We start from the raw sequence: 56,164 nt of genomic DNA, 5'->3' as shown, positions 1-56,164 counted from the left end.
ATCGAAGCTTGGTTTGGTCATGTGTCATCTCGTTTTTGCTTAGTTTATCGAAATGACACAGAATTCTGAACACTACCAGATTGGATTTTTATTGTGTGGTTTATTTTCTTCAGCAGACGCCAAAGACGCCCCCTTACGAGGGCGTCTTCACCAGATCAATCGATCCGGTAACGACCTACTTGTGCTTCAATCTGCTCAAAGGCATGCTGAAACTCTACAGTAGACGCGTCCACTTCTTTGAGGGTATTCAGGTTATGCGTGGCCAGATCACGGATACGCACGATATTTTGGTTGATATCACTCGCGACCTGACTTTGCTCCACTGCTGAGCTGGTAATTTCAGCCGTCACTTGCTGCACTCCAGTCAGACTGGTAACAATTGCACGAAACGATTCTCCAGCCTCAGATACCAACTCAACATTGGTATTCACCAATGACTGGTTATCCTGCATTAGCCCCACGGCCTGATTCACACCGGCGTCTAAGCGTTCGATCATGGCACGAATTTCATCGGTTGATTGCTGTGTCCGGCCAGCCAAGGCACGGACTTCATCAGCCACCACGGCAAACCCTCGTCCTTGATCACCTGCTCGAGCCGCTTCGATGGCCGCATTAAGCGCCAACAAATTGGTTTGTTCGGCCACCGCACGGATGACTTCCAGCACCGAAAATATCGCTTGACTGGCTGAACGTAACTCTTCAGTCACCTGCACCAGGCTATCACTGTGTGTTGACTGATCAGTAATATTATTGCTCAGTTTAGCCAGCGACAAACTCCCTTCTTCAGCTCGGCTGCTGGCATCACGGGTGGCATGATCAGCCTGCTGTGCATGGGCGGCAACCCCTTCAGCGGTACACGCCATTTCATTAATGGCAGTAGCGACCAATTCAGTTTCACTGTCCAGTTGATCCGCCGCGGAAACTGAACTGGCTGCTCGATGGTGCAAGGATTCTAACGATTCCACCACGCTGTGCATGGATTGGCGAATACTGCGAACCATCTCCTGCAAGCGTGCCAACATGCGGTCAAAGCCGCGACCGAGGTCACCAATTTCATCACGGCTCCGGGGATTGAAGCGCTGGGTCAGATCAGACTCACCTTCCGTAATCCCGGAGAGTACTGCCACCGTCTGGTTTAACGGTAGAATGACCTGCCGCCGTATCAACATCCCTAATACCACCATAATGACTAGCGCCCCAGCCAATATTGACAGTACAGTCTGCAGCGAGTTACCCAGGGCGATGGCTCTGACTTCCTGCGCAGAAATTCCCGTAGCAATCTGATACCCCCAAGGCGCAAAGGTAGATGTTTCAACTCGCCAATCACCTGGCGAACTGATAATGTCTGTCACCTCTGTCTCATCCATATGCCCTGAATGCAGCCTGACACGTCCCTGACCATCCAGTAGCGCAATGAACCCCTCTTCAAGAATGCGGGTACGTTGAATCACCTCAGCAAGTGCATTCAGATCGGCTGAGTAGCCCACATACCAGATCCCCATAACATCTCCTGCCGCATTATGAATGGGTTCATAACCGGTCAGAAACGGATTGCCGAGAATATCCACCTGCCCATAAAAGGCACGCCCTTCGCGGTTAGCTTTGATCGCCGCGCCCTGGGGAGCCAACAAGGTGCCAACAGCACGCTCACCCTGATTAATCACATTCGTGGAAACACGCACAAAATCATCACCACTTCTGGAAAAAAGCGTCGCGGTGCCGCCCATCACCGCGGTAACCCCATCCACCAGATCAAAGCGATTTGCCTGAGGAATATCACCTAACAGGAGTTCGGGTACGCTCTGACCATTCACATCGATCAGTTCCCCCTGGCTCGCTTCGCCTAATGATTGCCCTCGCTGTATCAGCAAACGCATACTGCTACGCACCCGCTCCGACATAATGCTGTCAGTCACAGAGAGTAACGAGGTAACATTCGCGACAGCTTTCTGTCTGAGCGACTCAGCAATAGCTTGTGTCTCGATGCGCTGATTCAGAAAAGTGGCCACCACGGCGACCAATGCCACCAAAGCCATCAGAGAGCCAAGCATAAAATAGATCTTTTTTTGTAAAGACATTTGGATACCTACAGCTACGACTAGAACAATGAATGAATACCCAACCCTTTCAATAAATCAGCCGAACAGCCTCGGCTGATAAATGGTTGCGTAATGCGGGAAGAGGCGGTTGATCCATAACAACAATATTATAATCAGTCAGGTGCCCTGCACTACAACTTGCTTCGGTATCGAATTTCGAACTGTCCAATAGCAAAATGCGTTGTCGAGCATTCTCCAGCAGTGCTTCGCGGGCCATGACTTCTTCTGTATTGTAATCAAAAAGCTGCCCCTGTCGACTCATCCCACCCACAGAAACTATGCCGACATCAACCCGAAAGCGTGAAAAAAAGCGTAACGCGTCGCCACCAACAACATCCTGATCACGCTTGCGCACCACGCCACCCGCGATAATCAACTCGCAATCCGGGTGGTGACACAGAGGTGTCACCGCATGCAGATTATTGGTCATCACTCTTAGACCCTGTCGCTCTCTGAGCAAAATGGCAAGTTGCTCTACCGTTGTGCCAGTCCCCAGAAACAGGCTCTGGTAATCACTAATCAGTGTCAGGCAGTGCTCAGCAATCAGCTGTTTGCCACTGCGGTTAACAATCTGCCGCTGTTCATATTCAACATTTTCACGGCCGGGGAAAGGCGATGCACTGCCATGATGGCGCATCAACAACCCCCGATTCGCCAGAATCCGGACATCATTGCGAAGGGTTTGTACTGACACACCAAAGCGTTGCGCCAAAGACTCTAAAGGCTGCCGACCCAACTGATTAATCAGTGCAACGATCTGCTGTCGACGTTGTGTGGTATTCATCATGATACTGACCCACTGCAGAATTCGAAAATAAAAGTCATGAATGCGAAAACTTAATGCATGCAAACGAAAGCTTAATGTCACTTTATTGTCATTTGATGACACTAGGCTATGTACTTCAATTGATTCAATCGGAGATGCGGAAATGTCTTACCTGAAACTGCACAGATGGATACTCGCTACAGCCCTGGCCCTGCCAGGCGCGGCCTTCGCTCAGCAAACCCTGACACTCTATACCAGCCAACCCAACACCGATGCGCAAATGACTGTAGATGCTTTTACTCAAGCCAACCCTGACATCAAAGTTGACTGGGTACGTGATGGCACAACACAGCTAATGACCCGCCTGAGAGCGGAACTTAGCGCGGGTGTAACCAAGCCAGACTTATTATTGATTGCCGACAGCGTGACGATGGAATCTCTTAAGCGTGAGGGACTGCTGCAAGCCTATCTGAGCCCTGAACGTGTGCAGTACGATGCGGAACTTTACGATCCAGAAGGCTATTACTATGGCACCAAAATGATCACCACCGGGATTGCCTATCATACCCGTGCAGCGCAGCAACCTGAGCGCTGGCAGGATCTGGTGAATGAGCCATACCGTAATCAGGTGGCCATGCCCAGCCCACTCTATTCGGGTGCGGCATTGATTCATCTGGCCGCGCTGACCGATCACTCTGACCTGGGTTGGGATTACTACACCGCATTGAATCAGAATGGCGTCTCAGCACAGGGTGGCAACGGAGCGGTGTTAACAGCGATCACCTCCGGCACCAAACCCTACGGTGTAATTGTTGATTTCATGGCTATCCGTGAAGCCGCGAAAGGCTCCCCCATCCAGTTTATATTCCCAGAGGAAGGTGTTACAGCCGTAACTGAGCCAGTGGCTATTCTTAAAGATGCGGCGAACCCGGAAGCCGCTCAACGCTTTGTCGACTTCGTATTATCTGAAGCTGGTCAACAACTGGTGCAAGCACAAGGCTACCTGCCCGCCCGTGAGGATATCGCCCCACCTGAAGGCTTCCCGGCACGTAACGAGATCAAGTTGATCCCCCTGAATGCTGGCAAGGCGCTGGATCAAGCGGAAAGCAACAAGCAACGTTTCAGCGAGCTGTTTGGCGGATAATTCCGAATGATTGCACACTTTCAATACCTACGCAGCCAGCAACGCTGGCTGCTTATTTTACTGCTGATCCTCACCAGTCTGCTGACGTTGATGCCGACCATGCGTCTGTTGATTGAAGCCCTGCAAGGCTGGCAGTTAGGTAGTGCCTCGCCGATGATGCAGGTGCTGCAACAACCGGCTACCTGGCGGGCGCTGTGGCACAGTTTGTATACCTCAGGTCTGGGTACCTTGATAGCGGTTGTGCTTGGCTGCCTGTTTGCCTTCACCCTGACCCTGACCAATATCCGCGGCAAAAGTCTGTTGGTCTTTTGCTTTATGCTGCCGATGATGATTCCACCACAGGTCACAGCATTGAGTTGGCTTCAGCTGACAGGACCCGGAAGCCCACTGTTGAATACCCTGGGTATTGCACCAGCACTCGGCTCTCCGCAGCCGCTCTATTCAGCAGAAGGCATTGCACTGTTGCTGGGCATCCAACATGCACCACTGGTGTTTCTGGCACTGCGTAGCAGTTTAATTCATCTGCCACGTGACCTGATCGAAGTGGCACGTATTAGTGGTGCCCGCCAACATAAAATCTGGATCGATATGATCCTGCCACTCAGCCGCAATGGGCTGATTGCCGGTGCTTCCATCGCCTTTGTGTCCGCTCTGGGTAATTTTGGCATTCCAGCCATGCTGGGGATCCCGGCGTCCTACTATGTACTGCCCACGCTGATCTACCAGAAAATGTCTGGCTTCGGTACCAGCGTACTGCCTGAAATCGCCTCATTATCCGTTTTGATCGGCGTCCTGGCACTTATGGGTGTCATGCTGCAACAGCAGATGTTGAAACGCAGCCGTTTCAGCCTGCTGGGGCACAGTGGCCGGAGCCAGGATTTTGTACTCGGCCGCTGGCGGTTGCTGTTAGAGATAGTATTGGCGTTAGTACTGGTGTTGATTCTGGTCGCACCGCTGGTGGCCTTGGTGACCAGTTCTTTAGTACCAGCCATGGGCGTACATCTGAACTTTACTAACCTGAGTTTTGCCGCCTATCAGGAGATGGTTGGTCGTCAGGGTGTCACCCTACGGGCTTTCAGCAACAGTTTGTTACTGGCAGGTGGTGCGGCCCTACTGCTGATGCTGCTGGCGACACTGTTGGCTTATTTGATGCAAAGTCTGCCACAGCGGGCCCGCTCCGCGCTCACCAGTATGATTGAGATCCCCTATGCCCTGCCTGGCGTTGTATTAGCGATTGCCTGCATCCTGCTGTTCGCCAAACCCATCCCCCTCCTCAACCTGACACTTTATGGATCGCTGGGAATTATTTTTATCGCCTATCTGGCGCGTTTTCTGTCCGTCAGTCTGAAACCCATAGTAGCCAGCTTTAGCGAACTGGACCCCAGCCTTGAAGAAGCCGCCCGCATTTCTGGGGCCAGCACCCTGCGTCGTCTAGTCGATATTCTTCTGCCGCTTATCGCGCCGGCCGTTTTTGCAGGCGGATTACTGGTATTTCTGACGGCTGTAAATGAGTTAACGGTTTCGGCGCTGTTGTGGAGTGCCGGTAAGGAAACCCTCGGCGTATTGATCTTCAATCTCGATCAAAGTGGCGACAGCATTCTCGCGTCTGCCATTGCCGTGTTGGTGGTGCTGATGGTCGCAGCGATTATGTTACTGCTGAGCCTGCTGGCCAAACATTTACCCAAAGGAGTCATCCCATGGCAGAACTGATTCTAAATCAGGTATCCAAATATTACGGCCAGTCAGCGGCTGTCAAACAGCTCAGCCTCACTCTGCCCGAAGGTGAGTTCATTGCCCTGCTCGGTCCCAGCGGCTGCGGCAAAACCACTACCTTGCGCATGCTGGCCGGTTTCGAAACCCTGTCTGAGGGGCAAATACACCTGAACGGCAACTGCCTGGCACGTCCTGGATGGCAAGTACCGACCGAATCACGCAATATGGGGATGGTGTTTCAGTCCTATGCCCTCTGGCCGCATATGAGTGTGGCGGATAATGTCGGCTACCCTCTGCGTCATCGTGGTATTCGCGGTCAGGACTATCAACAACGGGTCAAAGACGCCTTGCAGATCGTACAGCTGGAAGGATTAGCTCAGCGTATGCCCCAGGATCTTAGTGGTGGGCAACGACAACGCGTGGCCTTGGCTCGCTGTCTGGTTACAGATCCCGATGTGGTACTGCTAGACGAGCCCCTGGCGAACCTGGATCGCCATCTGCGCGCTTCCATGGAGGAGAGTTTTCGCGAATTCCATCAACGTACCGGCGCAACGCTGGTGTATGTCACCCATGATCAATCCGAAGCCATGTCATTGGCAGACCACATCGCCGTCATGCACCAGGGTGAACTGGTACAGTGGGCCACACCCGCAAGCCTCTATCAAACCCCCAGAACTGAGTGGATTGCCAGCTTTATTGGGCAAGGCAGCATTGTGCATCTACCGGGAGTAAAATCGGGAGTGAGCTTATCCCAGACTCAACTCACCCAGCTCAGCCAAGCTACTCGCCGGTCACAGACAACTCCGGTACTGATCAGGCCCGAACATATCCGACTGCATCTACCAGACGCTACTCAAAGTGACACTCAAGACGAGGCTCTCCCCGAAAGCCACTTGCACGCCAGAGTAGAGCGCTGCGTATTTCGGGGTGAGCGCCATGAAATTCAGTTGCGACTACCTACTGGCGAATCACTCACCGGCTATCACCCTCAGGGCATCACTGAAGGTAGTGTGATTCAGTTAAGTCTGTTGCAGGGCTGGAGTCTGGAGTCCGCGGCATGAGTGTGCGAGTACATATTCTCAGCGGTCTGGACGCCAAAGCCCCCGCCGCAATACGTATTGATGTGAAGGGTCGCACACTATTGCTGGATGCCGGCGGCCCACTGCAAGCCGATGAACCCTGTGATTGGTACCTGGATCAAAGCCCGGATGCCATCCTGATCACCCATGATCATGTCGACCACATAGGTGCAGTTCGCTGGCTACCAGAAACGATTCCGCTTTACTGTACACCGACCGTTGCCCAGAGATTGCCCGCAGGTCGACGCTGGCATCCACTACCCAGGCAAGGCACAATCACCATTGAGGGTATCAATATTACCTGTGGGCTGGCGGGTCACTCTCTCGATGGCATCTGGCTGCACCTGGATATTGCCGGAGGGATTTTCTACAGCGGTGATTTCAGTTTTGAATCGCTACTCTACCCTTTCAACCGCCCACCCCGGGCCGCATTGGCACTGTTAGACGCCTCTTACGGTCTCTACTCAGTCGACCAACCAACCTGCCGCGATGCCCTGCAGGCCAAGTTGAACCGAGCCAGTTTATTACCAGTACCGCCCTCTGGGCGTGCACTGGAACTGGCCCTCTGGTGCCAGACACTTGAACTGCCCTGGACATTCGACCCCGCATGCCATAAATTTCATGCTGCGTTGCAGGGTTTGCCTGCCAACCTGCTAAAACCCGGCATTCATCAGCAATTGGCTCAACTCGTTCCACGGCCCTGGGACACACCAGAAAATCCAGATCTGGCCTTGGTACGCCTGGCGGCCGATGCTGAAGGTATCACAGGTGAAGCTGGTCGACTGATCAGTGACCCCAACTATACTGGCCAGGTGATATATACCGGTTACACACCACCCAAGGCGCGTGCCGATATCACCACTGGTCGGGCCGAATGGTGCCGCTGGAATGTTCACCCAGGCTTGCCGTGTATCCAGTCACTCGCCGATACCTTGCAAGCTGAACAGCTAGTACCCTTGTTCTGCCCACTGGATCGCGATGGCTGGCAAGCATCACTGGGCAAGCGCTTATGTACTAGTCCTATTATTCATCTCTAACAACATCACATAAGGAAGATACTTTATTATGAACACGGTTATCGTCGACGTAGACGGCACTCTGGCAGAGTTCAATCCACAGGAAGTACACCACTGGGTGTTGGGCGACGAAAAGCACTGGGACCCCTTCTTTGCGCACATGGCAGATGCTAAGCCCATCGAACCCATCTGTCAGTTAGTCAAACTACTGAAACAGCAAGGGCAGCAGATTGTCATATGCAGTGGTCGTCCGGATAGCCACCGCCAACATACCCTGGATTGGCTCATCCAGTATGACATTCCGTTTGATGCGGTGTTTCTGCGTGGACATGGCGAGGATCAGGAGAAGGATGAAGTGGTTAAATCCAGACTGCTAGACCAGATACGAGCTGAAGGCTTCAATCCCTGGCTGGTATTGGATGATCGTGACAGTGTAGTCAGTGCATAGCGATCACTTGGACTGACCTGTCTGCAATGTGCACCGGGTGATTTCTAATCAGTGTACTACTGGCCTGAGAACTGTTGGTCTCAGGCTATATCTGACACTGGCGCTTACGCAGCCCCCCGAAAGCGCCAACTTGCCCAAAGGCTGTAGCCTAGTTTTGCAAAGGAATAGATTCCAGGTAGTGATAAAACTGCGGGGAGCACGCGCCACCCGGCTGCTTTCCAGTAATACAGACTGGCATCCAGGCCCACCAGAAAACCCTCCCCGGTCCATACATGGATTTGGCGCATCATCTGAAGCTTATCAACACCCTGCCATTCGCTGAATGTCGGCTGATTAATATCCACCAACAACATTTTTCCCGCGAGTGGCTGCGCAAGATGAGCGATTTCACGCTGGCATAGGCGACAGCCTCCATCGTAAAACAAACGGGGTGTTGTCAATGTGACTGAGAGGCTTGCTTGGCTAGTTTTCATATCAGTCTGTACGCTGGGTAACCTGCTTCGGAGCACTACAGATTGAAAGTTTCTTTACATAATAAGCAGACAGGGCTAGATTTTAACACTGTATAGATGGTGATCCCGTCATACACCATAGCTACTGACAAAATCAGTAGATATAACAATAACAACAAGAAGGTTTATTATGAGTGATAAACGCGAAACCGATGCACTGATCGTGCATAAACCGGTGTTTTTTGACGCAACCTCCCTGCATATCCCCACCCTGCGGATATTGCGTGAAGATGGCACCCTCTACCCCGATGCAGTCCTGCCCGATTTAGACCAGGAACTTGCCTTAAAAATCTACGATACGTTTTTATTTATCCGAGCCCTTGATGAGCGCATGCTGGCCTCACAACGCCAGGGGCGGATTAGTTTTTACATGACTGAAACCGGTGAAGAAGCCGCTGACATAGGCAGTGCCGCTGCCCTTGCTGATGACGATATGATCATGGCGCAATACCGTGAACAGGGTGCATTGGCCTTTCGTGGCTTTACCCCGGATCAGTTTATGAATCAGATTTTTTCCAACGAAAAAGATCTGGGCAAAGGGCGACAGATGCCGATTCATTACGGCTCTCGTGAACTGCACTACATGACAATTTCCTCACCTTTGGGAACCCAATTGCCTCAGGCAACCGGTTATGCCTTTGCCTTTAAGGCACAACAGAAAGCCAACTGTGTCATCTGTTATTTCGGCGAAGGTGCAGCATCCGAAGGCGACTTTCATGCGGCGCTGAATATGGCTGGGGTGTTTAAAGTACCGGTGATTTTTTTCTGCCGTAACAATGGGTATGCCATTTCCACACCCGCTCATGAGCAATACGCCGGTGATGGCATTGCGCCACGTGGGATAGGTTATGGACTGAAAACCATCCGTGTCGACGGCAATGATGTACTCGCGGTGTTAAAGGCCACCCAGGACGCTCGTAAACTGGCGGTTGAGCAGCATCAACCCGTCCTGATTGAAGCCATGACCTACCGCCTTGGCGCGCACTCCAGTTCGGATGATCCCAGCGGCTATCGAAACAAGTCTGAAGAAGATACCTGGCGGGCGAAATGCCCAGTGCTGCGCTTTAAGCACTGGCTGGTGCAACAATCCTGGTGGGATGAAAACCAGGATGTGCAGCGAAAACAATTACATCGGGATGCGATCATGGCCGCGATGAAAAAAGCCGAGAAAGTTGCACCTCCGCCACTGGATGACCTGTTTACCGATGTCTATGACACCCTGCCCTGGCACCTGCAGGAGCAACAGGCTGAGCTGATCAGCCACATTCGTAAGTATCCGCAGGCCTATGTTAAAACAGCAGGGAGGCTGGGCGATGAGTAAAATGAACCTGTTACAAGCGATCAATAATGCCCTGGATATTGCCATGTCCACGGATGAATCCGCCCTGTGCTTTGGTGAAGATGTCGGTCATTTTGGCGGGGTGTTCAGAGCCACCAGCCATCTGCAAGATAAATTCGGCAAACAACGCTGCTTTAACACACCGCTGACCGAACAAGGGATTCTGGGGTTTGCCAACGGCCTGGCCGCGCAGGGTATGACGGCGATTGCCGAAATACAGTTTGCTGATTACATTTTTCCGGCATTTGATCAGATCGTCAATGAAACCGCCAAATTCCGCTACCGTTCAGGGAATGAATTCAATGTCGGCGGGCTCACCATTCGCACTCCCTATGGCGGTGGCATTAATGGCGCTCATTATCACTCACAATCGCCAGAAGCCTATTTCACCCACACCCCCGGATTGAAGATTATCGTGCCTCGCAATCCTGAGCAGGCCAAGGGCTTGCTCCTGGCCGCGATACGCGATGACAATCCGGTGATCTTTTTTGAACCCAAAAAACTCTACCGCGCCTCTGTCGGTGAGGTGCCGGATGAAGATTACCAACTGCCTATCGGACAGGCCGAGATAGTGCGCCAAGGCAAGGACATCACATTACTGGCCTGGGGTGCCCAGATGGAAGCCATCGAAAAAGCCGCCGATCTGGCTGAAAAGGATGGTATCTCCTGTGAGCTGATTGATTTGCGCACCCTGCTGCCCTGGGACAGAGAAACGCTAGCCAACTCGGTACGCAAAACGGGACGACTGATCATCAACCATGAGGCGCCTAAAACCTCGGGTTTTGGTGCGGAGATTGCGGCCAGCATTCAGGAAAGCTGCTTTTTGCACCTGGAATCACCGATCCTACGCGTTACCGGTCTGGACACGCCCTTCCCCTTAGCACTGGAGAAGGAATACATGCCTGATCACCTGAAAACCTATGAAGCCATTAAAGCCAGCGTAAATTATTAATTTACCGATTCGGTTTGGAGTAACCCATGAAAATAGATTTTATCCTGCCTGATATTGGTGAAGGCATCGTAGAGTGTGAACTGGTTGAGTGGCGTATCAGTGAAGGTGAAACAGTCACAGAAGATCAGCCTGTAGCCGATGTTATGACAGACAAAGCCCTGGTTGAAATCACCTCCATGTACACCGGTGTTATCAGCAAATTGTATTACCAACAAGGTGATATTGCTCAAGTGCACCAGCCACTGTTTGAGGTCGAAGTTGAAGCTGAACAGCCTCAGCAAACTGAAGCCGCCAGACCCGCACCCACCCAGTCATCAACGCCTAACGCGGATAGTAGCGATCTGGCCAACAAGCCCATCGCCAGTCCCGCCGTCAGGCGCCTGGCTAGGGAAATGGAGCTGGATCTCGGTGCAATTGAGGGTAGCGGAAAAAACGGACGCATTTACAAAGAGGACCTGTTAGTACAGGAAAAAACTGAAAACACATGCGTCGTCACGGCAAGTACAGCCGTTCAGTCACCAGCCACAGTAGCCATCAAAGGGATCAAAGGGATCAAAGCGATGATGGCAAAACAGATGCAGGATTCCGTCAGCAGCATCCCGCACTTTACCTATGTCGATGAGCTGGATGTCACCCAGTTGGAGGACGCCAGACAGACACTCAAACCCGTTTTTGAAGCCGAGGGGTTACGCCTGAGCCTGATGCCACTGTTTATCAAAGCATTATCGCTGGCTCTGCAACAACACCCCCTGCTCAACAGTCGTGTGAATGATGACTGTACCGAGATTATCTACCAGACGGATCACAATATCGGCTTTGCTGTGGATACCCCAACGGGACTATTAGTGCCTAACATCAAAGCGGTGCAGAGCTTGAATCTGGTTGAGATCACTCAACAGTTAAATCAGCTGATAGATGCCGCCAGACTGGGTAAGCTGACATCCCAACAGATGAAAGGCGGCACCATTACCCTGTCCAATATTGGTGTTATGGGCGGTACCGTTGCCACACCCATTATCAATAAACCGGAGGTCGCCATCGTGGCGTTAGGTAAGATACAAAGACTCCCCCGCTTTGATGCTGATGACCGAGTTACAGCCCGAAACATCATGCAGATCAGTTGGTCAGGAGATCACCGTATCATCGAGGGAGCCAGCATGGCGCGCTTCTGCAACACCTGGAAAGCGTATCTGGAAAACCCGCTTAGCATGCTGACCGAGCTGCGCTAGGATGACGCGTCCGTTGCTGCAACAGTTCTATATCAACGAAGAACAGTCGATCTATCTGATGAGCCATGAAGATGCTCAGAAGATTAAAGACTGGGTACAGCTTTGTATGGACCAACTCAGCTTACTGGGTTTTTCTGATATAGAATTCATCGGCAAGGGCGCGTATGGCTTTGTGTTTGCAGGCCGCTCCCATGAGCTAACAGATTACGTATTCAAATTTTCGCGCATCAATTTACCCCAGGCGGTTCAGGACCGACTTGAAGATGAGGCCTGGATGCAAAGCCAGGTTTTACACCCAGGTATTCCCGCCGTGAGTGAATACACCCGCATTTCAAGACAGTCCGTATTGATGATGGAACGTGCTCCCGGCATGGACCTGGAAGCCTATTCGGTACAGCAAGGACGCCTTTCCCCTCGACTCATCATCAAAATCGCCGCTCAGCTAGTCGATATACTGGTAGCGTTACGCACATTCAAAATCAATGATCAGTTAGCCCCTATCGTGCATGGCGATATCAAACCCTCCAATATTGTCTTCAACCCCGCGGATGAAAGCATCAAACTGATCGACTGGGGATCGAGTGTTTTTGCACAACTGGATAGCGATGGTCAACCTGTCTCCCCGCAAGGATTGCGTTTTTTCAGCGAAGATTTACATACAACCAATGCCAGACTGGGGGATGTGTATTTTATCGGCGATGCGCAGCTCAATGGCGGATTAAGCTCGCCACACTTTGATGAACAGGGCCTGGCAGGGACACTCTATGCGCTGGCCTCAGGTCAGGGCTGTCGCTACGGTTTTTCTGCCATCCCGGTGACAGCCCTGGGGCTGCCGCAAGCCTTTGCGATCACCCTGCAGACCCTACTGGCTGGCAGTGATGAGGACAAAATACAAGCGGGTAATTACTTGATCTCGCAGATGCCCTATATCAAGAAATGGGTTATTCCAGAACTGGACGTACCCGTTGAAAAGCCAGCCATTCCCATCTGGATTTTCCAGGATCAACTGAACATGGAAACCGTGGTGTACACCTCTCGCAAAAGCTTTCTTCGCGAAGCTCATCAAGACCCGGAGCTGCTGGTGGATGTCGATGATGTAGAGCTGGAGAAGTACTATAAAAACTTCATGCACGGCATGGGACGCACCGAACGCGCATTTCTCTGTGCGATCAGTCGCCTGGGTAAATACCCGGTTCTAGGTGGACTGGCGATCCGCTGGGAGGACGATGACATTTTTATCGACTCCAGTTTGAACCTGCAAGCGCCCGCGTTGAAGCAGCCCTTTATCACTGCCGTAAACACCATGGTCACGCTAGCACGCGCGATCCACCGTGAAGGCGTGTTTAAATGCTGTTTGTTTGATGCCAAGAACACCCTTCATCTTCAACGCGAAAATGACCAGCAGCCGTTTGTTCCTCCGGCTGGGATGATGATTCCGTTTGACGTGACGCAAGCACCACTGAATGAAGACAGCAGCCGTAACCATTCTTATTTTGAAGATGGACAGGACCCGGATGAGCTATTGCAGCTACCCCAAAGCATCATGCAGGAAATTGCACTTCTGAATGAAATTCGCCACACCGGCCTGATTATTTTTGAAGCCTTGCCCACACATCTAAAAATTCACAACTACTACGTATTACTAGATCCTAGCAGAGAAGCCGACTTTACCGCCGCACTACAACGCATCGTCAAATCGCTCCCTGACATAGACGGTCTAGGCGTATCCGGTTTTATGAAAATGCCCTACAAAAACACCCGTGAGTTCAGTCGACAAACCCGCGTTGCTGATCACTTTTATCCCAAAAACCCTAAGGCCAAAAATTCAAGGGGTCAGCCAGCTTGATCTTGAGTTGATGAAGGGAAATCCGGGCACCTTCCAGGCATCAGGTTTCTTGATCTAATCCCTAGCTTAGTATTTGGCAAACGTTCCAAATCACGTTATAGTTTGCCCGCTGCCATCAGGAAGTAGCCAACCTCATGTAAATCATCGACATGGGTGTCATTCAACAAGGAGTGTTTTATGGGCAAGCCCTCTGTACGTTTAGGCGAAAACCACACACCTGTCCAGCTGTCACCAGTAAAATCCCTCATATCGGCGATGCCATTTCCAGTGGCCCTAGCCATGTATTAACTCGAACTCTAGCCATGCGTGAACATTGATGAAATTGGTATCAATCCATGAATCTTAAGCATGGATAAGGTAAGTAATCCTGCAGCTGATGCAGTAACCGTAAATTGAAATAAATGGATCAATGGAAAAAAGGAGAAACAACATGTACGTAAAAAAACGCTTTTCTAAAGTAGCTGGCCTCACCATGGCATTGATTGTGGGGAGTGCATCACTGACCTTGGTGGGCTGTAAAAGCTCGGGCGTGAATATGCAGGGTATGGTTTCATCAGGTATGGGATTGGCAAAAGCAGTTTCTTTGACTGATGAAGATATGCAGCAAATTGGAGATCAAACGATTGCTCAGCTAGATAGCTCCAATCAAGTGGCATCCAGTCAAAGTGCCTATGCTAAACGACTGGCTCAACTGGCCGCGCCATGGCAGCAGGTTGAAGGTATCTCGTTAGAGTATAAAGTGTACATGGATCCTGAGGTTAACGCCTTTGCTGTCCCCAATGGCTCTATCCGCTTTTACAGTGGACTGATGGATGAAATGACTGATGATGAAGTGCGTTATGTCATTGCTCATGAAATAGGTCATGTGGTGTTGGGGCATTCAAAAACAGCTTTCCAGACAGCATATGCCGCCTCATCAGCGCGACAAGCGGTGGCGGCAAGTGGTAATTCTGCAGCGGCAGCACTCACCTCCTCAGAGTTAGGTGACTTGGGTGAAAAGCTGATTAATGCACAATTCTCTCAGCGTAATGAAAATGAAGCCGATGATTTTGCAATTAAACTCATGCAGGCATCGAATTATAATGCGGCGGCAGCTGTCAGTGCTTTACGTAAAATTGAGAGCAAGTACGGCAACCATCGCAGTCTTTTTTCCAGCCACCCAGCATCGGGAGATCGTGCTAAGCGCCTGGCGGCTCAGCTTGATATTCGCTAACAGGGGTCTTTAGTCTCATCGGCCTTTCTTGCCATAAGCGTTCTGGAAGTGGAAGAAAGGTCGATTCGTTTTACCCTAGTGTACTGGATGTTAATCAGCAGGTAAGAGCCGAAGTTCTAGGACTGAATAAAGTCAGCAATCAAATCCAGCACCATCTCAGGCTGTTCAGCATGAGGCAGATGACCACACTGCTGTAGTATCACCTGTTCAACGCGACCATTTACGCCTGCGGCTATATGCCGGGGGAAGGCAACCGACCCATACTCATCGTTATCACCGTGAATAACCAGAACGGCTGAGTTAATTTGCGGCAGACAGGGATCGATACGCCAGGAGCGAAACGCAGGCGACAGCCAGGCTCCAGTCCAGGCATCCAGCACCCAGCGCGCTTTTTCACCATGCCATTTCACCAGCTTGTTAAACGCGGCAGCTTGTGCGAACTCTAGCTGCGCAGCACGTATCCCCTCCAGGGTACGCTCCTCAACAAACGCCTGAGCCGCCAGGGTAATCGTGGCTTCGCAGGCTTCAGCCTGAGTAGCTGCAATCGTTAACGCCATCACCCCACCCACACTATGACCGAGCAAACAAAAGCGGGTGATGTCCATCGCCTGACACAACACCGGGAAAATAACCTCAGCCTCCTCAACAATAAAATTTGCTGAGGGCAAGGCACTGCGTGCACTCGACTGACCGAAGCCCAGGCGGTCGTAGGCTATCACTGGGCGCTGAAGCTGTTGCGACAGATGTAACGGAAAGCCACGCCACTGGCCCACACTGCCGAGCGAATCATGCAACAGCACCAGGGGCACAGCAGACCGGGGCTCTGCAGGCTGCCATTGGCGCACAAAAATACGCCCTCCTGGCACATCGACAAAACGGTCTTCAATCAAGTTATGGTTAACGGCCATACACAACGCGGCTCAACTCATGATTAGTCAATCTACAACTGGGCATTTTTCTGCTTAGGCTTCAGATCACCGGCATCGATCCGGGGACGATTCGCTTCAACCTGACTCAGAGGTTCGCAGACTTCCAGACTTTCCAGACAACGTTCGGTCAGGCGCTGATAAGCCCCTGTTCCTTCCTGTTTCCAGGCGATCTCCTCATCTGACAAACGGCGCAAGACTTTTGCCGGAGCCCCGACGATCAGCGATGCCTCGTCACAGCTGAAGTTTGCTTTGACAAAAGCGGTTGCCGCCACGATACAGCGGGCACTGATCACCGCACCATCCATCACCACAGCATTCATACCAATCAGTGCATCCTCTCCGACGATACAGCCATGCAACACAGCTCCATGACCGACATGGCCATTGGTTTCAATCACTGTATCTGTACCAGGAAAACCGTGCATGACGCAGGTATCCTGCAGGTTTGAACCTTGCTTGAGAATAATGCGGCCAAAATCGCCACGCAAACAGGCGTTAGGACCGACATAACAGCCCGGGCCTACCTGGACATCACCGATCAGTACAGCTGTTGGGTGAACATAGGCAGATGGGTCCACAACTGGAGTAACACCATCAATTCGATAACAGGGCATAAACAACCCTCCGAGGGGGTTAAATTAATATCGGCACTTAAATGCGCAGGCCACCATCCATTTCAATAATCCTGCCAGTGAAAAAATCATTTTCAATAATGTACTGCAGGGTATGCGCCATTTCACTGACCTCTCCCAAACGCCGCAAGGGGACGGCTGTCAGCATGCGCTCAATCGCTTCGGGTTTCATTTGCGCAGTCATATCCGTAGCAATCACACCCGGCGCTATTCCGCCTACACGAATACCGTAACGGGCCAGCTCTTTGGCCCAACTGACGACCAGGGTTGCGACACCGGACTTGGTGGCCGAATAGTTGGTTTGACCGGCATTGCCTGCCCGGGACACAGAAGAAACGTTAACAATCACCCCGCCTTCACCCTGTTCAGCCATAATAGCCGCGGCTTCACGGCCACATAAAAAACTGCCGGTGAGGTTCACATTGATTACATCACTCCATTGCTGCAGTGACATTTTATCAACCAGCTTGCCGTCTTTAAGTTTTATCAGCATACCATCACGCATCAGACCGGCATTATTCACCAGTCCATGTAGCCTGCCAAAATCTGATCGTATATGTGAAAAAGTACTTTCTACCTGAGACTCATCAGTAATATCACACACATAACCTTGAGACTTCACACCTAATCCAGCCAGCTGATCAGCGGTGTTTTTAAGTGCATCAGCATCCAGATCTATCAAAGCCACATGGGCACCCAAGGTGGCCAGATGGCTAGCCATACCCGCCCCTAGCCCTCTGGCACCGCCGGTAATCACAAACACTTTTTGTTTAATTTGCATAATTTATTTCCTCAGTACAGCGGAGCTGTCCGCTGCAGTAACTAGTTGTTGCTCACAGCCGCTTCAATAAATCCGGCCGCTATCAGCGCGTGTTCAACCTCGGGTAAAATACTGGCATCATCAATAGTTGAAGGCATGGCATAGTGTTCATTGGCCGCAATTTTACGCAATACAGCCCGCAGGATTTTACCTGAGCGGGTTTTGGGCAGCCGTGCGACTACGATAGCCCGGTGAAAACAGGCCAGGGCACCCACCTGCTCCCGAACCATATGCACCAACTGCGCTTCCAGTTCAATATCACTGATATCGGCATCGGCTTTCAGCACCACCAGAGCAACAGGCAACTGGCCTTTCAGCGGATCGTTAACACCGATTACAGCACACTCTGCTACCTGTGGGTGGGCAGAGACCACCTCTTCCATTTCACCGGTTGATAAGCGGTGACCCGCCACATTAATGACATCATCGGTACGTCCGGTGATGTAGATATAATCGTCATCATCTTTATAACCGCCATCACCGGTGTGATAGTAACCTGGAAAAGCTGTCAGATAGGCTTGTTTGAAGCGCTCAGCATTGTTCCAGATACTCCAGGCAAAGCCCGGTGGCAGCGGTAACTTGATACAAATATTTCCGGCTTCATTGGCGGGCATTTCATGACCTTCACCATCCAGCACGCGGATATCATAGCCAGGTATCGCCTTATTAGTGGAGCCTAAACGTGCGGGTGAGGGATCTGGCCAACCCATCATTGGAGCCGTCATCGGCCAGCCTGATTCGGTTTGCCACCAGTGATCCAGCACCGGCACCGATAACAGCTCACTTAGCCACTGGTAGGTGCTGCTATCCAGCTTTTCGCCAGCAACAAAAATCCAGCGCAGACTACTCAGGTCATACTGTTTAGCCAGGTCGCCCTGCGGGTCTTCCTTACGCACGGCGCGGTAGGCTGTCGGGGCGCAAAACATCGAATTAACCCGGTACTCACTAATCAAACGCCAGAAGGCTCCGGCATCCGGTGTACGTACAGGCTTGCCTTCATAAAATATTGAGCTACAACCACCCATCAACGGGCCATAAACAATAAATGAATGGCCAACCACCCAGCCAATATCAGAAGCTCCCCACCATACATCGCCAGCTTGCATGCCATACACATGCTGCAGTGCATATTTCAAAGCAACAGCATACCCTCCTGTATCACGCACTATACCCTTGGGCTGACCGGTAGTGCCGGAGGTATACAGGATGTAAAGCGGATCCGAGCCTTTAACCGGCACCGCCGCAGCCGGTTGCGCGCCTTCCTGAAACGCATACCAGTCCAGATCCCGTGACGAGTTCAGGTCAGCCTGCAATCTGGGGCGTTGACAAACAATGGTGTACGCAGGCTTATGCGCTGCCAGCTCAATCGCCTTATCAACCAAGGGTTTGTACGCCAGGGTTTTGTCAAACTCGATACCACAGGAAGCGGTTAAAATAAGCTTGGGTTCGGCATCATCAATACGGATGGCCAGCTCATTGGCGGCAAAACCGCCAAAAACCACGGAGTGAACCGCACCAATCCGTGCACAGGCCAACATCGCCACCGCCGCCTCAGGGATCATCGGCATATAGATAACCACCCTGTCACCCTGAGAGACACCCAGCCGCTGCATGGCTCCAGCAAACAGCTCAACCTGTTGTAACAAGGCGGTGTAGGTAATCGCTTCTTTGGTCTGAGTAACTGGCGAGTCGTAATACAGCGCGACCTGATCCCCACGGCCTTCAGCAATCTGAACATCCAAAGCCAGGTAACTGATATTCAGTTCACCATCGGCAAACCAGTTATACGTGCCATAATCTGTCTCGCCCAACAGCTGTTCAGGGGCTTTAAACCAGCTCAGCGCCCGGGCTTGCTCTGCCCAGTAAGACTCGGGATCACTCAAGCTTGCCAGATAGGCCTGCTCATAAGACATAGTCCACCTCTATTATTGTTATTTTTCTGGTACCTTCGGTTTAGGGGCACAGGCGTTTTACTGGTACAGCCGAATCAAACTGGAGAAATCCAACCCGCCATTACCCTGGCTCTTATGCAGATTAAACAGCGCTCGGGCAGCTGAACCCATGGGCGTAGCTGAGGCACTTTGTTGACTTAAATCCATCGCCAGCCCCAGATCCTTAAACATCAGATCCACCTGAAAACCACCCTGGTAATCACGTGACGCCGGCACATTGTCCATAACACCCGGAACCGGGTTATACACCTGCAACGCCCAGTTATTACCGGAGCTTTGTTTCATAATGTCTGACAGTACGGCTGGATCCAGGCCATTCTTGACCCCCATACTCAGGGCTTCACAGGTTCCCGCCATAAGGATAGCCAGCATCATGTTATTGCATGCCTTGGCAATCTGACCGGCGCCATGATCCCCGGCATGAAAAATATTTTTTCCCATCGCCTCTAGCACTGGTAAGGCGGTGGCATACTGCTCGGCTGAGCCACCCACAATAAAGGTCAGGGTGCCAGCCTGCGCACCACCGACCCCTCCTGATACCGGCGCATCGATAAAATCAATCTGCCGTTGCTGAGCGGCGGCGGCAATTTCACGCGCGGTATGTACATCGATGGTGGAGCAATCAATCACCAGCGCACCGTCTTCCAGATGTTCAAACAACGGCGCACCACCCTCAAGTAACAGGCTTTTAACATGTTTACCGGCGGGTAGCATGGTAATCACCATCGCCGCGCCCTTAACCGCATCCTGCGCTGATTGAGCTTGTTGACAGCCCGCGGCTGTCGCCGCTGATAGCGCCTCAGCTGACAGGTCAAATGCCTGTACCCTGTGACCGGCTTTTGCCAGGTTAGCGGCCATTGGGCCACCCATATTGCCTAAACCGATAAATCCTATTGTTGCCATAACATATAACCTCTTGTTGTTTTTATACGGCTGTTCACTAATGAGTCACTAACTACAGATTCTGCAAGGGATGCGCCCCTGACCAGGGGGATTCAAACAAGGCATCGATAAATGCAGGATCAACGGCTTCAACCGATGCATAGGTCCATTTGGGTTGATTGTCCTTATCCACCAGCAACGCACGCACGCCTTCCGGAAACTCACGATGACGACAGCACTGTACAGAGAGATTCAGTTCTTGCTGAAACACCTCTTTTAGCGACAGGTGTCGGCAATGCTGCAGTTGACGAGCGATCATATGAACCGAAACAGGGCTGCCCTGCTGCAGGGCTTTTTGTGCCCGCAACACCCATTTATCGTCTGTTTCGATAGCCAGTAGCGCAGCCTGAATTTCAGCCACAGAGTCCTGATCCATCAACTGACGTATTAAGCCTTGATGGGCTTTAATCGGTGCCGGCATATCGGCAAAAGTGGCAGCCGATTCGGCTTCCAGTTCACGCAGGATTGCATCGATAACCTGCGTCGCCGGTAGCTGCCAGCTGGATGCCTGCAGGCGCTGCATCAGGGTGTCACGCAGATCCTTGCGCACGGCCCGGTCTCCAAGCCCTAAAAACAGTGCATCAGCCGCATTGATGGGATTACCTGTGAGCCCTAAAAATAAACCGGTCTTACCGGGCATACGGTTCAGAAACCAGCTGCCACCCACATCCGGGTAGAGTCCGATGGTGATTTCCGGCATTGCCAGATAAGAGGTTTCGGTCACTACCCGGTGACTGCAGCCACTGAGCAATCCCATACCGCCACCCATAACGATGCCACTGCCCCAGCAAATCACCGGCTTGGGGTAAGTATGCAGGGCATAATCCAGTTGGTATTCACGGGTAAAAAAGTCTTCCGGAAAACGGCTGTTGGTTTCTTCAGTAATGGCACGGTAGAGCTTGACCACATCACCGCCAGCACAGAAGGCTTTTTCCCCGGCACTGTCGAGAAATACAGCGCTAATGCGCGGATCATCCCGCCACTTTTGCAGCTGCGGTAACATCAGATCGATCATATCCAGTGTCAGCGCATTGAGACTTTTTTCGGCATTCAGGCGAATTTCAGCAATACACTGATCACCCGCCGTAGGGTGTTCAAAAAACAGGACACAACTCATCTGCGGCTCCTTGTGTGCAGCATCTCAACGATTTTTCCACTGGGGTTTACGTTTTTCCAGAAAGGCATTGACCCCTTCGCGCTGGTCTTCGGTTTTGAACAGATCAACAAACCACTCGCGCTCAAGAATATAGCCCTGTGCAAAAGGCGCATGGCGATTATTTTGAATCAGTTTTTTACAGGCGGTGACAGACGATGGGCTTTGTTGCCCGACCTGTTCAGCCAAGGCCAGCGCCTGGTTGAAGGCCTGGCCTTGTGGGACAACCTCTTCAACCAGACCTATCGACAGGGCTTTGGCGGCATCCAGCTGTTCACCACAGAGAATCATGCGCTTTGCCCAACCCTCACCTACTAACAGGGTCAGGTTTTGCGTTCCACCCGCGCAGGGCAGCAAGCCTACCTTGGCTTCAGGCAAGGCCATTTTGGCCTGCTCTTCGGCAATACGCAGATCACAGGCCAGTGCCACCTCCAGGCCACCACCCATGGCATAGCCGTTAATGGCGGCAATGGAGACCCCTCTGAAGCGGCTTAGGGTTTCAAAAGCCCGACCAAACAACACAGCCATATCGTGAGCTACTTCGCGATTGCCATCAGCAAACAGTTTCAGATCGGCACCCGCTGAAAAAAACTTGTCACTGGCGCTGGTTAGCACCAGACTCCAGATAGATTCATCCTCATTTAAAGCTTCTACAGTGTCGATCAGTGACTGCAAACTCTCTGCCGTCCAGGTATTGGCTGGCAAATTATTCATCGTCAAAATAGCGATGTGGCCACGCTTTTCCAGTAACAATGCGTCAGTCATGCCTTTCTCCTAAAATTCACTATCAGTATCCGCCAATAAACGGCGGCCTATAATCACCCGCATGACCTCATTGGTCCCTTCCAGAATGCGGTGAACCCGGGTATCTCTAACAAAACGCTCCAGCGGGTACTCTTTGATATAGCCATAACCACCAAATAATTGCAGTGCTTCATCACAGACTCGAAAGCCCACATCGGTAGCAAAGCGCTTGGCCATGGCGCAATAAGTGGTGGCATCCACATCCTGACGGTCCAGTTTACTGGCGGCCAGCCGCACGAGTTGACGTGCAGCAACCAGCTCGGTGGCCATGTCGGCCAAACGGAACTGCAGCCCCTGAAAGTCGCCAATCTGCTTGCCGAACTGCTTACGTTCCAGCAGATAGTTTCGTGCCAGATTCAATGCCTGCTGCGCCGTACCCACCGAACAGGACGCAATATTAATGCGCCCACCATCCAGACCTTTCATCGCCAACACAAACCCCTCACCCTCATCACTAAGCAGATGAGTAGCAGGTACTTTCACGTCATCAAAGGTAATCATGCGGGTAGGCTGAGAGTTCCAGCCCATTTTGTCTTCACAACGGCCATAGTTGATGCCTTCACTGTGCGCATCCACCACGAAGGCGGAAATACCCCTGGCACCTGGACCGCCGGTACGCGCCATCACCACCAGCACATCGGTACTGCCAGCACCCGAGATAAATACCTTACTGCCATTCAACACATAGTGGTCGCCATCACGTTGAGCGGTGGTTTTTAAGGACGCCGCATCAGAACCCGCATTGGGTTCGGTGAGGCAGTAGGAGCCCAGTTTCTCTGCACTGACGAGTGCCGAGGCATAGGCATCCAGCACCTCCGGCTTGCCAAAACTGGTTACCATCCAGGTGACCATGTTATGAATGGTCAGATAGGCTGTCGTTGAGGTACAGCCCATCGACAGGCGTTCAAAGATAATGCTGGCATCCAGACGGCTTAAGCCAAGCCCTCCTACGGCTTCGGGTGCGTAGATAGATGCAAAGCCCATTTCACCCGCTTTGCGTATCACATCCAGCGGAAAAAATGAGGTTTGATCCCACTCGGCCGCATGCGGCTCAAGCTCATTACGTGCGAAAACCGTCGCCATATCGGCAAAGGCAATCTGATCTTCATTCAGTTCAAAATCCATTCCTACCTCCACAGGCACCCTGTGCCAATTGCGCAATCCAGGTTTTATTTCAGCTGAATGGTCATATTCGGACCGGTTGCCAGATCATCTTCAAACCAACGTGCGGTCACGGTTTTGGTCTCGGTATAGAAACGTACCGCTTGCTTGCCATAGGCATGCTGATCGCCGTAGAAAGACTTGCGCCATCCGGTGAAGGAGAAAAATGGCAGTGGCACAGGCACCGGTACATTGATGCCGACCTGACCCACCTGAATTTCATGCTGATACTTGCGTGCAGCCGCCCCGGATGCGGTGAAGATCGACGTGCCATTGCCGTAGGGATTGGCATTGATCAGCGCGATAGCGTCTTCGATATTGTCGACTTCCATGGCTACCAGCACCGGGCCAAAAATCTCATCCCGATAGATAGACATATCAGTGGTTACGCCACTGAAAAAGGTAGGCCCGACCCAGTTACCATCCGGGAAACCTTCAACAGTGCAATCGCTACCATCAAGCAGGCACTCTGCACCGGCATCTTTGCCTTCCTGAATGTATTGCAGCACCCGTTGTTTAGCCTGAGGGTTGATCAACGGCCCATAACCGGCCCCGGCATCATTCCAGGCACCCGGGCGAACCTTCGCCAGCGCATCACGCAATTCAGGTATCCACTGGCGTGCTTCACCGACGAAGACCGCAACCGAGATCGCCATACAGCGCTGACCCGCGGCACCTACCGAAGCACCTACCAGATTATTAATGACGTGGGATTTTTGCGCATCCGGCATAATCACCATATGGTTTTTGGCACCAGCAAAGGCTTGTACGCGTTTCATATGATCTGTGCCGGTTTTGTAAATATGCTCACCGACCGCAACCGATCCTACAAATGAAATAGCCGGGGTATCGGGATGGACTAACAACTGGTTTACAACATCTTTAGTACCGTGAACAACCTGCAACAAGCCTGCAGGTGCACCGGCTTCCTGAAACAGTTCGGCCAAACGCATCGGTGTCAGCGGATCCTGCTCTGAGGGTTTCAGCACAAAGGTATTACCACAGGCAATGGCCATCGGGAACATCCACAAGGGAATCATGGCGGGGAAGTTAAACGGCGTGATTCCCACACAAACGCCTAAAGGTTGGGTGTAGCTGTAGCAATCCACTTTACGGGCTACATTCTCAACCGTTTCACCCATACTTAAGGAAGCGACATTACAGGCATGCTCGACCACTTCAATACCGCGCCAGACATCACCCTTGGCATCCTCAAAGGTTTTCCCGGTTTCACTACTTAAGATAGTGGCCAGTTCATCATGATGCTCTTTTAACAAGGCTTGATAGCGCAGCATTAACCTGGCGCGTTCTGATACAGGGACTTCTTTCCAGATCTGAAATGCAGCTTTGGCGGCTGAAACAGCATCATCCACCTCTTGCGCAGTCGCACAAGGCACCTGTGCGATGACGTTTTGCGTGGCAGGATCGGTAACTGCAATCCACTCAGAGGTTCGGCTCTGAACCATTTCACCATTAATCAGCAGGGGTACTTGTTGTGTCATAGTTTTTCTCTCTGGCTTTATTGTTATTGTCTTAAATGACATTACCTGAAGAATTATTTTTTTACCTTTACGTTAACGTCAATATCTAATCAGGTTTTTTTCAATACCTATATGTTTTATCATGCAAACCAGCCCGGAATGATTGAATAAGTTGCTAATATGATGGACTATATTGCTGTTAGCGAGATAGAAATTACCTTAACGTAAACCAATCTGGATCTATAACACATGAGCCAACCATCAACCTGGCCAATCCCACCAGGAAGCATACGTTTCGTGCTACCAAGGCGCATAGTAAGTGAACTTTCTCAACACCCACTCAGTAAAGACCTCTACCCTTTGGCAATGGGTTTTTACAAACAGGCTTGTGGTCATGGTATGTCGCGGACACGTCATGATGATTTTTTATTCATATATTGCGTTAAAGGTCAGGGTATATTACGTATAGGTAAATCTGAGCATGAAATTCAACCCGGCGACCTGATTGTACTCCCCAAAGACCAGATTCACAGTTATCAAGCCAAAGACAGCAATCCCTGGAGTATCTACTGGGTTCATTGCGATGGCACACTGGCTCCAGAATTCATTCACCACCTGATCGACCCCTCTCAATCCCCGGTAATAAAGCTTGGCCTGCACTCACGCTTGGCCGCTGATTTTGAGTCACTGCTGGACCTGAGAAAAACCACCCAGTTATTTCAATCTTACCTGCATGTTTGCAGCTTATTGCGGCAAATACTCACCCACATATCCTTACTGCAAACGCAAGCACGACACCATTTTGATCAAAGCTTAAATATGGAAACCATCCAAACCCTGATGTTGACGCGCGTACATGAAACACTGGATATCGATACCCTGGCCGCGGCGGCCAACCTATCCAAATTTCACTTTATTAAACGCTACAAACACCTGACGGGTAGCACCCCCATTAATGACTTTATCCGCATGAAGATTGAACGCGCATGTCACCTGCTGGATATTACTGACCAGCGCATCAGCGAAGTAGCCTGGGCATTAGGCTATGAAGATGCCTACTACTTCTCCAGAGCCTTTAGCAAGGTGATGGGGATTTCGCCCAGCCAATACCGCGGCATACGGCTTGGCAAGGCGACCTATAAGGAATAAGGCTCGCCGATCAAACCAATTCAACCGCCACAGCTGTAGCCTCCCCCCCACCAATACACAGAGATGCAATGCCGCGTTTCAAGCCACGCTGCTTCAGCGCATACAAAAGTGTCACCAGAATACGCGAACCACTGGAGCCAATCGGGTGACCCAAAGCACAGGCACCGCCTTTGACATTGACCTTAGCGGGATCTAATCCCAGCGCCTGCTCGGCTAGCAGCGTCACAACGGCAAACGCCTCATTGATTTCAAATAGATCAACGCTTTCCTTAGTCCAACCGGCTTTCTCCAGTACCTTTTCAATAGCCCCTATGGGAGCCAGAGTGAATTCGGCCGGAAGTTGTGCATGGGTTGCATGGGCAACGATTTTTGCCAGAGGCTGAACACCCTGCGCCAAAGCATCAGATGCTTTCATTAATACCAACGCCGAAGCGCCATCCGAAATAGAACTGGAGTTGGCGGCAGTCACTGTACCGTCTTTGGCAAAAGCTGGTCGCAAGCTACGAATTTTATCCAGCCGAGCCTTACCCGGCTGCTCATCTATATCAACCACCGACTCACCTGTCCGGCCCGTAACCGTTACTGGTGCAATTTCATCTACAAAGGTTCCTGATTCAATGGCTGCCAGGGATTTTTCCAGTGACGCTATGGCGAAATCATCCATCGCTTCCCGAGTGATGGCACTCGCATCGGCAGATCGCTGTGCAAAACTCCCCATCAGCCCGCCTTCGTAGGCATCCTCCAGACCATCGAGAAACATATGATCCAGCACGCTAGCATGACCCATGCGCAAGCCTTCACGTACTTTCGGCAACAAGTAGGGAGACTGGCTCATATTTTCCATACCGCCGGCAATCATCACCCTGGCACTACCAGCAATGATCTGGTCATGCGCCAGCATCACCGCTTTCATGCCGGAACCACACATCTTATTGATTGTTGTACAGCCGGTAGAGATAGGTAAACCTGCTTTTAATGCCGCTTGACGGGCCGGCGCCTGTCCCAAACCCGCCGGTAAAACACAACCCATCACTACCTCATCCACCTGCTCCGCCCTCAAGCCTGAGCGCTGTAGTGCAGCCTTTATGGCAACGCCACCCAAATCAGGGGCCCGCACACCAGCAAGATCACCCTGTAAACCACCCATTGGCGTTCTGGCCGCGGCCAGGATTACTATAGAGTCACTCATATCAGCCCCGTTACCTCTAGCTATTCAATTAATTGTAAACACACAACTTACCTGAAATTCTTTTTAAAGAACTTCTGAAATTCACCGACGATACCGGCCCTAAACATCAGTACGCAAAATATAAAAATAACGCCCAATATCACATCCACCCAATCACCCAAGGCACTCTGAGATAACTGATGTTCTAAACTGATCACAAAGGTAGCCCCTACCACCGGCCCCAACAGTGTTCCCACCCCTCCCAGCAGCGTCATCAGAATCACTTCACCGGACATGTGCCAATGTGCGTCATTCAGAGAAGCCAGCTGAAATACAATAGTTTTGACCGATCCAGCAAGACCAGCGATACCTGCCGATACAACAAATGCGACTAATTTGTATTGGTCTACGTTATAACCCAAGGAAGTGGCTCGCGGTTCATTTTCTTTGATCGCTTTTAGCACATGACCATAAGGCGAGTGCACCATACGATGAACCAGCGCAAAACCAAAAATGAAAACCGCCAGAACAAAATAGTAAATAGCGAAGTTATTCTGCAGATCAATAAAGCCAAACAGCATCCCTCGCGGTATACCATGCAAACCATCTTCTCCTCCAGTAAAGGAGGACTGCACAAAGAAGAAAAACACTAACTGAGCCAAAGCCAGCGTAATCATTGCAAAGTAAATACCCTGACGACGAATAGCCAACAACCCAAAGGCGAGACCTAATAAAGTCGATGCCGAGGTTGCTATCAAAATAGCCAGTTCAGGACTAAATCCAGAATAAGTGCTGAGCAAATACCCGGTTGTATAACCACCGGTGGCCAAAAAGGCCGCATGCCCGAAAGACAACAGCCCCACGTAACCCAGCAGCAGATTGAAGGCTACCGCAAATAATGCGAAGCACAGAATTTTCATTAAAAAAACAGGGTAAATAATTAAAGGAGCAATCAGTGCCAGTGCCACCAGGGCCGCATAGATCATCAGATTACGACGCTCTGCACGCTGCTTGGTCGCAATAAACAGCTTACGCGAACTGCTTTCAGAAACTCTAGTTGACATGATTACGCCTCCTTACCGAACAAACCTGCCGGACGCACCAACAAGACTAAAACCATGACAAGGAAAATAACGGTACTGGATGCTTCGGGATAAAACACTTTGGTTAAACCTTCAATGATCCCCATCGCCAGCCCCGTGATCACAGCGCCAATAATCGACCCCATACCGCCAATAACCACAACGGCGAAGACGATAATCAGAATATTGCCGCCCATCACCGGAGTTACAGAGTAGATAGGTGCAGCCAACACACCGGCAAATGCAGCAAGCATGACCCCAAACCCGTAAGTCAGACTGACCAGTAACGGCACGTTAATACCAAAGGCCTGCATTAGCTGAGAGTTCTCGGTACCGGCACGCAAATAAGAGCCGAGCTTGGTCTTTTCTATCATGAACCAGGTACCGAAACAGACAACCAAAGCCGCCAGTATGACCCAGGCCCGGTAGTAAGGCAGGAACATAAATCCAAGGTTAACCCCGCCCTTAAATACATCCGGTATGGAATAACGCAGACCAGACACACCGTAAATATTGGTAAAGACACCCTGAATCACCAGCGCCAAACCAAAGGTTAACAGCAAGCTGTATATGTGGTCTTCATTGGCTATTTTTCGAAGTAGAAAATACTCGATAAAGATACCGAAAATACCCACCAATAAAGGTGCCAGAATCAAAGCTACCCAATAATTTATACCGAGACTATTAAACAAAACCACCGTGCATAATGCACCCAGCATATAAAATGCGCCGTGTGCGAAGTTAATAATCTTCAACAGGCCAAAGATTACTGCAAGCCCTAGACTTAACAAGGCGTAAAAAGCACCGTTAATAAGACCAAGCAATAGCTGACCGGAGAGTACAGCTATCGGCACTCCGAAAATCATGCTCATAAGAAAATCCCACTTAAAAATATCTCACTGGCTCCAGTGCCAGGCAAGGTTCACGCTCCCGACGGGAGCGTGATTTATACAACTTAGTTACTCACTAATTTGCACTGACTTTCAGAAAGTGGACGATAAGCCTCTTCGGCTGGAATCGTGCGAACAATATTGTAGAGATCCCATTCGTTAGTTGATTCAGCCGGCGTTTTCACCTGAGCCAAATACATATCATGGACCATGCGGCCGTCTTCACGAATAACACCGCCCTTGGCAAACATATCGTTAATCGGTGTATCCATCATTTGCTGACGAACCGTCTGTGTGTCATCTGTGCCAGTTTCTTTAACCGCATTCAGATAGTGCATGGTGCTGGAATAAATACCGGCATGCACCATGGTTGGACGAACACCGGTCTTCTCGATAAAACGATCAGACCAGGCTCTGGCATCCTCATCCATATCCCAGTACCAACCTGTGGTTAACTGGATACCTTGAGCGGCATCAACACCCAACGCATGCACATCAGTCAGGAAGAGTAGCAATGCGGCCAGGGTCTGACCAGATTGAGTCAGACCGAACTCACCCGCCGTAGTAATGGCATTGGTGGTATCAGAGCCAGCATTGGCTAAAGCGACAACCTTGGCCCCTGAACTTTGGGCCTGCAGGATAAATGACGAAAAATCACCTGTTGGGAAAGGATGACGCACTTTCTGCATTACCGTACCGCCATTTTCAGTCACCACTTTTTCAACATCACCTTCAAGCGCATGACCAAACGCATAATCAGCCGTCAGAATAAACCAGCTGTCCCCGCCTTCCTGAACAACAGCCTGAGCCGTACCATTAGCCAACGGATAGGTATCATAAACATAATGAATGTGGTTAGGCGTACAATGCTCGTTTGTGATACTTGAAGCCGCTGAGCCCGACACTATGCCCAATTTATCGCTCTGCTCAAGAATTCGAGTGGCCGCAATAGTTACAGATGAGGCCACCAAACCGGCAACCATATCCACACCATCAGCCTCCACCCACTGACGTACTGTGCTTGACGCTACATCAGGACTGTTTCGATCATCCGCACTGACAACCTTAATTGCGGCACCGTTGACCTGACCACCAAAATCCTCAACAGCCATCTCCAAGGCAATCAGTCCGTTAGGTCCGGCCAAATCACGGTAGGTTCCGGACATATCAGCGAGATAGCCTATGCGCACCTCATTATCTGAAATAGCGGCTTGGGCAGAACCCGCCAGCATCGCCGAGGCGATTGCAGTCGTCAGGATTTTTTTCATAAGTTTCATAGTGTGTCTCCATTGCCTTATTGGCTTTTTATTTTTGTTTGAACGTTAGAACACGCGTGTTGCAATGCATCCGTCAGAGCAGAGAACAACTCCAACAAATTTCTCATCCTGGTCATCTCATACACCAAGATAGGTATTCAGTAATTCCTGTTTTGAGTTCAGTTCTGAGGCCTGAATTTCTTCAACAATCTGGCCGTGCTCCATCAGGTAATGTCGATCAGCCAGCGGAGCCGCAAAGCGGAAGTTTTGCTCAACCAGGATGATGGTAAGCCCCTTTTCCTTCAGTTTTATCAGCACCTCTGCCAGCTTTTGCACAATTACAGGGGCCAGGCCTTCTGTGATTTCGTCCAGCAATAACAGGTTTGCACCGGTTCGCAGAATCCGTGCCATGGCCAGCATCTGCTGTTCACCACCTGACAAGCGAGTACCCTGACTGAAGCGCCGCTCGTAAAGATTAGGGAACATTTCATAGATATCTTCCAGGCTCACGCCATCACTGCGAACCGTGGGAGGTAACAGTAGATTTTCTTCAACATTCAGACTGGCAAAAATACCGCGCTCTTCCGGGCAGTAGCCCACCCCTAAACGGGCGATATGATGTGCCTGGATATCAATGGTTTCACGCCCGTTAATCATGATTGAGCCAGTACGACGTCCCACCATATTCATGATGGACTTAAGCGTGGTACTTCGACCTGCCCCATTGCGTCCTAATAGCGTTACCAACTCCCCTCTGCGCACCAATAAATCTATGCCATGCAGAATATGAGACTCACCATAAAAGGCATGTAGATCAGTCACTTTTAATTGTTCGTAGTTGGGCTTTATTGAATCAGACATTAGTGAGCCCCCTCTATGGCGGCAGACTCGCTACCCATATAGGCTTCTTTTACATCCGGGTTTTCCGATACAGCTTTATAATCACCCTCTGTAAGCACGGCCCCACGGGTTAGCACCGTTATCTGGTCACATAATTTACTGACTACACTCAAGTTATGCTCAACCATTAACACAGTGCGTCCCACAGCCGCCTTGCGAATCAGTTCGACAACACGATCAACATCTTCATGCCCCATACCCTGAGTAGGCTCATCCAGCAATACCAGCTCAGGCTCCATCGCCAGGGTAGTGGCTAATTCCAACGCACGCTTGCGCCCGTAAGAGAGCTCAACGGTGACGGTATCAGCAAAGGTCTCCAGACCGACTGATTCCAGCAGTGCATAGGCTTTTTCATTTAACTTATTGAGCGTTTTTTCACTTTTCCAGAAATGGAAACTGCTACCTTCGAAACGCTGTAAGGCTACTCTGACATTTTCCAATGCAGTCATATGCGGGAACACGGCTGAAATCTGAAAAGAACGGATAATACCCATACGCGCAATCGCAGCGGATTTCATTGAGGTAATATCCTGATCATTAAACAGAATTTGTCCACGCGTTGGGATCAGGAACTTGGTCAGCAGATTAAAAACCGTGGTTTTTCCAGCACCATTCGGGCCAATCAATGCATGAATATTTCCACGACTGACTTTCAGGTTGACCTCGTCAACAGCTGTAAACCCCTTGAATTCTTTGACAAGATTTCGGGTTTCTAAAACGAATTCAGAACTCATATGATAGTGCAGCCTCTTTTTATTGTTGTAGACTCGCAGCCCGCTTACATTTACGTAAGCGTAAACCTAACTTAGCAATTATACCTAAGGGTTTACAAGTAATACTTTGGTATAACCCAGCAAACCCTTATCACCTCAGGTACATCAGCGTTTAATTTACAGGCACTTGTGGCGACCCAGCCGCCAACTGACGAAGAACAAAGCGTTGAATTTTGCCACTAGGTGTTTTAGGTAACTCATCAACAAACTCTATTTCACGCGGAAATGCATGCGCCGATAACCGCCTGCGCACCAGCGCCTGCAGCTCATCTTTTAATGAATCAAGTGGATCGAATCCAGACTTAACCACGACAAAAGCTTTAATGATTGAACCGCGCTCATCATCAGGCTTACCCACAACGCCTGACTCAGCTACGGAGGGGTGTTCAAGCAGAGTACTCTCTATATCAGCCGGCCCTACCCGATAGCCAGCCGTAGTAATAATGTCATCATCACGACCCGTAAAGGAGTACCCCCCGTCACCATGACAAAAAACCATATCGCCCGTCAGATAATACCGCCCTTCAAAGGGGTGTTTTTCTGCCCAGGTATAGCCATCAAAGAAAAACAGCGGTGACTGCTGCAAATCCACAGCTAACTGACCCGTCTCACCCTCTGCAACCTCATTAAAGCCATCATCCAGTGCAACAACACGGTGCCCGGGCATGGAGTACCCCATCGAACCTATGCGCTCAGGATGCTCCAGAGTGTGAAAATTACAACAGGTCATGCCCGTTTCAGTCTGACCATAATGATCCATGACCGGACAACCCAGCCGCCTGGCCACCCAGTTAATCACTTCCGGGTTCAACGGCTCACCGGCACTACTGGCAACCCGCAACCCCAACGACTCACCTTCTGGCAACACGCCATCATGCGCCATCAGTAAACGATAAGCCGTCGGCGCCGCAGCCAGATTGGTAATACCAAACTGACGAATCATCTGATAGGTGGTTTCAGGAGTAAAACCCTGTTGATTAAAGTGCGTGGCATGACCCAGCAACAAAGGACCGATCACGGCATAATAGAGACCGTAGGCCCACCCAGGATCAGCCACATTCCAGTATTTATCTTCAGGCTGCAAATCGATGGCATACTTCATATAGACATAAAAGGACAGCAACGCCCTGGCAGGAACAGCTACGCCTTTCGATTTTCCCACCGTGCCTGAAGTAAACATCTGCAAAAAAGGATCATCACCGCTAATCATGACCGCCTCAAAGTCGCTAGATTCCAGCGCCAAGACCTTGTCAAAATCAGCGACATCCTGCCCTTCAGACGGCTGAACACAAAGCACATCCGGGCAATCACCCACCTCAAGCAACTTAGGGAAGTTAACCGAGTCAGTTACAACCAGACGCGTAGCAGCCTGATTCACCCGGTACTCAATAGCCCCTGAACCAAAAGCCGTGAACAGCGGTTGATACACAGCTCCAGCTTTAAGTGTACCCAGCACAACTACCAGCAACTCAGGACAGCGCGGCAACAAACCCGCCACACGATCCCCCTTACCAACACCCAAAGACTTAAGGTAGTTAGCGAAACGTGAGGCTTGCTGACTCAACTGCAAAAAGGTCATTTGCGATGCGCGCCCATCCAGATCACGATGATAGAGCGCAACCTTGCCCGACTGAGCGGCCCAACGATCACACACTTCATCGCAAACATTTAGTCCTGAGCGCAAATCTCCTTGTAACACAGTTTTCTGCAGCAAATCGGGACTAAAACCGGCATAAAAAGATGAATATTCCATTCGACTCATTTCGTTTTGCCTCTATTGTTATATTTTTTCTAACGCAATTGATAACACAGGCTTACCTTTACGTAAAGGTATAATTGTGAAAATTATGAACAACCAGACTACTCATGGCTGCAACCGACTGTTAAGGTTAACTCAAGTAAGCAAAGCAGAAAAAATACAGCAAAGATAAAAATGCACTTTACGTTAACGTTAACTTTGAGTAGTCTTTATCGATACCAAGAGGAACACTGTCATGAGCCAACAAAAAAGAACCTACTCTATAAGCGAACTGGCCAGCGAGTTTGATGTGACCACGCGCAGCATTCGCTTTTACGAAGACCAAGGGTTACTGAAACCGGAACGAAAAGGTCAGACACGCATTTACAGCTCTAAAGACAGAGTCAGGCTTAAGCTTATCCTGCGTGGAAAACGGCTGGGGTTTTCGCTGGCTGAATCCCGAGAGCTCTTTGATCTTTGGGATGAGACTGAGAGTGGCAGTGAAAGACAGCTGCTAAAAATGCTGGAAACACTTGCACAAAAGCAAGCTCAGCTTGAACAGCAGTTGAAAGATATTCAAATGGCAAAAATTGAGCTGGATAGCGCGCAAACTCGCTGCCAAGCAGCACTAAAGGAGTTACGCCAGAACATCAGTGCTGACGAACATGACAGCCCTAAACCTGGTCAGGATTCCAGTCCTAACACATCGCTTCACTAATAATAACAAACAGGTAATCACTATGATCTCTCAATATTCTGAATTAAATTTTGGTCTTGGCGAAACCCTCGATATGCTGCGCCAACAGATCAATAATTTTGCCGCTGCTGAAATTGCACCTCGGGCCGCCGATATCGATCAGGCCAATCTGTTTCCTGAAGATCTTTGGAAAAAATTTGGCGACATGGGCCTGCTCGGTATCACCGTCGGTGAAGAATACGGTGGTTCCGGCATGGGCTATCTGGCACATGTGATTGCTATGGAAGAGATCAGTCGCGCTTCAGCCTCCGTAGCCCTTTCCTACGGCGCGCACTCAAACCTGTGTGTCAATCAGATTCATCGTAACGGTACGCAGGCACAAAAAGAAAAGTACTTACCCAAACTCGTATCCGGTGAACATATTGGCGCACTGGCTATGTCTGAACCCAATGCGGGCTCCGATGTGGTGTCTATGAAGCTGACCGCACGTGATGCGGGTGATCACTATGTGCTCAACGGAAACAAGATGTGGATCACCAACGGTCCGGATGCACATGTCTTTGTGATCTACGCTAAAACCGATCTACAAGCCGGTGCAAAAGGCATTTCAGCCTTTATTGTTGAACGTGGCTCTGAAGGCTTCACTCAGGCACAAAAACTCGACAAGCTTGGCATGCGTGGCTCCAATACCTGTGAACTGGTTTTCCAGGACTGTAAGGTCGCCAAAGAAAACCTGCTCGGTCAGCTCAACGGCGGTGTCAAAGTACTCATGTCGGGTCTGGATTATGAACGCCTGGTACTGGCTGGCGGCCCCTTGGGCATTATGCAAGCGGCCATGGACATCGTGGTGCCCTATATCAGAGATCGCAAGCAGTTTGGCAAGGCCATCGGTGAATTTGAATTGGTACAGGGCAAACTTGCCGACATGTACACCCGCATGAATGCTGCCAAATCCTATGTTTACATGGTTGCACTGTCTGCCGATCGCGGTGAAACCACCCGCAAAGATGCCGCTGGCGTCATTCTCTACTCCGCTGAAATGGCCACACAAATCGCACTCGACGCCATACAGCTACTCGGCGGTAATGGCTATATAAACGAATACCCTACCGGTCGTCTGCTGCGTGATGCCAAACTCTATGAGATAGGTGCGGGCACCTCCGAAATTCGTCGCATGTTGATAGGTCGCGAATTGTTTCTTAACAACTAATGGCTTTTCACTGGGAGCTTAACCATGCCGATTCTGCAAACAAAAATAAATGCCCGTTCCGATGAGTTCAGGGCCAAAGCAGATGCCATGTCAGCTGCTGTCACCGATCTCAAAGATAAAATTGCCAAGATTCAGCAAGGGGGTGGTGCAGATTATCAGGCCAGGCACCTGGCACGTGGAAAACTCTTACCCCGCGAACGCATCAACCGCTTAATTGACGATGGCTCACCCTTTCTGGAGTTATCCCAACTTGCCGCCTATAAAGTTTACGATGAAGAGGTACCCGCCGCGGGATTAATTGCCGGCGTCGGACGTGTTTCGGGTATCGAGTGCATGATTATTGCCAATGATGCGACGGTTAAGGGTGGCACCTACTATCCTCTGACGGTAAAAAAACATCTGCGCGCTCAGGAAATTGCCGAACAAAACCACCTACCCTGCATTTACCTGGTTGATTCCGGTGGTGCCAACTTGCCACGCCAGGATGAAGTGTTTCCAGACCGGGACCACTTTGGCCGGATTTTCTATAATCAGGCACGCATGTCAGCCAAAGGCATTCCACAGGTCGCTGTCGTGATGGGGCTTTGTACGGCTGGGGGTGCCTATGTTCCCGCCATGGCAGATGAGTCCATCATCGTGCATGATCAGGGTACGATTTTTCTGGCCGGACCACCGCTGGTCAAAGCGGCAACCGGTGAAGTGGTTAGTGCCGAAGATCTGGGGGGGGCGGATGTTCACTGTAAAATTTCCGGTGTTGCCGACCACTATGCTGAAAATGATCAACATGCGCTGCAAATAGCTCGGCGCTGCATTGCCAATCTGAACCGTAAAAAACAACTCGATATAGCCGTATGTCAGCCAAAGCCACCTGTTTACGATGCCGATGAGCTCTACGGCATTGTCGGCACCGACCTGCGCAAACCCTTCGATGTGCGTGAAGTGATCGCCCGTCTGGTCGATGGCTCAGAGTTTGATGAATTCAAACAGCTTTACGGCGCCACACTGGTCACTGGGTTTGCACATATTCATGGCTACCCGGTCGGCATTATTGCCAATAACGGTATTCTGTTTACCGAATCAGCCCAGAAAGGTGCTCACTTTATTGAGCTGTGCTGTCAGCGCAACATACCGCTGCTGTTTTTACAAAATATCACCGGCTTTATGGTCGGGCGCAAATATGAAGCGGAAGGTATTGCCAAGCACGGCGCGAAAATGGTGATGGCCGTTGCCTGTGCCAATGTGCCTAAACTGACCGTGTTGATTGGTGGTAGCTTTGGGGCCGGTAACTACGGCATGTGTGGACGTGCTTACAACCCGGATTTTCTGTGGATGTGGCCCAATGCACGCATCTCGGTTATGGGGGGTGAACAGGCTGCCGGCGTAATGGCGACAGTACGTCGTGAGAGTCTGGAGCGCAATGGTAAATCCTGGTCCAGCGACGAGGAAGCCCAGTTTAAACAACCCATCGTGGATACCTATGAGCATCAGGGCCACCCTTACTATGCCAGTGGTCGCCTCTGGGATGATGGCGTCATAGATCCTGCGCAGACCCGCGAAGTTATTGCACTGAGCCTGTCAGCAACGCTGAATCGTCCTAAAGAAGAAACACGCTTTGGCGTGTTCCGGATGTAGCGGAGGCTAATGATGTCTACAACTAACGCTACAACCAATTCCACAACGACAGAAATCATCAGCCTTCGCTATCTGGGTGAAGGGGTTGCCGAACTGGTACTGAACCGTCCGGAGAAGCACAACGCTTTTGATGACTCCATGATTGCCGCCTTGATCGAGAAGCTCGATGAAGCTGAGCAAAATACCAGCCTGCATATTCTGCTGCTGAGATCCGAAGGTAAGCATTTTTCAGCCGGTGCTGATCTGGGCTGGATGAAACGCATGGCTAGCAATAGTCACGCCGAAAACCTCACCGACGCGGGTGAGCTGGCCCGACTGATGGACAAGCTCAACCACTTTAGCAAGCCGGTGATCGGTCTGATTCAGGGAGCAGCCTATGGTGGTGCGGTGGGTCTGGCGGCTTGTTGTGACCTGGTTATCGCCAGTCGCGATGCACGCTTTTGCCTGAGTGAGGTCAAAATTGGCCTTATCCCGGCCGTGATCAGTCCCTATGTGATCCGGGCTATCGGGGAGCGCCAGGCAAGGCGTTACTTTATCAGTGCCGAAGTCTTTGATGCCGACAGCGCACAGAGCTTTGGCCTGGTTCACCAGATCGTAGAAAGTGCCGCCGATTTATCTGAAGCGGCGCAAAGCTATATAGCGCAACTTAAGCAGAACAGCCCTCAGGCCATGCAAGCGGCTAAATCGCTGATTTTTGCCGTCAGTCACCTGCCCATTTCCAAACAGGTCATTGATGTAACCACCCAGCGGATTGCCGATATACGTGTCAGTGATGAAGGGCAGGAAGGACTCAGTGCTTTCCTGAACAAACGCCGTCCAAACTGGCCGTCGAAACTGGAACCGGGAGAAGAATAATAATGTTCAGTAAAATTCTCATAGCCAATCGTGGCGAGATCGCTTGCCGGGTCATCCAGACGGCTCATCGCCTGGGTATTCGTTGTGTTGCTGTTTACTCTGAAGCTGACTGCGATGCCCGCCATGTGGCACTGGCAGATGAAGCCTTTCTGCTCGGGCCAGCCCCCAGTAATGAAAGCTACTTACGTGCCGACAAAATCATCCAGATAGCCTTGCAAAGTGGTGCACAGGCTATCCATCCAGGTTATGGCTTTCTCTCTGAAAATACCGACTTCGCCGAAGCCTGCAGCCAAAACGGCCTGGTATTCATTGGCCCACCCGCTTCAGCAATTGCGGCCATGGGTTCAAAATCCGCGGCCAAAGCGATTATGGAAAAAGCGGGGGTTCCTTTGGTACCCGGCTACCATGGTGCCGCTCAGGATGTGGAAACCTTGCGTGCTGAAGCGCTTAAGTGCGGCTTCCCGCTACTGCTTAAAGCGGTAGCAGGCGGTGGTGGCAAGGGCATGCGTGTGGTGAATCAGATCGAAGAGTTTGATGAAGCTCTGTCGGCTGCCCGACGTGAAGCCAAGAATGCCTTTGGTAATCCCGATATGCTGCTGGAGCGCTATTTAACCCAGCCACGCCATGTTGAGATTCAGGTATTTTGTGACAGCCAGGGTCAAGGTGTCTATCTGGCCGAACGTGACTGCTCGGTGCAACGTCGCCATCAAAAAGTGCTTGAAGAAGCACCCGCACCAGGGCTTTCCTGTGAAACCCGTAAAGCCATGGGTGACGCGGCCGTCAAGGCAGCTCAGGCCATTAATTATGTCGGCGCCGGTACCGTTGAGTTCTTATACGATGTCGATGGTTCATTTTTCTTTATGGAAATGAATACCCGGCTGCAGGTAGAACATCCGGTGACGGAAATGGTCACCGGACAAGACCTGGTGGAATGGCAGCTGCGGGTTGCAGAAGGGGCTCCCCTGCCCTTGAAACAAGATGAAATACGGATTCGGGGGCATGCCCTGGAGGCCCGCATTTATGCCGAAGACCCGGATAATGACTTTTTACCCGCCACAGGTCGACTGGATTATTTACGCACGCCCGATGAAAGTGCCCATGTACGGGTTGATACCGGTGTTGTCGAGGGTGATGAAGTCAGTATTCATTACGATCCAATGATCGCCAAGCTGATCGTTTGGGATGAGAACCGTGATCAGGCCATTAACCGGATGGTACAGGCACTGGAGCAATACCGAATAAACGGGGTTAAAACCAACATCCGCTTCCTGCATGCACTGGCTGATGCACAACCCTTTCGTGAAGCTGATCTGGATACCGGCTTTATCGAAAAGCACCGTGCCCTGTTGTTTCCGCCACCCAAATTGGATCTTCACAGAGCGTTGGTTCTGGCAGCTGGCTACTTGCTGGAACAAACCCGCAGCAACAACCCCAACAATGAAGATCGCTGGTCGCCCTTTGCGCACCAGAATAGCTGGCGGCTGAATTCGGAATACGCCAAGCCACTTGCACTCAAGGTGGATGACCAGGTTTACGAACTCAAAGTGCTGGAAAAAAATCAGTACTATGAAGTGCGTGTCGCCGACAGCCTCTACACCCTGCATGCTGAACTCAGTGGTGATCAGTTAAAGGCGGTCATCAACGGCCACCGTATCAGTGTGCATGTCACCCAAAAAGACAAGGAACTGGTTATTTTCCATGAGGGTGAGTCCTTTCACTGTGAAGCGCATGAAGAGACTTACGGACTCGAGGACATCGAGGCTGAAGGTAGTTTAACCGCACCAATGAATGGCTCTGTGGTCGCCGTTATGGTCCAACCCGGAGATGCAGTCAAAGCGGGCCAGACCCTGGTGATTATGGAAGCCATGAAAATGGAGCATGCCATTAAAGCACCGCTGGACGGTGTGGTTGATGAAATCTATTTCAAGGAAGGCGAGATGGTATCTGAAGGGGCTGAACTGCTTTCAGTGACCAGTGATGCCACTGAAGAGGATGCTGCACCATGAGCTTCCCCTCCCAGGTACGTGTCTTTGAGATGAGCCCCCGCGATGGGCTACAGAATGAGCCCGGCGAGCTCATCACAACAGCGGTTAAAATTGAGCTGATCAACCGCCTCAGCGCCTGCGGTTTGAGCCATATTGAAGCCGCCAGTTTTGTATCACCAAAATGGGTACCACAGATGGGTGATGCCAGTGAGGTGATGGCCGGTATCACACGTAAGGCCGGCGTTACCTATACCGCGCTTACCCCGAATCTTAAAGGGGTAGAGTCAGCGTTTGCCGCCGAAGTTGATGAGATCGCCGTCTTTAGTGCTGCTTCTGAAGCCTTTACGCAAAAAAATATCAACTGTTCCATTGCAGAAAGCCTGGCACGTTTTGAGCCAGTCCTGGAAGCCGCACGCAATAAAGGCATCAAGGTCCGGGGGTATGTATCCACCGTGATGGGTTGTCCTTATCAGGGCGACGTCGATCCCAAACAGGTTGCCCAGGTTGCTAACGCTCTTTACGCCATGGGCTGCTATGAAATTTCGCTTGGCGACACCATCGGGGTGGGTACGCCCTTAAAAGCCAAACGCATGCTTGAAGCCGTTAATCGGGATATACCGATGAACAATCTGGCTGCACATTTTCATGACACCTATGGACAGGCTATTGGCAATCTATATGCGGTTCTTGAAGAGGGGATGGCCGTTGTTGATGCCTCCGTCGCCGGTCTGGGTGGTTGCCCTTATGCCCGCGGTGCATCCGGTAATGTTGCCACTGAAGATGTGCTGTATTTACTTCAGGGACTCGGCATAGAAACCGGCATCAACCTGCAGGATCTGATTAATACCGGTGACTGGATTACCCGTCAGCTCAAACGCGCTAACGGCTCCAAAGTTGCCCTTGCTCTGGGAGCACAGCATGAACAAAAATAAAATTACCGCACTGGATCTACCGATCCCGACCCGGGATCAACTGCCTGAACAGGTACAGACCTATTTTGATAAGTGTCATGAAAAGCTGGGTATGGTCCCGAATGTCTTAACGGCTTACAGTCAAAACCTTGAACAGCTGGATGTATTCACTCGTTTTTACAATGAACTGATGTTCGGTGAAAGTGAACTCACGCCCCTTGAGCGTGAAATGATTGCCGTAGTGGTCTCTTCTGACAACAAGTGCTTTTACTGCCTCACCGCACATGGTGCCGCCGTGCGTAATTACAGTGGTGATCCGCAGCTGGGCGAACATCTGGTGATGAATTATCGCAGCGCCGACCTGTCTGCACGCCACCGTGCCATGCTCGACTACGCCTCCAGACTGACACGCCAGCCTGCTGAAGTAACCCCTGAGGATGCCCAGCCCCTTCGAGATGTGGGTTTCAGTGATCGGGGAGTCTGGGATATTTGTAACCTGGTTGGCTTCTACAATATGACTAATCGCATCGCCCTTGCCGTTGATATGGCACCCAATCAGGAGTATCACGCCCAGTTTCGTTGAATGCTTTCCCCTACATGAATCAGCCTCTTTGCATAAAAAAAATAATGGAGCCTGCACTATGCCAACACTACCGAGTTATACCAGCGGTACCAGCGAAAAGCCTCTTTTGGGTATGACCATTGGGGATATGTTTGATGCTACGGTAAACCGCTTCCCAGACAATGATGCCTTAATCGTGCTACATCAGAATATTCGTTGGACTTATAAAGAGCTACACAGCCAGGTTAACCTCTGTGCTCGAGCATTTTTAGCCGCGGGCGTTCGCCGTGGCGATCGAGTGGCGATCTGGTCACCCAATCGCTATGAGTGGACACTGACCCAGTTTGCAACGGCAAAAATCGGTGCCATTTTGGTGAATATTAACCCCGCTTACCGTACGCACGAACTAGAGTATGCGCTGAATCAATCTGAAGCTCGCTACCTGGTAACGGCCGACAGTTTTAAAGCATCGGATTACCGGGGCATGTTGTATGAGCTGGCTCCGGAATTAAAAATGTGCGCCGAGGGCCAATTGGACTCACAGAAACTGCCGTTACTCAAAGGAGTAATCAACCTGGATGATCACAAGCATCCGGGTATGTGGTGCTGGCAGGACTTTATGGCATTAGCCGAGAGTATGCCGCAGGAAATTCTGGATGAAGCCCAGGCTGAATTACAATTCGATGATGCCATTAATATTCAGTACACCTCCGGCACCACCGGCTTCCCCAAAGGCGCCACCCTATCACACCACAACATTCTCAATAATGGCTACTTTGTTGCTGAAAGTATGGGTTTTACCGAACAAGACCGGCTGGTAATACCGGTACCGCTTTATCATTGCTTTGGTATGGTCATGGGCAATCTGGGCTGTGTCACCCATGGCTCTACCATGATCTATCCGGATGAAGGGTTTGAGCCTGGGTCGGTACTGAAAGCGGTACACCAGGAACGTGCAACCGCACTCTATGGCGTGCCCACCATGTTTATTGCCGAACTGGGCCATCCGGATTTTGCCAGCATGGATTTATCCAGTTTGCGCACCGGTATTATGGCTGGATCGCTTTGTCCAACTGAAGTGATGAAGCAGGTCATCAACAAAATGCACATGAAAGAGGTGCAGATAGCCTACGGCATGACCGAAACCAGCCCGGTGTCCACGCAAACCGGTGCTACAGACTCACTGGAAAAACGCGTCACCACCGTCGGCCGAACCCAGCCACATCTTGAAAGCAAAATCATTGATCCAAGCAACGGATGCATTCTCCCTCGCGGTGAAGTCGGCGAGTTATGCACCCGGGGCTACAGTGTTATGCTGAAATACTGGAATAATGACAAAGGTACGGCCGATGCTATAGATGAAGCAGGCTGGATGCACACCGGCGACCTGGCCAGCATGGACGATGAAGGCTATATACAAATTGTCGGCCGCATAAAAGACATGGTGATTCGCGGCGGTGAGAATATTTACCCAAAAGAAGTGGAAGAGTTTCTCTACACTCACCCGTCAATTGCCGAAGTTCAGGTAACCGGCATACCCGATAAAAAGTTCGGTGAAGAGCTGATCGCCTGGATCAAGCTGCAACCCGGTGTCGAGGAAATCAGTGATGAAACCCTGCGTGATTTCTGCAAGGGAAAAATCACCCATTTCAAAATTCCACGCTACTTCAAGTTTGTCGACAGCTTCCCTATGACTGTAACCGGTAAAATCCAGAAGTTCAAAATGCGGGAAATCTCAGTGAAAGAGCTGGGCCTTGAAGATGTATAACCCTCTCAAGCAGTAATGTACTATCTGTGATTCGCTATCTGTGTCTGCACCCTATACAGGCCCTGCAGACACAGGTTTAAATCCCCTATCCCACTTGGTCACGTCCCGCTTCTTTTGCAGCGTACATTGCTTTGTCCGCCAGCATTACCAGCCTATCTGGATCATCCGTCTGTTCAGGCCAACTGGCTAACCCTGCCGAAACCGATACACAACCGCAGGACTGACCTTCGTGGTATATTTCTTGTTGTCTTGCCTGATTTAACAATGCCTGAATTTTCTCCTTAGCTTCAAGGCGGCCCGTATTTGGCATCAAAATCACAAACTCTTCACCGCCCAATCGACACACAAGATCCGTTTCTCTGAAATTCTTTCTTAATAGGTCAGCAAACAGCTTAAGTGCTGTATCACCCGCCGGATGGCCGTAGGTATCATTAAACTGTTTGAAGTAATCCAAGTCACACATCGCCAAAGTAAGAGGAAGACCTGTGCGTATGGCTGTAGACGCATGAAAACTGAAAAATTCATCAAAAAACCGACGGTTCTTCAGTCCCGTCAGACTGTCTTCATAAGACAATTTTTCCAGTGCCTCTGTACGCTCTTTTACTTTCACTTCCAATGATTCATTCAACATCCGCAACTTAACTTGTAAATGACTGAAATATAAAATTGAAATCAACACCACGATTGCAGAGAACAACAGAATGCCGTAACTCACCGGTACCTGTCTCCAATCCAGGAACCCATGTGCAACAGCCATATCTTCAAGCAATAACAGTGCAAGCACGGCATAAGCCATAAAAATTAACTTATCCACCACTGGGATATGCCAGATATTTTTAACGATCAACACAAACGTAATGAATAGGGTTATCGCAAAAAGCCCATCAAAAACCGGAAAGGTAATCGACAGATTGATCCACCCCAGCATAGAAATACCCAATGCAATCACGAGATAGAGAAAGTGCAGTTGCCAGATGCGCGTCATCCATTGTCGAGATACACCTTTAAAACCTGGAGCCAGCAGCATACCTATCGCCACCGGCAAAAAATAATACGAAGCAGCGGCAAGATAAATCCAGAATAAAGGCGCATCAAACAATAACTGACGCACAGGGCTTTCAGCCAGCAGCATTCCTGCCGAGGCCAATGAAAATAAACCCACCGTAAAGAATCGTCGGCGTTGGCCTTTCAAAATTGCCAAAGTGAATGCCAGCAGCGCAATTAGAAATGCGGTGATGCTGCTGATAAAGCTTTCCAGAGAATTTTTCAGCACATTCAGCAACACATCTGCCCGCTCAAAAATACCCACCTGTCCCCAGAGCCCTATATCTGTATAGTCAGAATAAATCCGGAAATAGAGTGTTTTGCCACCAGCGTCTTCCGGTAAGCTGATCATGTGCCAGGGCCAACCAGCAAATGAACCTTGCCCTTGGTCATCAAACTCACCGAACTGATAGAGGTATTGATCCTCAAGATAAACCTGGGTGATAAGGTCAATACTATCGATATACAGCACGGGGTCCAGATAGGCATCCAACTGCGGTAATACGATGCGATACCAGATATGCTGTTTACCGGCGCGGTCGGGTGGATTAGATGGAAAATCAATGACGTGCCAATCAGAAGCACTCTCTGATTCAGTTATCCAGACAGGCACACCCTGTGCGGACATGGGAGAGTCCCCCCATCGAAACTCCCAGCCCTGGTTCAGTGAAAGCGATTTTTCAGCCGCGATACTATTCGATCCAAAGAGTAGCAGTAACACAACAACCCAAAAATTACAGAAACGAATATCCATCAGCATAGAACTCGGAAAAACCAGTAATAACTCTACTATAGCCTGCAGATAGATTTATGTCTCAAAAGAATGCTCAAAAAACATGGAACGCGGCCCTGCTAATATAGTCCAAACTATCGAACGCCCAATATACGAGCCTATGCTCGGTGCGCAAATGTACCTCGAGCGCCGACTCTATCCAATACACGCGTATCGTGTCTCCATTTATTCATTTTATAGGGATAATGCCATATGAAAAAACATTCACTATTTGCAACACTCATCGTCACAGCCATATGCTTCACACCTGTCATCTATGCACAGACTGAAGGTAATACTGAAAGTAATGAAAGTAACGAGGTTACAACTCAAGACATCCAAACAGAAACTCAGGAGTTAATTGACACTCTGCAGCAGTACTCTGTGGAACAACGCGACGAAGCCGTCAGTGCAACTAAGCAAATGCTTGAAGCCCTTGACGAACGAATAGATGCCCTCCAAAGTCGGATCGATAACAACTGGGATGAAATGAGCCAGGAAGCACGTCAAACAACGCGTGATAACATGCAAGCACTACGTGAGCAAAGAAACAAACTGTCAGAATGGTATGGCGGTTTAAAAAACAGTACTGATAGTTCTTGGGATCAAATGAAAGCAGGGTTTTCAGATGCCTACAGCTCAATGGGTGATGCCTGGGAAAAAGCCAAGCATGAATATGAAAATGACGATAAATAAGACTATTTACATTCACTAAAGGAATTAGCCAATATGACCGCAAGGAAACAGGATGTCATTATCATCGGAGCCGGATCGGCTGGATTAGCCGCCGTTCGACAGGTAAGCAAACACACAGACAAGTTTTTATTGATCAATGACGGCCCTTATGGCACCACCTGCGCACGGGTGGGTTGTATGCCGTCCAAGGCGCTGATCGAGGCAGCCAACGCTTTTCATGCCCGCAAAAAAGCTGAGGCGTTTGGCATTCGAGGTAGTGAGCATCTGGAGATCGATATTCCGGCGGTCATGCGCCGCGTGCGTGAACTGCGTGACCGTTTTGTTGCTGGCGTACTTAAATCTACGCACGAACTTGGTGAACGCAGCCTGCCAGGACATGCTCACTTACTGGGTCCTAATCAGGTGCAAGTGGGTGACGAAATTTTCCACGCCCAGCGTATTATTCTAGCCACCGGATCTAGCCCAATTGTACCCGGACCCTGGAAAACGTTGGGGAATCGCCTGCTCACCACCGACACGTTTTTTGAGCTGGAAACGCTACCCAAACGCATGGCAGTGATCGGACTGGGGGCTATAGGCGTCGAGATGGCTCAAGCGTTTGCTCGCCTGGGTATTGAAGTGCATGCCTTTGGCATAAGCGACCAAATTGCCGGTGTCTCCGACCCTGTTGTTGCAGCTACCCTGCGTAAATCACTGGAACAAGAGTTTTCTATTCACACAGGTCATGAAGTTGAGTTATCAAGCACAACAGAGGGTGTTCGCATTCAGGCGGGATCAGTTGATCTAGAAGTTGATCAGGTACTCGCCGCGATTGGGCGCAAACCAAATCTTGAAACACTAGGACTCGACACGCTCGGCGTCACACTCAATGCGCGTGGCATGCCACCCTTCAATCGCACCACCATGCAGATTGAAGACCTGCCAGTATTCATTGCCGGTGATATGAACGCCGATGTCAGTCTTCTTCATGAAGCCGCTGATGAGGGCTTTATAGCCGGTATGAATGCCGTAGCCGATGAACCCACCTGCTTTCAGCGACGCACCCCCTTAGCCATTGTATTTTCGGATCCAGGTATTGCCGCAATCGGTCAGCGCTATGACGAAATCGATACTGATGATTGCCTTATCGGCAGTGTCGACTTCGCCTCACAAGGGCGCGCACTCACCGCACAGCGTAACAAGGGTGTGTTGCGTATTTATGCCGCCTCTGATGACGCACGTCTACTGGGAGCCGAGATGTGCGCTCCAGCAGCCGAACATCTGGCACACCTGCTCGCACTGGCCATTAGCCGTAATCTGACTGCGCATGACCTACTTGCCATGCCATTTTATCACCCCGTACTGGAGGAAGGATTACGCACAGCGCTAAGAGCAATTGCAAAAAAATCTTTGGTTAAACGCCTGGATCTTAGCAATTGCAATAGTTATCAGACTGAGGCCTTCAATTAATCTTAGGCAAGTGAATGACCGGGGTTTTATTGCTTTTAAAAACGGATATGCTTTCGATATATCTTTGAATATACAACCTGCATATCCAGACTAACCTTTTCACTGTATATCCCTCCTCATGAGTCGAGGCTATATAAAATGGTGTCTCGATTCGTACACCTGTGCACAAGAGAGCATATAGCATTTAAAGCATTGCTTTTCTGTACTGAGCGTTCTACTCTTCGACGCTGACATTACACATACTAACTAGCATTAAGCCACTGTTAAACATAAGGATAAATCTATGAAAACAATAAATCGAGCACTCCTTAGTGTTGCTTTAGCTGCAACAGCGACAGTTTCAAGCGCGATAGCTTCAACTCTTGAGTCCATGAACCCCGTATCATTACGCCTTGCCCATGTTGTCAATGAGCAAGATGGCTTTCATATTGCTGCGGTTAAATTTCAGGAGCTGGTCAGCGAAAGAACTGACGGTAAAGTCACCATTGAAATTTTTCCTAATGCATCTTTAGGTGACGAACGTACCCTTCTTGAAGGTATGCAAATTGGCACAGTCGATATGGGTGTGATCACGAACGGTCCGGTGGCTAACTTTGTTGAAGAAATGGCTGTTTTTGAATTACCTTTTCTCTTCTCCAGCCCACAACAAGCTTATGATGTTTTGGATGGGCCAATTGGTCAGGATCTGTTAGACAAACTATCAGAGGTTAATTTAAAAGGTCTGGCGTATGCTGAACGAGGCTTCCGAAACCTGACCAATAGTGTGCGACCGGTTCAATCACCTGGTGACATTGAAGGATTACGGATCCGCGTCATGGAGAACCCTGTGTACACCGATACGTTTCGTGAGCTAGGTGCCAATGCTGTGCCCATGGCATGGACCGAAGCGCTAACAGCCATGCAACAGGGCACAATTGACGGCCAAGAGAACCCTGTTAATGTCATCCATTCATTTAAGCTCAATGAAACCCAGTCACACATGACCTTATCACGCCACACCTATGCACCTGCTATTTTTGTGATGGGTATGGGTAGCTGGAACCGTTTACCTGAAGAGGCTCAAACAGTTCTTGTACAAGCCGCCAGAGAAGCTGCCGCTCACGAGCGTCAAGTTAACGCCGATATGGAAGCTAAACAACTCGAAGACCTAAGGGCAGCAGGTGTTGCGATTGTTGAAGAACCTGATATCGCTGCTTTTCAACAAGCCATTGTACCCGTGTATGAAAAATATGGTGACCAGTTTGGTGAATACCTGGAACGCATTCAGCAGGCTCTAAAGTAAGTGATCGCATTACTTCAAAAGATCGAGCAGCGTATTGACGCCCTTCTTCAACCCATAGTTGTGTTGGGCATGCTTGCCTTGATTGGCGTCATTACTCTGCAGATCATTTCACGCGTTTTTTTCAATGCGGTACCCTGGACAGAAGAAATTGCACGGTTCTTACTGATCTGGATTACGTTTTTAGGCGCCACATTAGCCTTTCAACGGGGGCGGCACATTGCTGTCAACCTTGTTGTCGACGCATTGCCACAGACGTTAGCCAGGTTCACTAAAATCGTTGCATGTATCATTGTCCTGGCGTTTATGGTTTCGCTGATTCTGATTGGCTACCAGTATATGCAGGTTCAAAGTTTTCAAAAATCACCCTCACTGCGTTGGTCAATGCTGTATATCTATGCGGTTATGCCCATTAGCGCTTCATTAATGCTGCTTTACGCTGTCATTGATCTTCTAGAATTGATAACCAACCCTAAATCAGCCAAACCAAATGAGTCTTCACTATGACAGCGATACTCTTTGTGTTGTTTTTCGTATTCATGATCATAGGGATACCGATTGCACTTGCTATCGGAGCGAGCACTCTGATTGCGTTACATTTACAAGGTGTCCCGTTAATGGTGGTGACACAGCAAATGTTTCAGGGTATCAACTCATTTGCATTAGTCGCTATTCCTATGTTCATTTTGACAGGCGACCTGATGGCCCAGGGAAAGATCAGTGAGAAGCTTGTCAATTTTGCCGACTCGCTATTAGGCTTTTTGAAAGGCGGCTTAACCATAGTATCGGTGCTGGCCGGCATGTTTTTTGCTGCCATTTCAGGTTCTGGCGCTGCAACAACCGCTGCTGTCAGCTCTACGCTAGTCCCAGAACTTAAACGTAAAGGCTATGACCCCGCTGCAGCGGCAAGCCTGATTGCTGCCAGCGGTACAATAGGTGTCGTAATCCCCCCCTCTGTTCCAATGATCATCTATGCTGTGATTGCGCAGGAATCAGTCGCTAAACTCTTTATGAGTGGCTTTATACCCGGATTAGTCATGGGTTTAGGCTTGATGGCGATCGCCCTCTTTCAGGCTTATCAGCGTAACTACCCTAAAGGCACCCCCTTGTCCTTAACAACTATTATGCGGACGCTGAAAAGCGCCAGCTGGGGGTTAATGACTCCAGTTATAATATTAGGAGGAATTTTTTCAGGTGTTTTCACACCTAGTGAAGCAGCTGTTGTTGCTGTGAATTATGCCTTAATCGTTTCATTTTTTATCTATCGAGACCTGAATTTACGGCAGATGTACCATATTCTAATGCGATCTGCTATGACGACATCGGTTATAATGCTTGTAATTGCAATGTCAGCCGTTCTGAGCTGGACACTTTCAAGTTGGCAAGTGCCCAGCGCTCTGGCAAATACTGTTTTATCCTATTCAACTAACACTTACATGATTATGTTTTTGGTAGTTTTAGTCATTCTTTTAACCGGTGTATTTATTGAAACAGCCAGTGCATTAATCATTCTAACACCCGTTTTGCTACCGCTGGTCACGCAAATTGGTATTGATCCGATCCATTTCGGTTTAATTATAGTCGTCGGACTGGCAATAGGGATGATCACCCCCCCGGTAGCCATCAACTTGTATGTAGCATCATCAGTGACACAACTACCACTTGAACAGATAACTAAGGCTATAGTGCCCTATCTACTCGTATTGACGGCTGTACTTATGTTAGTTGTGTATGTACCTATGATAATCGGCAGCCTGTTTTGACTTTGCCTGAAGCTATATTCGAGAGTACATGTATTGGACTTGCCATCTCCCGTTGTTGAACTGGTCGGCATCATAGCCGGATACCTGACCAGCCAGCTTATTGGCTGGTTCGACTCCGATCCAATCCTCGATATTGGTCTAACCAGTGTACTGGCATACCTCTCTTTTTTGATCGCCGAAGAACTGCTGCATGTGAGTGGCATCATGGCTACACTTGGAGCGGGCCTTACTATAGGGACATGGGGGCGCCTGCGAATTGCCAGCTCGGTGCGCGCTTACTTTGAGCAGTTTTGGGGAACACTGGCATTCGGTGCCAATTCATTGCTGTTTTTGCTGCTAGGTTTGCAAGTCAATTTATTGGGACTGGCCTCAGTCTGGGACTTAGTGCTTTGGGTTATTCTGGCCATGTTGGTCTCTCGTGCGCTGGTAGTCTTCGCACTTTTACCTCTGGTAAGCCGGCTATTCAAAGTAGAACCGATTGGAGCCGGATACCGTTTCATTATGTTCTGGGGTGGACTGCGTGGGGCAATTGCATTAGCCATCGTGCTCAGCTTGCCCGAATATCCATTCAAGGATTTGTTCATTGCACTGGTAACCGGGGCCGTCCTGTTTACCCTGCTGGTACAGGGTCTAACGATTAAACCGGCCATGCGCATGATGAAGTTGGATCTACCGCCAATGGTTGATCAACTCGCATTGATTGAGCGCAACATGCTAACGCACCAACGCGCCCTGCAGCGCATGCCTGAACTGCAGAAAGGCGGTCTCTTTTCAAGTCGGGTGGCCCATCGTCTCAGCCTGAACAGCCACCAGGCTATCACTCTCGCTAAAGAGCAAATTGACCAATTGCGTTTGCAGCAGCTCACACAGGATGAGGAGCTCAATCTTTTTTTCCTGCGAGCCCTTGCCGAGGAGAAAGCGTATTACATTGACATGTACGATCGGGGCCACCTCAGTGAATCGACCGCTCGACGTTTGCTGGCAATCCTTGAGCTACAAACAGACACTCTCCGCTACGAAAACGGCTTTCATAGGGTGAACAACCATCATCGCTATGAATACATAGAGCACTGGTTATTCCGACTGCTGGATAATAAGACTCTGCTCCGTGGTATTGTGGAGCGACTGCGCGTCTCTCATATTGGCCATTACTACGAAACAGCCTGGGGGCATTTCCAAGGCAGCAACCATATCATCCATTCCTTAGAGCGTATCATGGGTCTTGAATCCACCCCGCCTGAGATCATTCACCAAGTACTGCAGCAGTATCGTGACTGGAACACGCTGGCCGTAAACAAGCTGTATCGCCTTAACCATGACTTTCCAGAGATTGCTTTACTAACCCAGGAGCGGTTAGGGAAACGCATAGTGCTGCTGGCAGAGCTAGAAACGACACGCGAACAGGCTCGGTTGGGGACTATTCCCAAAGGCCAGACAGAGGATATCGAGGCAGATGTGGATCGTCGTCTCAACTCTCTGCATGGACAGCCGATTCAGAAACTCAAAGATGATCCTGAGCTGTTTTTAGCCCGTGTGCCTCTTTTTGCAAACCTGCCTCCAAGGTTGATCCAACTGATTGCGCAAAAGTGTGAGGTGATCACACTTGAAAAGGCACAAACTCCCTCGCGCCTCTATACACTGAGTCGTTCCGAACTTCAAAATCTTATGAGCCTGGACGCGGAGCTCAGGGAATTGATAATGCACAGCGATGCCCAGCAAAAAAATCTACATTTCAGACATTTGCTCGAATTGTGAGTGATTGTTAATGGCAGCAGCATCTAATCGGCTCGATCGTTTTTTAGCACGCACGTTGCAGCGTTCACTGAAACAAATACGGCTCGATCTCGTTAAAGGACGGGTAAAAGTTGACGGAGAGTTTTGCGATGAACCTGCGCGGCTAGTGCATCAATTTACCAGGATTGATTACGATGACCAGGTGCTGCAGAACAACCTTCCTATCTACATTCTTTTACACAAGCCTGTTGGAGTGGTGTGCGCGACTAAAGACCTCCAGCATCAAACTGTTGTCGACTTGATCGACCACCCGCAAAAGCACCAACTACATATCGTTGGACGACTGGACTTGAACAGCACCGGGCTGGTGTTACTTACCAACGATGGTCGCTGGTCAAGTGCACTGACAGATCCTGAGCAGAAGGTGCCTAAGGTCTATGAAGTTGAAGTTGAGCACCCCCTCTCTGCCAGCTACGTTACAGCCTTTGCTGAGGGTATGTATTTTGAGTATGAAAACCAAACCACAGCGCCAGCTTCGTTAAGGATTCTGTCAACCCACACAGCGCAGGTAGTACTGACTGAAGGTAAATACCACCAAATAAAGCGCATGTTTGGCCGTTTTCGTAACCCGGTACTTAAGTTGCATCGAACTGCCATTGGTCACTACCGCTTGCCGTCTGACTTAAAGGTTGGCGAGTGGCAACTCGGGAAATGTTGCGTGATTAACGAGGGTGGAAAAGGCCACGAGGATATGTCTACCGGGAGCTTTTAAAAATAGTATGTTAAAATTACGCTTTAATATAATTCGATAAAAAGTGAGAGTAATAACATGGCAAAAGCTGCAGCACGTCACATCCTTGTAAAAGACGAAGCAACCTGTAACGAACTTAAAGCAAAAATTGCCGCCGGTGAAGACTTCGCCGCTCTGGCACAACAGCATTCCAAATGCCCATCAGGTCGTAATGGTGGTGACTTAGGTACCTTCGGTCCAGGTCAGATGGTCCCTGAGTTCGATAAGGTTGTGTTCAGTGCTCCGATCAACGAAGTGCAAGGCCCTGTTAAAACCCAGTTCGGCTACCATTTACTGGAAGTCACTCAGCGTACTGAGTAAGCCAAGCCCCAGGCCGAAAGCGCATTGAAATCATGTAATGATGCATACCAATAGGGACTCCTATGACAAAATCAAAAGACCAGGAAATCTCTGCCAGCATTACAACTATCGATGCGCTTGCAAGCTGTGCAAACTATTCACTAATAGGCTTTCTCAATTGCGATCCTGACGCGACTGATGATGGAACCGATCACGCACCACGGCAAGTTTTCACGGGGCACTTCGTTCCAGTCAAGCCAACCCCCATCCAGGATCCGGAATACATCGCGCACAGCCCAGGCTTTTTTGCTGAACTGGGCCTGGCTGACAGCCTGGCCCAATCAGACGCTTTTATGCGTGTGTTTTCCGGCGACCTTAGCCAGGCGCCAGAACCTATGCGAAAAGTTGGCTGGGCCTGTGGCTACGCACTGTCAATCTTTGGCACCGAATACACCCAACAATGCCCGTTTCGAACCGGTAACGGCTATGGTGATGGTCGCGCTGTGTCCGTACTTGAAGCCGCTATTAATGGCCAACGCTGGGAGATGCAGCTCAAAGGGGGTGGCCGAACACCCTACTGCCGAGGCGCCGATGGCCGAGCCGTGCTACGCTCAAGTGTTCGCGAGTTCCTCGCACAAGAGCATATGCACGCGCTGGGCGTGCCGACATCACGATCGCTGTGTTTGTACGTATCCAAAACAGAAAAAGTGCAACGGCCCTGGTACTCAGCAGGCTCCCAGGCTAAAGATCCAGACCGCTATTTTTTAGAACCCGTGGCTATCTCAACGCGAGTGGCACCCTCCTTCATCCGCGTGGGTCAACTGGAACTCTTCGGCCGTCGCGCCCGAAACCAGGCACATCCGCGCGCGATGGAAGAACTGGAACAGCTTGTCTTACACTTAATTGATCGAGAATATGGCGAGGTCATCGACACGACACTATCACTAGAAGAAAAGGTGATAGTGCTGGCAGGTGAATTCTGTGGCCGACTGACCTCTTTAGTCGCTAACTGGATTCGCGTCGGATACTGCCAGGGCAACTTCAACAGTGACAACTGCGCAGCCGGTGGCTTCACCCTCGACTACGGCCCGTTTGGTTTCTGTGAAGTCTTCAACCCCTATTTCCAGCCATGGACAGGGGGTGGCCATCATTTCGCCTTCCTCAATCAGCCGATCGCCGCAGAGCGCAACTTCCAGATGTTTTGCACTGCTTTACGCCCGCTATTATCAGCACAGCCTGCCCTTTTACAGCAGCTTGACAAAATCCAAGCAGATTTCCCCAAGGTGATGCACGCCGAAATGGAAACAATGTGGGCGGCCAAATTAGGGCTAGTCGTATTCAACGCCGAGTTATTCAACGAACTGATCACGTTAATGATGCAAACACCGGTGGATTACACCCTTTTCTTCCGCGAGCTATCGACGCTACCTAAGGATATCGAGCCTCTCACAAAGAGCTTTTACACGGAACTGACCGCTGAAGCAGATAACAAAGGATTACATACGCGCTGGGCAGAATGGCTCACAAAATGGAAATCGCTCATTACCTCAGGACCCCGCTCTACTGAGGAGATTACTGCACAAATGCAACGCACAAACCCAAAATACACTATGCGAGAAGGGAGTGTAGTGCCTGCGTATCAGCAAGCAGCTAGGGGTCAGTATGCGCTAATCAAAGAACTACAAACCGTGTTAACACAGCCCTATGCCGAGCAATCCAAACAGGTTGAAGAACAATATTACAGTCTTAAACCATCAGAGCTGTTCGGCCTGGGGGGAATTTCACATTACAGCTGCTCATCCTAATCGACAGGCTACAGAATGAAACATATTCGAGGGGTAATTTTCGATCTGGATGGCACTCTGGTGACTTCATCACTAGACTTTATGGCAATCAAGCAAGAAATTTGCTGTCCTGCTGATGAGGATGTTTTGTCTTTTTTGAAATCCTTACCAGAGAAGCAACAGAGTGCAGCTTTAGACGTGATACATCGTCACGAATTACTCGATGCTCAGGGTAGTGACTGGATGCCGGGAGCTCGCGCCTTCGTAGATAAATGTGTAGCAGATGATATTCCCATGGCGATCGTGACTCGAAATTCATTCCAGTCTTCAAGAGTGAAAATTGAGCGAAATGCAATTCCCATTGACCGGCTCATTACCCGAGAAAACTCCAAGCCTAAACCTGATCCCACTGCCCTCCTTCAGATCGCAAGTGACTTCGGACTACCAACACACGCCATCTTAATGGTGGGTGACTACAGGTACGACCTGGAGGCAGGACGGAATGCCAATATGCCATCCTGTCTCATTCACTACACCACTTTACCCGATTATTCTCATCTGGCTGACTACAGCTTCCAGCACTTTGGTTTACTGCATCAAGCCATGTTTGAATGAGCGTCATGCCTGTAACAGGGTACCGCAATGATTGCTCAATCGCTCATTTTTTTAATGTAAGCGCCGCTAAATCCGCACCTTGACTCTAATCGTATTGCGCCACTTTTTTCGGAATTTTCTCCATCGATACAT

Annotated in this window: 50 protein-coding genes; 29 read left to right on the top strand and 21 right to left on the bottom strand. The window is 50.2% G+C overall.

The window, feature by feature from the left end; genetic code table 11:
- Positions 1–155: 155 nt before the first annotated feature.
- Both ACN0R1_RS15355 and ACN0R1_RS15350 read right to left on the bottom strand, forming a co-directional pair.
- Positions 156–2,078, bottom strand: coding sequence for a methyl-accepting chemotaxis protein (locus ACN0R1_RS15355; RefSeq protein WP_417584414.1), 1,923 nt, complete (start codon positions 2,076–2,078; stop codon positions 156–158).
- A 49-nt stretch (positions 2,079–2,127) separates the two neighbouring features.
- The gene (locus ACN0R1_RS15350) at positions 2,128–2,967 is read right to left on the bottom strand and encodes a DeoR/GlpR family DNA-binding transcription regulator (protein WP_417584412.1); all 840 of its coding nucleotides are present in this window, start codon (positions 2,965–2,967) and stop codon (positions 2,128–2,130) included.
- A 61-nt stretch (positions 2,968–3,028) separates the two neighbouring features.
- Between ACN0R1_RS15350 and ACN0R1_RS15345 the strand changes: the two genes are divergently transcribed.
- The 5 genes from ACN0R1_RS15345 to ACN0R1_RS15325 are packed head-to-tail and all read left to right on the top strand — an operon-like array spanning position 3,029 to position 8,265.
- Positions 3,029–4,009, top strand: a complete 981-nt coding sequence (locus tag ACN0R1_RS15345; RefSeq protein WP_417584410.1) for an ABC transporter substrate-binding protein — start codon at positions 3,029–3,031, stop codon at positions 4,007–4,009.
- A gap of 6 nt (positions 4,010–4,015) precedes the next feature.
- Positions 4,016–5,719: an ABC transporter permease gene (locus ACN0R1_RS15340; RefSeq protein WP_417584408.1), complete on the top strand. Its 1,704-nt coding sequence runs from the start codon at positions 4,016–4,018 to the stop codon at positions 5,717–5,719.
- The gene (locus ACN0R1_RS15335) at positions 5,707–6,783 is read left to right on the top strand and encodes an ABC transporter ATP-binding protein (RefSeq protein WP_417584406.1); all 1,077 of its coding nucleotides are present in this window, start codon (positions 5,707–5,709) and stop codon (positions 6,781–6,783) included. The genes ACN0R1_RS15340 and ACN0R1_RS15335 overlap by 13 nt, the downstream gene beginning before the upstream one ends.
- Positions 6,780–7,838: an MBL fold metallo-hydrolase gene (locus tag ACN0R1_RS15330; RefSeq protein WP_417584404.1), complete on the top strand. Its 1,059-nt coding sequence runs from the start codon at positions 6,780–6,782 to the stop codon at positions 7,836–7,838. The genes ACN0R1_RS15335 and ACN0R1_RS15330 overlap by 4 nt, the downstream gene beginning before the upstream one ends.
- A 28-nt stretch (positions 7,839–7,866) precedes the next feature.
- Positions 7,867–8,265, top strand: coding sequence for an HAD family acid phosphatase (locus ACN0R1_RS15325; protein ID WP_417584402.1), 399 nt, complete (start codon positions 7,867–7,869; stop codon positions 8,263–8,265).
- A gap of 104 nt (positions 8,266–8,369) precedes the next feature.
- On the opposite strand, the gene ACN0R1_RS15320 is transcribed toward ACN0R1_RS15325, so the two are convergent.
- Positions 8,370–8,738, bottom strand: a complete 369-nt coding sequence (locus ACN0R1_RS15320; protein WP_417584400.1) for a thiol-disulfide oxidoreductase DCC family protein — start codon at positions 8,736–8,738, stop codon at positions 8,370–8,372.
- A 169-nt stretch (positions 8,739–8,907) separates the two neighbouring features.
- Between ACN0R1_RS15320 and ACN0R1_RS15315 the strand changes: the two genes are divergently transcribed.
- From ACN0R1_RS15315 to ACN0R1_RS15300, 4 genes are read left to right on the top strand one after another with little or no spacing between them, the layout of a single operon-like run.
- Entirely contained in the window at positions 8,908–10,098 is a 1,191-nt protein-coding gene (locus ACN0R1_RS15315) for a thiamine pyrophosphate-dependent dehydrogenase E1 component subunit alpha (protein WP_417584398.1), read from the top strand.
- Complete coding sequence (locus ACN0R1_RS15310; protein ID WP_417584396.1) at positions 10,091–11,068, top strand: alpha-ketoacid dehydrogenase subunit beta; 978 nt, start codon at positions 10,091–10,093, stop codon at positions 11,066–11,068. Before ACN0R1_RS15315 ends, ACN0R1_RS15310 begins: the two co-directional genes overlap by 8 nt.
- Before the next feature lie 26 nt (positions 11,069–11,094).
- Positions 11,095–12,297, top strand: coding sequence for a 2-oxo acid dehydrogenase subunit E2 (locus ACN0R1_RS15305; protein WP_417584394.1), 1,203 nt, complete (start codon positions 11,095–11,097; stop codon positions 12,295–12,297).
- A 1-nt stretch (position 12,298) separates the two neighbouring features.
- Positions 12,299–14,143 carry a protein kinase domain-containing protein gene (locus ACN0R1_RS15300; RefSeq protein WP_417584392.1) on the top strand — a complete coding sequence of 615 codons (1,845 nt, stop codon included), beginning with the start codon at positions 12,299–12,301 and terminating at the stop codon, positions 14,141–14,143.
- 95 nt (positions 14,144–14,238) lie between these two features.
- Here ACN0R1_RS15300 and ACN0R1_RS15295 read toward each other — a convergent pair whose 3' ends face one another.
- Complete coding sequence (locus ACN0R1_RS15295) at positions 14,239–14,424, bottom strand: hypothetical protein (RefSeq protein WP_417584390.1); 186 nt, start codon at positions 14,422–14,424, stop codon at positions 14,239–14,241.
- Between the two features lie 149 nt (positions 14,425–14,573).
- Here ACN0R1_RS15295 and ACN0R1_RS15290 point away from each other — a divergent pair, with 149 nt between their 5' ends.
- Positions 14,574–15,356: a M48 family metalloprotease gene (locus ACN0R1_RS15290; RefSeq protein ID WP_417584388.1), complete on the top strand. Its 783-nt coding sequence runs from the start codon at positions 14,574–14,576 to the stop codon at positions 15,354–15,356.
- Between the two features lie 116 nt (positions 15,357–15,472).
- On the opposite strand, the gene ACN0R1_RS15285 is transcribed toward ACN0R1_RS15290, so the two are convergent.
- The 9 genes from ACN0R1_RS15285 to ACN0R1_RS15245 are packed head-to-tail and all read right to left on the bottom strand — an operon-like array spanning position 15,473 to position 25,251.
- On the bottom strand, positions 15,473–16,264 hold the full coding sequence (locus tag ACN0R1_RS15285) for an alpha/beta fold hydrolase (protein WP_417584386.1): 792 nt from the start codon (positions 16,262–16,264) through the stop codon (positions 15,473–15,475).
- A 32-nt stretch (positions 16,265–16,296) separates the two neighbouring features.
- Positions 16,297–16,899 (bottom strand): phenylacetic acid degradation protein PaaY, encoded by a 603-nt coding sequence (paaY, locus tag ACN0R1_RS15280; RefSeq protein WP_417584384.1) that lies wholly within the window; start codon positions 16,897–16,899, stop codon positions 16,297–16,299.
- A 37-nt stretch (positions 16,900–16,936) separates the two neighbouring features.
- A complete protein-coding gene (locus ACN0R1_RS15275) occupies positions 16,937–17,698 on the bottom strand; it encodes an SDR family oxidoreductase (protein ID WP_417584382.1) in 762 nt (253 codons plus the stop codon).
- 41 nt (positions 17,699–17,739) lie between these two features.
- Positions 17,740–19,650 carry an AMP-binding protein gene (locus ACN0R1_RS15270; protein WP_417584380.1) on the bottom strand — a complete coding sequence of 637 codons (1,911 nt, stop codon included), beginning with the start codon at positions 19,648–19,650 and terminating at the stop codon, positions 17,740–17,742.
- A gap of 57 nt (positions 19,651–19,707) precedes the next feature.
- Positions 19,708–20,592, bottom strand: coding sequence for a 3-hydroxyisobutyrate dehydrogenase (mmsB, locus tag ACN0R1_RS15265; protein ID WP_417584378.1), 885 nt, complete (start codon positions 20,590–20,592; stop codon positions 19,708–19,710).
- Between the two features lie 52 nt (positions 20,593–20,644).
- Complete coding sequence (locus ACN0R1_RS15260) at positions 20,645–21,748, bottom strand: enoyl-CoA hydratase/isomerase family protein (protein WP_417584376.1); 1,104 nt, start codon at positions 21,746–21,748, stop codon at positions 20,645–20,647.
- Between the two features lie 24 nt (positions 21,749–21,772).
- Positions 21,773–22,549, bottom strand: a complete 777-nt coding sequence (locus tag ACN0R1_RS15255; protein ID WP_417584374.1) for an enoyl-CoA hydratase — start codon at positions 22,547–22,549, stop codon at positions 21,773–21,775.
- 9 nt (positions 22,550–22,558) lie between these two features.
- The gene (locus ACN0R1_RS15250; RefSeq protein ID WP_417584372.1) at positions 22,559–23,713 is read right to left on the bottom strand and encodes an acyl-CoA dehydrogenase family protein; all 1,155 of its coding nucleotides are present in this window, start codon (positions 23,711–23,713) and stop codon (positions 22,559–22,561) included.
- 44 nt (positions 23,714–23,757) lie between these two features.
- Complete coding sequence (locus tag ACN0R1_RS15245; RefSeq protein ID WP_417584370.1) at positions 23,758–25,251, bottom strand: CoA-acylating methylmalonate-semialdehyde dehydrogenase; 1,494 nt, start codon at positions 25,249–25,251, stop codon at positions 23,758–23,760.
- Between the two features lie 228 nt (positions 25,252–25,479).
- Between ACN0R1_RS15245 and ACN0R1_RS15240 the strand changes: the two genes are divergently transcribed.
- Positions 25,480–26,379, top strand: a complete 900-nt coding sequence (locus tag ACN0R1_RS15240) for an AraC family ligand binding domain-containing protein (protein WP_417584368.1) — start codon at positions 25,480–25,482, stop codon at positions 26,377–26,379.
- A 10-nt stretch (positions 26,380–26,389) separates the two neighbouring features.
- On the opposite strand, the gene ACN0R1_RS15235 is transcribed toward ACN0R1_RS15240, so the two are convergent.
- The 7 genes from ACN0R1_RS15235 to ACN0R1_RS15205 form a co-directional block, all read right to left on the bottom strand.
- Positions 26,390–27,568 (bottom strand): acetyl-CoA C-acyltransferase, encoded by a 1,179-nt coding sequence (locus ACN0R1_RS15235; protein ID WP_417584366.1) that lies wholly within the window; start codon positions 27,566–27,568, stop codon positions 26,390–26,392.
- 47 nt (positions 27,569–27,615) lie between these two features.
- A complete protein-coding gene (locus ACN0R1_RS15230; protein ID WP_417584364.1) occupies positions 27,616–28,611 on the bottom strand; it encodes a branched-chain amino acid ABC transporter permease in 996 nt (331 codons plus the stop codon).
- A 2-nt stretch (positions 28,612–28,613) separates the two neighbouring features.
- Positions 28,614–29,501 (bottom strand): branched-chain amino acid ABC transporter permease, encoded by an 888-nt coding sequence (locus tag ACN0R1_RS15225; RefSeq protein WP_417584362.1) that lies wholly within the window; start codon positions 29,499–29,501, stop codon positions 28,614–28,616.
- 83 nt (positions 29,502–29,584) lie between these two features.
- A complete protein-coding gene (locus tag ACN0R1_RS15220) occupies positions 29,585–30,796 on the bottom strand; it encodes an ABC transporter substrate-binding protein (RefSeq protein WP_417584360.1) in 1,212 nt (403 codons plus the stop codon).
- A gap of 117 nt (positions 30,797–30,913) precedes the next feature.
- The gene (locus ACN0R1_RS15215) at positions 30,914–31,636 is read right to left on the bottom strand and encodes an ABC transporter ATP-binding protein (RefSeq protein ID WP_417584358.1); all 723 of its coding nucleotides are present in this window, start codon (positions 31,634–31,636) and stop codon (positions 30,914–30,916) included.
- On the bottom strand, positions 31,636–32,409 hold the full coding sequence (locus ACN0R1_RS15210) for an ABC transporter ATP-binding protein (protein ID WP_417584356.1): 774 nt from the start codon (positions 32,407–32,409) through the stop codon (positions 31,636–31,638). The genes ACN0R1_RS15215 and ACN0R1_RS15210 overlap by 1 nt, the downstream gene beginning before the upstream one ends.
- Before the next feature lie 151 nt (positions 32,410–32,560).
- Positions 32,561–34,210 (bottom strand): AMP-binding protein, encoded by a 1,650-nt coding sequence (locus ACN0R1_RS15205; protein ID WP_417584354.1) that lies wholly within the window; start codon positions 34,208–34,210, stop codon positions 32,561–32,563.
- Between the two features lie 232 nt (positions 34,211–34,442).
- On the opposite strand from ACN0R1_RS15205, the gene ACN0R1_RS15200 reads away from it, so the two are divergent.
- From ACN0R1_RS15200 to ACN0R1_RS15165, 8 genes are read left to right on the top strand one after another with little or no spacing between them, the layout of a single operon-like run.
- Positions 34,443–34,904, top strand: coding sequence for a MerR family transcriptional regulator (locus ACN0R1_RS15200; RefSeq protein ID WP_417584352.1), 462 nt, complete (start codon positions 34,443–34,445; stop codon positions 34,902–34,904).
- Positions 34,905–34,926: 22 nt separating this feature from the next.
- On the top strand, positions 34,927–36,093 hold the full coding sequence (locus tag ACN0R1_RS15195; protein ID WP_417584351.1) for an isovaleryl-CoA dehydrogenase: 1,167 nt from the start codon (positions 34,927–34,929) through the stop codon (positions 36,091–36,093).
- Positions 36,094–36,117: 24 nt separating this feature from the next.
- The gene (locus ACN0R1_RS15190) at positions 36,118–37,725 is read left to right on the top strand and encodes a carboxyl transferase domain-containing protein (protein WP_417584349.1); all 1,608 of its coding nucleotides are present in this window, start codon (positions 36,118–36,120) and stop codon (positions 37,723–37,725) included.
- A 12-nt stretch (positions 37,726–37,737) separates the two neighbouring features.
- Complete coding sequence (locus tag ACN0R1_RS15185; RefSeq protein WP_417584347.1) at positions 37,738–38,580, top strand: enoyl-CoA hydratase-related protein; 843 nt, start codon at positions 37,738–37,740, stop codon at positions 38,578–38,580.
- A gap of 2 nt (positions 38,581–38,582) precedes the next feature.
- Entirely contained in the window at positions 38,583–40,586 is a 2,004-nt protein-coding gene (locus tag ACN0R1_RS15180; protein ID WP_417584345.1) for an acetyl/propionyl/methylcrotonyl-CoA carboxylase subunit alpha, read from the top strand.
- Positions 40,583–41,497: a hydroxymethylglutaryl-CoA lyase gene (locus ACN0R1_RS15175; RefSeq protein WP_417584343.1), complete on the top strand. Its 915-nt coding sequence runs from the start codon at positions 40,583–40,585 to the stop codon at positions 41,495–41,497. Before ACN0R1_RS15180 ends, ACN0R1_RS15175 begins: the two co-directional genes overlap by 4 nt.
- On the top strand, positions 41,484–42,059 hold the full coding sequence (locus tag ACN0R1_RS15170) for a peroxidase-related enzyme (RefSeq protein WP_417584341.1): 576 nt from the start codon (positions 41,484–41,486) through the stop codon (positions 42,057–42,059). The genes ACN0R1_RS15175 and ACN0R1_RS15170 overlap by 14 nt, the downstream gene beginning before the upstream one ends.
- 58 nt (positions 42,060–42,117) lie before the next feature.
- On the top strand, positions 42,118–43,806 hold the full coding sequence (locus ACN0R1_RS15165) for an AMP-binding protein (RefSeq protein WP_417584339.1): 1,689 nt from the start codon (positions 42,118–42,120) through the stop codon (positions 43,804–43,806).
- 85 nt (positions 43,807–43,891) lie between these two features.
- Here ACN0R1_RS15165 and ACN0R1_RS15160 read toward each other — a convergent pair whose 3' ends face one another.
- On the bottom strand, positions 43,892–45,610 hold the full coding sequence (locus ACN0R1_RS15160; protein WP_417584337.1) for a GGDEF domain-containing protein: 1,719 nt from the start codon (positions 45,608–45,610) through the stop codon (positions 43,892–43,894).
- Between the two features lie 225 nt (positions 45,611–45,835).
- Here ACN0R1_RS15160 and ACN0R1_RS15155 point away from each other — a divergent pair, with 225 nt between their 5' ends.
- From ACN0R1_RS15155 to ACN0R1_RS15110, 10 genes are all read left to right on the top strand, one after another.
- Complete coding sequence (locus tag ACN0R1_RS15155; protein WP_417584335.1) at positions 45,836–46,318, top strand: hypothetical protein; 483 nt, start codon at positions 45,836–45,838, stop codon at positions 46,316–46,318.
- A 33-nt stretch (positions 46,319–46,351) separates the two neighbouring features.
- Entirely contained in the window at positions 46,352–47,767 is a 1,416-nt protein-coding gene (locus ACN0R1_RS15150) for a dihydrolipoyl dehydrogenase (protein ID WP_417584333.1), read from the top strand.
- Between the two features lie 283 nt (positions 47,768–48,050).
- Positions 48,051–49,049, top strand: coding sequence for a TRAP transporter substrate-binding protein (locus ACN0R1_RS15145; RefSeq protein WP_417584331.1), 999 nt, complete (start codon positions 48,051–48,053; stop codon positions 49,047–49,049).
- Positions 49,050–49,553, top strand: a complete 504-nt coding sequence (locus tag ACN0R1_RS15140; RefSeq protein ID WP_417584329.1) for a TRAP transporter small permease — start codon at positions 49,050–49,052, stop codon at positions 49,551–49,553. It begins immediately after the preceding gene.
- Complete coding sequence (locus ACN0R1_RS15135; protein ID WP_417584327.1) at positions 49,550–50,809, top strand: TRAP transporter large permease; 1,260 nt, start codon at positions 49,550–49,552, stop codon at positions 50,807–50,809. The genes ACN0R1_RS15140 and ACN0R1_RS15135 overlap by 4 nt, the downstream gene beginning before the upstream one ends.
- Before the next feature lie 33 nt (positions 50,810–50,842).
- The gene (locus ACN0R1_RS15130) at positions 50,843–52,564 is read left to right on the top strand and encodes a cation:proton antiporter (protein ID WP_417584325.1); all 1,722 of its coding nucleotides are present in this window, start codon (positions 50,843–50,845) and stop codon (positions 52,562–52,564) included.
- 10 nt (positions 52,565–52,574) lie between these two features.
- Complete coding sequence (locus tag ACN0R1_RS15125; RefSeq protein WP_417584323.1) at positions 52,575–53,315, top strand: pseudouridine synthase; 741 nt, start codon at positions 52,575–52,577, stop codon at positions 53,313–53,315.
- A 57-nt stretch (positions 53,316–53,372) separates the two neighbouring features.
- On the top strand, positions 53,373–53,654 hold the full coding sequence (locus ACN0R1_RS15120) for a peptidylprolyl isomerase (RefSeq protein ID WP_417584321.1): 282 nt from the start codon (positions 53,373–53,375) through the stop codon (positions 53,652–53,654).
- A gap of 62 nt (positions 53,655–53,716) precedes the next feature.
- Positions 53,717–55,438 carry a protein adenylyltransferase SelO gene (locus tag ACN0R1_RS15115; RefSeq protein WP_417584319.1) on the top strand — a complete coding sequence of 574 codons (1,722 nt, stop codon included), beginning with the start codon at positions 53,717–53,719 and terminating at the stop codon, positions 55,436–55,438.
- A 15-nt stretch (positions 55,439–55,453) separates the two neighbouring features.
- Positions 55,454–56,032, top strand: coding sequence for an HAD family hydrolase (locus ACN0R1_RS15110; protein ID WP_417584317.1), 579 nt, complete (start codon positions 55,454–55,456; stop codon positions 56,030–56,032).
- Positions 56,033–56,164 lie beyond the last annotated feature (132 nt).

Source organism: Nitrincola sp. (assembly GCF_048264025.1).
Classification (GTDB): domain Bacteria; phylum Pseudomonadota; class Gammaproteobacteria; order Pseudomonadales; family Balneatricaceae; genus Nitrincola.
Note: the sequence above shows the minus strand (reverse complement) of the source record. Positions and strands in the feature narration are given on the sequence as shown.

Bases quoted from the DNA above. Each gene is read 5' to 3' on its own strand.
- ACN0R1_RS15250 (WP_417584372.1), bottom strand. From the start codon at position 23,713: ATGGATTTTGAACTGAATGAAGATCAGATTGCCTTTGCCGATATGGCG.
- ACN0R1_RS15330 (WP_417584404.1), top strand. From the start codon at position 6,780: ATGAGTGTGCGAGTACATATTCTCAGCGGTCTGGACGCCAAAGCCCCC.
- ACN0R1_RS15245 (WP_417584370.1), bottom strand. From the start codon at position 25,251: ATGACACAACAAGTACCCCTGCTGATTAATGGTGAAATGGTTCAGAGC.
- ACN0R1_RS15110 (WP_417584317.1), top strand. From the start codon at position 55,454: ATGAAACATATTCGAGGGGTAATTTTCGATCTGGATGGCACTCTGGTG.
- ACN0R1_RS15300 (WP_417584392.1), top strand. From the start codon at position 12,299: ATGACGCGTCCGTTGCTGCAACAGTTCTATATCAACGAAGAACAGTCG.
- ACN0R1_RS15220 (WP_417584360.1), bottom strand. From the start codon at position 30,796: ATGAAACTTATGAAAAAAATCCTGACGACTGCAATCGCCTCGGCGATG.
- ACN0R1_RS15310 (WP_417584396.1), top strand. From the start codon at position 10,091: ATGAGTAAAATGAACCTGTTACAAGCGATCAATAATGCCCTGGATATT.
- ACN0R1_RS15345 (WP_417584410.1), top strand. From the start codon at position 3,029: ATGTCTTACCTGAAACTGCACAGATGGATACTCGCTACAGCCCTGGCC.
- paaY (WP_417584384.1), bottom strand. From the start codon at position 16,899: ATGCCCTGTTATCGAATTGATGGTGTTACTCCAGTTGTGGACCCATCT.
- ACN0R1_RS15150 (WP_417584333.1), top strand. From the start codon at position 46,352: ATGACCGCAAGGAAACAGGATGTCATTATCATCGGAGCCGGATCGGCT.
- ACN0R1_RS15270 (WP_417584380.1), bottom strand. From the start codon at position 19,650: ATGTCTTATGAGCAGGCCTATCTGGCAAGCTTGAGTGATCCCGAGTCT.
- ACN0R1_RS15325 (WP_417584402.1), top strand. From the start codon at position 7,867: ATGAACACGGTTATCGTCGACGTAGACGGCACTCTGGCAGAGTTCAAT.
- mmsB (WP_417584378.1), bottom strand. From the start codon at position 20,592: ATGGCAACAATAGGATTTATCGGTTTAGGCAATATGGGTGGCCCAATG.
- ACN0R1_RS15260 (WP_417584376.1), bottom strand. From the start codon at position 21,748: ATGAGTTGTGTCCTGTTTTTTGAACACCCTACGGCGGGTGATCAGTGT.
- ACN0R1_RS15145 (WP_417584331.1), top strand. From the start codon at position 48,051: ATGAAAACAATAAATCGAGCACTCCTTAGTGTTGCTTTAGCTGCAACA.
- ACN0R1_RS15210 (WP_417584356.1), bottom strand. From the start codon at position 32,409: ATGAGTTCTGAATTCGTTTTAGAAACCCGAAATCTTGTCAAAGAATTC.
- ACN0R1_RS15295 (WP_417584390.1), bottom strand. From the start codon at position 14,424: ATGGCTAGGGCCACTGGAAATGGCATCGCCGATATGAGGGATTTTACT.
- ACN0R1_RS15185 (WP_417584347.1), top strand. From the start codon at position 37,738: ATGTCTACAACTAACGCTACAACCAATTCCACAACGACAGAAATCATC.
- ACN0R1_RS15255 (WP_417584374.1), bottom strand. From the start codon at position 22,549: ATGACTGACGCATTGTTACTGGAAAAGCGTGGCCACATCGCTATTTTG.
- ACN0R1_RS15335 (WP_417584406.1), top strand. From the start codon at position 5,707: ATGGCAGAACTGATTCTAAATCAGGTATCCAAATATTACGGCCAGTCA.
- ACN0R1_RS15290 (WP_417584388.1), top strand. From the start codon at position 14,574: ATGTACGTAAAAAAACGCTTTTCTAAAGTAGCTGGCCTCACCATGGCA.
- ACN0R1_RS15225 (WP_417584362.1), bottom strand. From the start codon at position 29,501: ATGAGCATGATTTTCGGAGTGCCGATAGCTGTACTCTCCGGTCAGCTA.
- ACN0R1_RS15120 (WP_417584321.1), top strand. From the start codon at position 53,373: ATGGCAAAAGCTGCAGCACGTCACATCCTTGTAAAAGACGAAGCAACC.
- ACN0R1_RS15315 (WP_417584398.1), top strand. From the start codon at position 8,908: ATGAGTGATAAACGCGAAACCGATGCACTGATCGTGCATAAACCGGTG.
- ACN0R1_RS15235 (WP_417584366.1), bottom strand. From the start codon at position 27,568: ATGAGTGACTCTATAGTAATCCTGGCCGCGGCCAGAACGCCAATGGGT.
- ACN0R1_RS15160 (WP_417584337.1), bottom strand. From the start codon at position 45,610: ATGCTGATGGATATTCGTTTCTGTAATTTTTGGGTTGTTGTGTTACTG.
- ACN0R1_RS15195 (WP_417584351.1), top strand. From the start codon at position 34,927: ATGATCTCTCAATATTCTGAATTAAATTTTGGTCTTGGCGAAACCCTC.
- ACN0R1_RS15155 (WP_417584335.1), top strand. From the start codon at position 45,836: ATGAAAAAACATTCACTATTTGCAACACTCATCGTCACAGCCATATGC.
- ACN0R1_RS15125 (WP_417584323.1), top strand. From the start codon at position 52,575: ATGGCAGCAGCATCTAATCGGCTCGATCGTTTTTTAGCACGCACGTTG.
- ACN0R1_RS15275 (WP_417584382.1), bottom strand. From the start codon at position 17,698: ATGCAAATTAAACAAAAAGTGTTTGTGATTACCGGCGGTGCCAGAGGG.
- ACN0R1_RS15320 (WP_417584400.1), bottom strand. From the start codon at position 8,738: ATGAAAACTAGCCAAGCAAGCCTCTCAGTCACATTGACAACACCCCGT.
- ACN0R1_RS15205 (WP_417584354.1), bottom strand. From the start codon at position 34,210: ATGAGTCGAATGGAATATTCATCTTTTTATGCCGGTTTTAGTCCCGAT.
- ACN0R1_RS15285 (WP_417584386.1), bottom strand. From the start codon at position 16,264: ATGGCCGTTAACCATAACTTGATTGAAGACCGTTTTGTCGATGTGCCA.
- ACN0R1_RS15305 (WP_417584394.1), top strand. From the start codon at position 11,095: ATGAAAATAGATTTTATCCTGCCTGATATTGGTGAAGGCATCGTAGAG.
- ACN0R1_RS15165 (WP_417584339.1), top strand. From the start codon at position 42,118: ATGCCAACACTACCGAGTTATACCAGCGGTACCAGCGAAAAGCCTCTT.
- ACN0R1_RS15340 (WP_417584408.1), top strand. From the start codon at position 4,016: ATGATTGCACACTTTCAATACCTACGCAGCCAGCAACGCTGGCTGCTT.
- ACN0R1_RS15200 (WP_417584352.1), top strand. From the start codon at position 34,443: ATGAGCCAACAAAAAAGAACCTACTCTATAAGCGAACTGGCCAGCGAG.
- ACN0R1_RS15135 (WP_417584327.1), top strand. From the start codon at position 49,550: ATGACAGCGATACTCTTTGTGTTGTTTTTCGTATTCATGATCATAGGG.
- ACN0R1_RS15180 (WP_417584345.1), top strand. From the start codon at position 38,583: ATGTTCAGTAAAATTCTCATAGCCAATCGTGGCGAGATCGCTTGCCGG.
- ACN0R1_RS15175 (WP_417584343.1), top strand. From the start codon at position 40,583: ATGAGCTTCCCCTCCCAGGTACGTGTCTTTGAGATGAGCCCCCGCGAT.
- ACN0R1_RS15190 (WP_417584349.1), top strand. From the start codon at position 36,118: ATGCCGATTCTGCAAACAAAAATAAATGCCCGTTCCGATGAGTTCAGG.
- ACN0R1_RS15215 (WP_417584358.1), bottom strand. From the start codon at position 31,636: ATGTCTGATTCAATAAAGCCCAACTACGAACAATTAAAAGTGACTGAT.
- ACN0R1_RS15115 (WP_417584319.1), top strand. From the start codon at position 53,717: ATGACAAAATCAAAAGACCAGGAAATCTCTGCCAGCATTACAACTATC.
- ACN0R1_RS15170 (WP_417584341.1), top strand. From the start codon at position 41,484: ATGAACAAAAATAAAATTACCGCACTGGATCTACCGATCCCGACCCGG.
- ACN0R1_RS15240 (WP_417584368.1), top strand. From the start codon at position 25,480: ATGAGCCAACCATCAACCTGGCCAATCCCACCAGGAAGCATACGTTTC.
- ACN0R1_RS15230 (WP_417584364.1), bottom strand. From the start codon at position 28,611: ATGTCAACTAGAGTTTCTGAAAGCAGTTCGCGTAAGCTGTTTATTGCG.
- ACN0R1_RS15355 (WP_417584414.1), bottom strand. From the start codon at position 2,078: ATGTCTTTACAAAAAAAGATCTATTTTATGCTTGGCTCTCTGATGGCT.